49 protein-coding genes and 1 other RNA gene (2 of these 50 cut by a window edge) are annotated in these 57,671 nt (G+C 64.1%); 34 read left to right on the forward strand and 16 right to left on the reverse strand.

The window, feature by feature from the left end:
* Positions 1–1,262, forward strand: the 3' portion of a protein-coding gene (locus JNC62_RS12460; RefSeq protein WP_374839189.1) for a serine hydrolase domain-containing protein. The gene continues 130 nt to the left of window position 1, outside the view; the window shows 1,262 of its 1,392 coding nt (coding positions 131–1,392); its start codon lies off the left edge, out of view; the stop codon is at positions 1,260–1,262.
* Between the two features lie 5 nt (positions 1,263–1,267).
* Here JNC62_RS12460 and JNC62_RS12465 read toward each other — a convergent pair whose 3' ends face one another.
* From JNC62_RS12465 to JNC62_RS12480, 4 genes are all read right to left on the reverse strand, one after another.
* Entirely contained in the window at positions 1,268–2,188 is a 921-nt protein-coding gene (locus JNC62_RS12465; protein WP_445482865.1) for a lytic transglycosylase domain-containing protein, read from the reverse strand.
* Between the two features lie 131 nt (positions 2,189–2,319).
* On the reverse strand, positions 2,320–2,955 hold the full coding sequence (locus tag JNC62_RS12470) for a LysE family translocator (RefSeq protein WP_374839193.1): 636 nt from the start codon (positions 2,953–2,955) through the stop codon (positions 2,320–2,322).
* A gap of 97 nt (positions 2,956–3,052) precedes the next feature.
* Positions 3,053–4,267, reverse strand: a complete 1,215-nt coding sequence (locus JNC62_RS12475) for a pyrophosphate--fructose-6-phosphate 1-phosphotransferase (RefSeq protein WP_374839194.1) — start codon at positions 4,265–4,267, stop codon at positions 3,053–3,055.
* Positions 4,268–4,381: 114 nt separating this feature from the next.
* Positions 4,382–5,293 (reverse strand): DMT family transporter, encoded by a 912-nt coding sequence (locus JNC62_RS12480; RefSeq protein ID WP_374839196.1) that lies wholly within the window; start codon positions 5,291–5,293, stop codon positions 4,382–4,384.
* A gap of 227 nt (positions 5,294–5,520) precedes the next feature.
* On the opposite strand from JNC62_RS12480, the gene JNC62_RS12485 reads away from it, so the two are divergent.
* The 16 genes from JNC62_RS12485 to murB all read left to right on the forward strand — a co-directional run bounded on the left by JNC62_RS12485 (position 5,521) and on the right by murB (position 22,777).
* A complete protein-coding gene (locus JNC62_RS12485) occupies positions 5,521–6,234 on the forward strand; it encodes a TerB family tellurite resistance protein (protein ID WP_374839198.1) in 714 nt (237 codons plus the stop codon).
* Positions 6,231–7,004 carry an N-acetylmuramoyl-L-alanine amidase gene (locus JNC62_RS12490; RefSeq protein ID WP_374839200.1) on the forward strand — a complete coding sequence of 258 codons (774 nt, stop codon included), beginning with the start codon at positions 6,231–6,233 and terminating at the stop codon, positions 7,002–7,004. Before JNC62_RS12485 ends, JNC62_RS12490 begins: the two co-directional genes overlap by 4 nt.
* A gap of 314 nt (positions 7,005–7,318) precedes the next feature.
* Entirely contained in the window at positions 7,319–7,840 is a 522-nt protein-coding gene (locus JNC62_RS12495) for a lytic transglycosylase domain-containing protein (RefSeq protein WP_374839202.1), read from the forward strand.
* Between the two features lie 111 nt (positions 7,841–7,951).
* Positions 7,952–8,347, forward strand: an RNA gene (gene rnpB / locus JNC62_RS12500) — RNase P RNA component class A.
* A gap of 452 nt (positions 8,348–8,799) precedes the next feature.
* Positions 8,800–9,240: a division/cell wall cluster transcriptional repressor MraZ gene (gene mraZ, locus JNC62_RS12505; RefSeq protein WP_374839204.1), complete on the forward strand. Its 441-nt coding sequence runs from the start codon at positions 8,800–8,802 to the stop codon at positions 9,238–9,240.
* Positions 9,241–9,254: 14 nt separating this feature from the next.
* Complete coding sequence (gene rsmH / locus JNC62_RS12510; protein WP_374839206.1) at positions 9,255–10,280, forward strand: 16S rRNA (cytosine(1402)-N(4))-methyltransferase RsmH; 1,026 nt, start codon at positions 9,255–9,257, stop codon at positions 10,278–10,280.
* Between the two features lie 3 nt (positions 10,281–10,283).
* Positions 10,284–10,679: a cell division protein FtsL gene (gene ftsL, locus JNC62_RS12515; RefSeq protein WP_374839208.1), complete on the forward strand. Its 396-nt coding sequence runs from the start codon at positions 10,284–10,286 to the stop codon at positions 10,677–10,679.
* Positions 10,679–12,430: a peptidoglycan D,D-transpeptidase FtsI family protein gene (locus tag JNC62_RS12520; protein ID WP_374839210.1), complete on the forward strand. Its 1,752-nt coding sequence runs from the start codon at positions 10,679–10,681 to the stop codon at positions 12,428–12,430. The genes ftsL and JNC62_RS12520 overlap by 1 nt, the downstream gene beginning before the upstream one ends.
* A gap of 68 nt (positions 12,431–12,498) precedes the next feature.
* On the forward strand, positions 12,499–13,950 hold the full coding sequence (locus tag JNC62_RS12525; RefSeq protein ID WP_374839212.1) for a UDP-N-acetylmuramoyl-L-alanyl-D-glutamate--2,6-diaminopimelate ligase: 1,452 nt from the start codon (positions 12,499–12,501) through the stop codon (positions 13,948–13,950).
* Complete coding sequence (locus JNC62_RS12530; protein WP_374839213.1) at positions 13,947–15,380, forward strand: UDP-N-acetylmuramoylalanyl-D-glutamyl-2,6-diaminopimelate--D-alanyl-D-alanine ligase; 1,434 nt, start codon at positions 13,947–13,949, stop codon at positions 15,378–15,380. Before JNC62_RS12525 ends, JNC62_RS12530 begins: the two co-directional genes overlap by 4 nt.
* A 209-nt stretch (positions 15,381–15,589) precedes the next feature.
* Entirely contained in the window at positions 15,590–16,690 is a 1,101-nt protein-coding gene (gene mraY / locus JNC62_RS12535) for a phospho-N-acetylmuramoyl-pentapeptide-transferase (protein ID WP_374839215.1), read from the forward strand.
* Between the two features lie 4 nt (positions 16,691–16,694).
* Positions 16,695–18,098, forward strand: coding sequence for a UDP-N-acetylmuramoyl-L-alanine--D-glutamate ligase (murD, locus tag JNC62_RS12540; RefSeq protein WP_374839217.1), 1,404 nt, complete (start codon positions 16,695–16,697; stop codon positions 18,096–18,098).
* Positions 18,099–18,108: 10 nt separating this feature from the next.
* Positions 18,109–19,263, forward strand: coding sequence for a putative lipid II flippase FtsW (ftsW, locus tag JNC62_RS12545; protein WP_374839218.1), 1,155 nt, complete (start codon positions 18,109–18,111; stop codon positions 19,261–19,263).
* 6 nt (positions 19,264–19,269) lie between these two features.
* A complete protein-coding gene (gene murG / locus JNC62_RS12550; protein ID WP_374839220.1) occupies positions 19,270–20,394 on the forward strand; it encodes an undecaprenyldiphospho-muramoylpentapeptide beta-N-acetylglucosaminyltransferase in 1,125 nt (374 codons plus the stop codon).
* Entirely contained in the window at positions 20,391–21,806 is a 1,416-nt protein-coding gene (murC, locus tag JNC62_RS12555; RefSeq protein WP_374839222.1) for a UDP-N-acetylmuramate--L-alanine ligase, read from the forward strand. The genes murG and murC overlap by 4 nt, the downstream gene beginning before the upstream one ends.
* On the forward strand, positions 21,803–22,777 hold the full coding sequence (gene murB / locus JNC62_RS12560; RefSeq protein WP_374839224.1) for a UDP-N-acetylmuramate dehydrogenase: 975 nt from the start codon (positions 21,803–21,805) through the stop codon (positions 22,775–22,777). Before murC ends, murB begins: the two co-directional genes overlap by 4 nt.
* A 70-nt stretch (positions 22,778–22,847) precedes the next feature.
* Here the strand turns inward: murB and JNC62_RS12565 are convergent, their stop codons facing one another.
* Positions 22,848–24,158: an MFS transporter gene (locus JNC62_RS12565; protein WP_374839226.1), complete on the reverse strand. Its 1,311-nt coding sequence runs from the start codon at positions 24,156–24,158 to the stop codon at positions 22,848–22,850.
* Between the two features lie 717 nt (positions 24,159–24,875).
* Between JNC62_RS12565 and JNC62_RS12570 the strand changes: the two genes are divergently transcribed.
* The 8 genes from JNC62_RS12570 to ligA all read left to right on the forward strand — a co-directional run bounded on the left by JNC62_RS12570 (position 24,876) and on the right by ligA (position 36,390).
* Complete coding sequence (locus JNC62_RS12570) at positions 24,876–25,799, forward strand: D-alanine--D-alanine ligase (RefSeq protein ID WP_374839228.1); 924 nt, start codon at positions 24,876–24,878, stop codon at positions 25,797–25,799.
* Positions 25,787–26,719 carry a cell division protein FtsQ/DivIB gene (locus tag JNC62_RS12575; protein WP_374839229.1) on the forward strand — a complete coding sequence of 311 codons (933 nt, stop codon included), beginning with the start codon at positions 25,787–25,789 and terminating at the stop codon, positions 26,717–26,719. Before JNC62_RS12570 ends, JNC62_RS12575 begins: the two co-directional genes overlap by 13 nt.
* The gene (gene ftsA / locus JNC62_RS12580; RefSeq protein WP_374839231.1) at positions 26,716–28,047 is read left to right on the forward strand and encodes a cell division protein FtsA; all 1,332 of its coding nucleotides are present in this window, start codon (positions 26,716–26,718) and stop codon (positions 28,045–28,047) included. The genes JNC62_RS12575 and ftsA overlap by 4 nt, the downstream gene beginning before the upstream one ends.
* A gap of 104 nt (positions 28,048–28,151) precedes the next feature.
* Positions 28,152–29,891: a cell division protein FtsZ gene (gene ftsZ / locus JNC62_RS12585; protein ID WP_374839233.1), complete on the forward strand. Its 1,740-nt coding sequence runs from the start codon at positions 28,152–28,154 to the stop codon at positions 29,889–29,891.
* A gap of 307 nt (positions 29,892–30,198) precedes the next feature.
* Complete coding sequence (gene lpxC, locus JNC62_RS12590) at positions 30,199–31,149, forward strand: UDP-3-O-acyl-N-acetylglucosamine deacetylase (protein WP_374839234.1); 951 nt, start codon at positions 30,199–30,201, stop codon at positions 31,147–31,149.
* 172 nt (positions 31,150–31,321) lie between these two features.
* Positions 31,322–32,185 (forward strand): outer membrane protein assembly factor BamD, encoded by an 864-nt coding sequence (locus JNC62_RS12595; RefSeq protein WP_374839235.1) that lies wholly within the window; start codon positions 31,322–31,324, stop codon positions 32,183–32,185.
* A gap of 20 nt (positions 32,186–32,205) precedes the next feature.
* Positions 32,206–33,876 carry a DNA repair protein RecN gene (gene recN / locus JNC62_RS12600; protein WP_374839237.1) on the forward strand — a complete coding sequence of 557 codons (1,671 nt, stop codon included), beginning with the start codon at positions 32,206–32,208 and terminating at the stop codon, positions 33,874–33,876.
* Positions 33,877–34,236: 360 nt separating this feature from the next.
* Entirely contained in the window at positions 34,237–36,390 is a 2,154-nt protein-coding gene (gene ligA, locus JNC62_RS12605) for an NAD-dependent DNA ligase LigA (protein WP_374839239.1), read from the forward strand.
* A 127-nt stretch (positions 36,391–36,517) separates the two neighbouring features.
* Here the strand turns inward: ligA and JNC62_RS12610 are convergent, their stop codons facing one another.
* Complete coding sequence (locus JNC62_RS12610) at positions 36,518–38,566, reverse strand: DEAD/DEAH box helicase (RefSeq protein ID WP_374839240.1); 2,049 nt, start codon at positions 38,564–38,566, stop codon at positions 36,518–36,520.
* A 290-nt stretch (positions 38,567–38,856) separates the two neighbouring features.
* Here JNC62_RS12610 and panC point away from each other — a divergent pair, with 290 nt between their 5' ends.
* The 4 genes from panC to JNC62_RS12630 all read left to right on the forward strand — a co-directional run bounded on the left by panC (position 38,857) and on the right by JNC62_RS12630 (position 41,766).
* The gene (gene panC / locus JNC62_RS12615; protein ID WP_374839241.1) at positions 38,857–39,720 is read left to right on the forward strand and encodes a pantoate--beta-alanine ligase; all 864 of its coding nucleotides are present in this window, start codon (positions 38,857–38,859) and stop codon (positions 39,718–39,720) included.
* A gap of 13 nt (positions 39,721–39,733) precedes the next feature.
* A complete protein-coding gene (panB, locus tag JNC62_RS12620) occupies positions 39,734–40,564 on the forward strand; it encodes a 3-methyl-2-oxobutanoate hydroxymethyltransferase (protein WP_374839243.1) in 831 nt (276 codons plus the stop codon).
* A 175-nt stretch (positions 40,565–40,739) separates the two neighbouring features.
* Positions 40,740–41,450, forward strand: a complete 711-nt coding sequence (locus JNC62_RS12625; RefSeq protein WP_374839245.1) for an AzlC family ABC transporter permease — start codon at positions 40,740–40,742, stop codon at positions 41,448–41,450.
* 1 nt (position 41,451) lies between these two features.
* Positions 41,452–41,766 carry a branched-chain amino acid transport AzlD family protein gene (locus tag JNC62_RS12630; protein ID WP_374839247.1) on the forward strand — a complete coding sequence of 105 codons (315 nt, stop codon included), beginning with the start codon at positions 41,452–41,454 and terminating at the stop codon, positions 41,764–41,766.
* Positions 41,767–41,819: 53 nt separating this feature from the next.
* Here JNC62_RS12630 and JNC62_RS12635 read toward each other — a convergent pair whose 3' ends face one another.
* The 5 genes from JNC62_RS12635 to JNC62_RS12655 all read right to left on the reverse strand — a co-directional run bounded on the left by JNC62_RS12635 (position 41,820) and on the right by JNC62_RS12655 (position 47,151).
* Complete coding sequence (locus JNC62_RS12635) at positions 41,820–43,661, reverse strand: aminopeptidase P family protein (RefSeq protein ID WP_374839249.1); 1,842 nt, start codon at positions 43,659–43,661, stop codon at positions 41,820–41,822.
* 487 nt (positions 43,662–44,148) lie between these two features.
* Positions 44,149–45,027 carry a 50S ribosomal protein L11 methyltransferase gene (locus tag JNC62_RS12640; RefSeq protein ID WP_374839251.1) on the reverse strand — a complete coding sequence of 293 codons (879 nt, stop codon included), beginning with the start codon at positions 45,025–45,027 and terminating at the stop codon, positions 44,149–44,151.
* Between the two features lie 94 nt (positions 45,028–45,121).
* Positions 45,122–46,252 (reverse strand): FAD-dependent oxidoreductase, encoded by a 1,131-nt coding sequence (locus tag JNC62_RS12645; RefSeq protein WP_374839253.1) that lies wholly within the window; start codon positions 46,250–46,252, stop codon positions 45,122–45,124.
* Positions 46,253–46,264: 12 nt separating this feature from the next.
* Positions 46,265–46,864: an SCO family protein gene (locus JNC62_RS12650; RefSeq protein WP_374839255.1), complete on the reverse strand. Its 600-nt coding sequence runs from the start codon at positions 46,862–46,864 to the stop codon at positions 46,265–46,267.
* 128 nt (positions 46,865–46,992) lie between these two features.
* Complete coding sequence (locus tag JNC62_RS12655; RefSeq protein WP_374839257.1) at positions 46,993–47,151, reverse strand: hypothetical protein; 159 nt, start codon at positions 47,149–47,151, stop codon at positions 46,993–46,995.
* Between the two features lie 277 nt (positions 47,152–47,428).
* Here JNC62_RS12655 and JNC62_RS12660 point away from each other — a divergent pair, with 277 nt between their 5' ends.
* Both JNC62_RS12660 and pncA read left to right on the forward strand, forming a co-directional pair.
* Complete coding sequence (locus JNC62_RS12660; protein ID WP_018326507.1) at positions 47,429–47,893, forward strand: chemotaxis protein CheW; 465 nt, start codon at positions 47,429–47,431, stop codon at positions 47,891–47,893.
* A 123-nt stretch (positions 47,894–48,016) separates the two neighbouring features.
* Positions 48,017–48,649, forward strand: coding sequence for a bifunctional nicotinamidase/pyrazinamidase (gene pncA, locus JNC62_RS12665; RefSeq protein WP_374839260.1), 633 nt, complete (start codon positions 48,017–48,019; stop codon positions 48,647–48,649).
* 106 nt (positions 48,650–48,755) lie between these two features.
* Here the strand turns inward: pncA and JNC62_RS12670 are convergent, their stop codons facing one another.
* Together JNC62_RS12670 and JNC62_RS12675 are read right to left on the reverse strand one after the other, a co-directional pair.
* A complete protein-coding gene (locus JNC62_RS12670) occupies positions 48,756–49,247 on the reverse strand; it encodes a CreA family protein (RefSeq protein ID WP_374839262.1) in 492 nt (163 codons plus the stop codon).
* A 64-nt stretch (positions 49,248–49,311) separates the two neighbouring features.
* On the reverse strand, positions 49,312–50,061 hold the full coding sequence (locus JNC62_RS12675) for a copper homeostasis protein CutC (protein WP_374839264.1): 750 nt from the start codon (positions 50,059–50,061) through the stop codon (positions 49,312–49,314).
* 170 nt (positions 50,062–50,231) lie between these two features.
* Between JNC62_RS12675 and JNC62_RS12680 the strand changes: the two genes are divergently transcribed.
* From JNC62_RS12680 to JNC62_RS12690, 3 genes are all read left to right on the forward strand, one after another.
* The gene (locus tag JNC62_RS12680; RefSeq protein WP_374839265.1) at positions 50,232–51,653 is read left to right on the forward strand and encodes an amidase; all 1,422 of its coding nucleotides are present in this window, start codon (positions 50,232–50,234) and stop codon (positions 51,651–51,653) included.
* Between the two features lie 140 nt (positions 51,654–51,793).
* Positions 51,794–51,997, forward strand: a complete 204-nt coding sequence (locus JNC62_RS12685; protein WP_374839267.1) for a DUF1059 domain-containing protein — start codon at positions 51,794–51,796, stop codon at positions 51,995–51,997.
* A 691-nt stretch (positions 51,998–52,688) separates the two neighbouring features.
* Entirely contained in the window at positions 52,689–53,603 is a 915-nt protein-coding gene (locus JNC62_RS12690; protein ID WP_374839268.1) for a DUF2778 domain-containing protein, read from the forward strand.
* A 234-nt stretch (positions 53,604–53,837) separates the two neighbouring features.
* On the opposite strand, the gene JNC62_RS12695 is transcribed toward JNC62_RS12690, so the two are convergent.
* The 3 genes from JNC62_RS12695 to JNC62_RS12705 form a co-directional block, all read right to left on the reverse strand.
* Positions 53,838–54,272, reverse strand: coding sequence for a hypothetical protein (locus tag JNC62_RS12695; RefSeq protein ID WP_374839270.1), 435 nt, complete (start codon positions 54,270–54,272; stop codon positions 53,838–53,840).
* Between the two features lie 146 nt (positions 54,273–54,418).
* Positions 54,419–57,028: an ATP-dependent helicase gene (locus JNC62_RS12700; protein ID WP_374839272.1), complete on the reverse strand. Its 2,610-nt coding sequence runs from the start codon at positions 57,026–57,028 to the stop codon at positions 54,419–54,421.
* Positions 57,029–57,184: 156 nt separating this feature from the next.
* Positions 57,185–57,671: the 3' portion of a L,D-transpeptidase gene (locus JNC62_RS12705; protein WP_374839274.1), read on the reverse strand. 230 nt of this gene lie beyond the right edge of the window; 487 of the gene's 717 nt are visible here — the last part of the coding sequence; its start codon lies beyond the right edge, outside the window — the gene reads right to left on this strand; its stop codon occupies positions 57,185–57,187.

A 57,671-nucleotide genomic window follows, 5' to 3' on the forward strand; every position in this document is an offset into this window, starting at 1 on the left:
TCGTTTGCTCCAACGTCTTTCTCGCCCGGCGGGATCCCGCCGTCGTGCTCGAAGACGTGCAGGCGCCGGGCCATCCGCTGCTGCGGCTGATGCGCCAGTCCGTCGATTACTCGGAAATGACCGTCACCGCGTCGCTGCTCGGATTGTTTGCGCCGGGATATGCGGCCTACCGCGAAGGCTTCGGCTGCACATCGGTGCCGGACGGCGATGTCCTGGCCGCCCGAGAGGGGGTGGCCGAGGTCTCCCTTCCGAAGGTCGCGCCGGAGCCCGCCGATCTCGCGTGGCCGGAGGGCGGGGGTGGCAACGCCGATCCTCGCATCGCAAGCATTCTGGACGATCCGGCATTGCTCGGCCCCGGCGTGCGCGGCGTCGTGGTGATCCATGACGGCCAGCTCGTCGGCGAACGCTATGGCGACGGATTCTCAGCCGATACGCCGCTGCTCGGCTGGTCGCTGACCAAGACCGTCAATGCGGCACTTGTCGGCCGACTGATGCAGCAAGGGCGACTGTCGCCGGCGCAGGCGGGTCTCTTTCCTGAATGGCAGGCCGACGCGCGCGCAAAGATCACCGTTGCCGACCTGCTGGCAATGCAGAGCGGCCTGGCCTTCGACGAGGACTACGGCGATGTCACCGATGTGACGAGGATGCTGTTTCTGGAGCCGAACATGGCCCGGTTTGCCGCCTCGTTTCCGCTTGCGGCCAATCCGGGCGAAAAGTTCAACTATTCCAGCGGGACCGCTATCCTGCTTTCGCACGTCTTCATGAATGCGCTCGGGGATCGATGGCAGGCGCTGTCCTATCCGGCGACGGCTCTGTTCGCACCGCTCGGCATGCGCAGCGCGGTGATGGAGACGGACGAGACGGGCATCTTTGCCGGTTCGTCCTACATGTATGCGACGGCACGCGACTGGGCGCGCTTTGCCCAGCTGTTGCTCAATGACGGCCAGTGGAAGGGAGTGCGGTTGCTGCCGGAGGGTTTTGTAAAGGCGATGGGAACGCCGACGTCCGTCTCTGACGGTGCCTACAGCCACGCGCAAAGCTGGATTCACGGGCCCGGCGATGTGCCGAACGCGCAATACGGATTGCCGCAGGATACGTTCTGGATGCTCGGCCATGACGGTCAGGCGATCGCGCTGATTCCGTCCAGAAACCTTGCCGTCGTCCGCCTCGGACTGACGCCCGCCGCTCTCCGCTATCGGCCGCAGGAACTTTTGAAACGGATCGTCGACACGCTCGACCGTGGGGCCGACCGCGGGGCGTGAGCCGCCTATTTCAGGCCGGTTTCCTCGAGAAGACCCTTGCGCTTGGCGGTGTAGTAGTAGCCGCTGGCATAAAGGCGGACGGCGCCGTCGTGCTGGTTGTCGGCCACCATCCAGGCGCCGCGCAGATATTTGGCGCCGTACTTGATGTTTGTCTCGGCGTCGAACAGGCCGTCCGGGGTGCCGGTGTACCCCATGCCCTTGGCCGTGTTGTAGCGGATCTGCATCAGGCCGTAATTGCCCCGACTATAGGCCTTGGGATTGTAGCGGCTTTCGCGCTTGATCACGCGATGCAACAGCGCTTCAGGGATCTCATAGAGTGCTGCGTATTTGGTGACGAGGGCGTCTATCGGCGTTCCGGATTTCTCGAAGGCTTGGGAAGCCTGGGGAGCACCCGGTTGGGCCTGGGGCGCTGCAAACGCAACCGGCTGGAAGGTCGGCTTGGCCATCGGGATGATCTGGTGCGAAGCGACCAACTGTTCGAGCCCCTCCGGTTCGCCGGTGTCGAAACCGGGCTCCATCACCGCAGCTTCAAACGAGGCCGGCATGAATTTCTGGGAGGAGGGGGTGGCACTGGTCGGAACGGGAATTGCCGATGCGATCTGAGCGACGTCGCCTTCGGCGGGCGAGGGCGAGGGCGCGGCCGAGGCAAGCGTCAGTTCGGCGTTGCTTGCGCGCGTCGCCTCGATGGCTGCCGTCAGGGCCTGAGCGCCATCATTTTCCGTTGCCGGATCGGCAAGCGGGGCCGGCAGCGCGTAGGCGGTCATTTCCGTGCCGGGCTTGGCGATCGGCATCACCGTCTGCGCCGAAGCCATCTCCTCGACCGGGGTCTCGATCACGCTGGCGCAGCCGCCCAACACCAGCAGGGCGGTGCCGCACCCGGCCGACAGGAAACGCTTTGCAGAGATTGGGAATCTGTCCGTCATCAGTCGCTCTCGTTCTGCCTTGAGGCTCGGAAACGGAGCGTTTCCGGCGTGGATGCAAATCAACGGCGCTTCGACCGTGCCCCGTCAAATAGCCGATCGCGCGGCCTCGGGCAACCCGAGACGCCGCGCAAGTGTCACGCCGCCGCCCGTCGAAGCCCGGCAGTCAGCAGCCCGGCGCCGATCAGAAGCGATCCGCCGACGCGGTTCACCACCTTCTGGACACTGGGTTTGCGGATGGTGCCGCGTGCCGCCGAAGCCATGAGCGCATAGACCGTGGCGTTCGCCGTGGCGAGCACGAGGAAGGTGATCTCGAAGATCACCATTTGCGGCAGGACCGGCCGCGAAAGGTCGAGAAACTGCGGCAGGAAGGCGACGAAGAAGACGATGCTCTTGGGGTTCAGCGCCGTCACGACATAGGCATGCGCAAAGATTCGGTACGGTCGTTCTTCCGTCGCCCTTCCGTTGTCCATGCCATCCGTTCCGGCGATCGGCGCTCGCCAGAGCTTGATGCCGAGCCAGACGAGATAGGCTGCCCCGATCCACTTCAGGCCGGTGAAGATTGCAGCCGAGGTCGCCAGCAGCGCGCCGAGGCCGAGCATCGAGGCGGTCATGGCGGTGAAGTCGCCGAGGGCGACGCCGGCGACGGTCGCGCCGGTGGTTCTGCGACCGTGTCCCAGTGCGTAGGAGATGACGAGCAGGATGGTCGGTCCGGGGATCGCCAACATGATGGAGGAGGCTGCGGCAAAGGCGAGCCAGTGCTCGAAGGACATGAAATGAAAGCTCCCCTGAACGTTGGTTCAGGGGAGCAAGCCATCTGCGCGAGACGGCGTCAAGATGCAATCTCAGGTCCGGGGCCCCTTATGGTCCTCAGCCGGCCGGCGTCCATTTCTGGCCGATGGCGTCCATCATGTCGCCGAACCATTGCACGCTGGTATCGAAGTGCTTGCCGCCCTTGATGCGCGGGAACTCGATCGTACGCAGCTTGCCGTTCTGGCCCTCGTCGTGACCGGTCACGCCCGAGACCTTGTTGAGGGCGCTCTCGACGGCGAGGTCGACCATGCTCTGGATCAGCCGCAGGTCGTCGCGGTTGGCGGGGGCGGAACGGGCATAGTAACCCGACTTCTGCACCATCGCGCGCTCGGCGCCGAGGAGGGCGGCAAACTGCTTGGAGAACCAGTTTCCGACATTGATCGTGTCGATCTTCACGTGGCCGAACGCATCGCGCTTGACGGTCTCGCCGGCCGCTTCCCGCTCCGCGACAATCGCGTCGAGGCAGGCGCCTTCGGACACGAACAGGGTGACGAACCCGTTCCTCTCCATCTCCTTTCTCAGGCGTTCGGCTTCGGCCTGAAGGTCGAAGGTCATTTCAGGCAGGTACAGGCCGTCGATGTTCTTCATCTGCGCATTCATCAGGAAGCCCTCGACATAGTCGTTGCCGGCGGTCTTCTGCATGTAGGCGCGCGCGGTCGCGGCGGTGAGCCAGCCGCAATGCCGTCCCATCACCTCGTGCACGACCAGCGTCTTCGGGGCAGCACTCTGTTCGTTGGAGACGTTGTCGAAGAAGCCGGCGCCGACTTCGGCTGCCGTCCAGGCGCCGAGCGACTGCCGGATCGGCACGACGTCGTTGTCGACCGTTTTCGGCAGTCCGACCACGGTGAGGTTGTAGCCGTTGGCGCCCAGATAGGCCGCAAGATCGGCCGCCGTCGTGTTGGTGTCGTCGCCGCCGATCGTGTGCAGGATCGTCACGCCGTCACGGGCGAGCCGCTCGGCTGCGACGCGCAAGGGGTTTTCGCCTTCCTTGACCAGGCCGCGCTTGACGCAGTCGGCAGTGTTCGTCAGCTTGACGCGGCTGTTGCCGATCGGCGAGCCGCCATAGCGATGAAGCAGGTAGGCCTTTTCGCGCATCTGCGGCGTGATCTCGATGCTGTCGCCCAACAGCACGCCCTGGTATCCCGACCGATACGCGATCAGCTCGATTTCCGGTGCGATGTCGGTGTAACGCTCGATGAGCCCGCCCACTGCGGATGAGAGACAGGGCGCCAGGCCCCCTGCGGTGAGCATTGCAACTTTTTGATTGGCCATGATACCTCCTCGCCGAACGATCAGGTCGGTCGGCGGATGTCTACTCCAGATTCCGCAACAGGGGAATCACCGATCAGTACATAACCGCTTTCAATGACGGATTGTACGGCCCGATCAGGCTCGGCCAGTCTCGGGAACCGCTGTCGCTGCGGTGCGCGAGATCTTTGCCTTGCGTCCGAGCCAGACAACGAAGGCGACGGCGAGTGCAAAGCCGACGGTCGACGGTCCGACCGCCTCGCCGAGCAGGAGCGAAGAAATCGCGAGCGTGACGAATGTCTGGAACAACTGCACCTGCGCCACCCGCGCTATCCCGCCGAGGGCGAGACCGGCATTCCAGAAGATGAAACCGCCGAACATCGACAGCAGACCGAGATAGAGGATCGCGCCGTATTGCGCGGAGCCCGGCGCGAAGATGCCGGTATCGGCAACGAGCAGCGTGCCGGCGAGCGTGAAGGGCGAGCAGAGCACGAGCGCCCAGCCGATGACCTCCCAGCCCGGCAATTCACGTGCCAGCTTGCCGGAGAGCACGTAGGAGACCGAGGCCGCGATGGCGGCGAGGAAAAGCCAGAGGTCTCCGGGGCCAAGATGGAAACGGCTCTCACCCAGCGAAAAGGCGGCGACGAGGACCGAGCCGGCGATGCCGCACAGCCAGAACAGCGGCCCCGGGCGCTCTCCGTCGATAATCGCGGCAAAGATCGAGGTCAGCAGTGGAAGAATGCCGAGCACGACACCACCATGGCTCGCCGGGATCGTCTGCAATGCGATCGAGGAGAAGATCGGAAAGCCGAAGACGGCGCAGATGCCAACGCCGGCAAGGGTCGGCAGGTGTTTCCACGGAAGCGGTCGTCTCAGGACGAGGAGGGCGGCGCCGGCCGCCACAGCCGCCAGCAAGGCGCGGCTGAAGGTGACGAACAGGGGGCTGAAGCCTTCGAGCGCCACGCGGGTCATCGGCAGCGTGGCGCCGAAAATCGTCACGCCGACGAGGCCCAGCAACATGCCCGCGGCTTGATTGGACAGGAAGCGCACGTCGCGGTTACCTCGCAAAATTCGTTCGATCGAATGCCTGCTCCCACTCCAGGGCGCGATCGTCCAATTCATTCTGCTGATCGTGCGATCACACATTGGAATGGAACCACTTTATGAGGGCCATCAAAATAGCGTGAATCAGGTTGTAGCCGCAAGGCAACGGCTTGCTTTCGCCATCAATGTCTGATCAAGATCACTATATGTTCTCATACGTGGGCAGTTGCTTGATGTCTTCCATCTGGGACCGGCTGGTTGGTATGGTCGCGGAGGCGGCCAGCAATGCGCTTTCGGGCGTCATCGAGGCGGTGCGGACCCTGTTCGAGGGCGACCCGGAGACGCGCAGGGAAGTTGCGTTTTCCGTCGCCATGATCGCGCTGTCGGCCAAGATGGCCAAGGCCGACGGGGTCGTCACGACCGCTGAGGTCGATGCCTTCAAGGACATCTTCAAGTTTCCCTCCGACCAGGCGGCAAACGTCGCACGCCTCTACAATCTCGCCCGCCAGGACGTGGCCGGGTTCGAGGCCTATGCCGAAAAGATGGCGGCGCTTTGTGTTTCCTGCGAGCGCAATTGCCCGATCCTGGAGGATATCGTCGACGGCCTGTTCCACATTGCCAAGGCGGACGGGCTGATCCACGAGCAGGAAATGGCGTTTCTGTCGCGGGTCGCCGAAATCTTCGGCATGGCGGCCGAGCGATTCGAGCAGATCACCGAGCGGCATGTGCATATCGGTGGGCGTGATCCCTACAAGGTCCTCGGCGTCTCCCCGCAGGATGACTTCCCGACCATTCGCAAGCGCTATCGCGTCCTGGCCTCGGAACATCATCCCGACAGTTTGATGGCGCGGGGCGTTCCCACCGAGTTCCAGCGGATCGCGAACGACCGGATGGCCGCTCTCAATGCCGCCTATGCGGCGATCGAAAAAGACCGTCAGGCGGCATGACGGCGTTCGCTCCCGACTTTTCCGGCGCCACGGTGGTGCCGTCTCCAAATCACGGCGAACGCGCCGGCGGACGGCGCCCGGATATGATCGTCCTCCACTATACCGGCATGGACAGCGCCGACGGCGCTCTCGCCTGGCTCTGCTCGGCAGAGAGTCAGGTCTCCAGCCATTACTTCGTGCACGAGGACGGGCGCGTCCTGCAACTTGTGCCCGAGCAGCGCCGTGCCTGGCATGCGGGCAAGAGCCAATGGAAGGGCGAGTCGGACATCAATTCGGCCTCGATCGGTATCGAAATCGTCAATCCGGGCCATCCGGGCGGTCTGCCTGATTACCCTGAAGCTCAGATCGCGGCCGTTGCCGAACTGTGTCGAGACTGTGTCGAAAGGTGGGGGGTGGCACCCGAGAGGGTACTGGCACACAGCGATGTTGCCCCCATTCGCAAGGTCGATCCGGGTGAAAATTTCCCCTGGGCGAAGCTGCATGCGGCAGGAGTCGGTCACTGGGTCGAACCCGCGCCGATCTCTGGGGGCCGCTTCTTCCAGCGCGGCGACCAGGGCCCTCCCGTCGAAGCGCTCCAGGCGATGCTTGCGCTTTACGGTTATGCTACTGGAATCACCGGTGTTTTCGACGCCCGAACCGAAGGCGACGTCAGCGCCTTTCAGCGCCATTTTCGGCCCGAACGGGTTGATGGCATCGCTGATTTTTCGACGATCGACACGCTGCATCGGCTGTTGACGGCGTTGCCGAGACGGCGCGAATTCTCGATCTGATTATCACGAAATATTTCATTCTGTAACGCAAGTTTAACATTTCGCCACATCCTGACCGGATTGGGAATGTCTTTTCCCGCTGCCTTCGATCCGGTCGCTAACAGGTTGCTCCCAACGGCCTTCCGACACGACGGATCGAGGTTCAGGCGTTCGCCGGCGGGAGGTAGGGCCTCTTCCGCGACTGTCCTGGGTCCGCTGTTCTGACGAACCTTGGACCGCTTCACGACGTTTCGATCCCAGCGCGGGGTTTCGGTCGATGGGCCGGAACCTCAAGGCCTAGCCGTGCGCCCATATGAATGGAGACACTGGAAGACATGACGAATTCGATTACGGCCGCGGGGGCGGCTTGCCTTATTGCCCTTCTGACGCAGGCGGTGTCGGCCAAGGCTGAACCGCTCCCTGGTGTCCCTGAAAGCAGGCCCCTGAAGACCGTGACCCGGACCACCGGCTATGCGTCGATGGGGGCGCCGGCCAGCTATTCCACGCTGATCAAGACCTATGCGCGGCAGTATGGGGTTCCGGTTGATCTCGCCCATGCCGTCGTTCGCGTCGAAAGCAATTTCAATGCGAAAGCGCGCGGTAGCGCAGGTGAAATCGGCCTGATGCAGATCAAGCCGGCGACGGCCCGGATGATGGGCTACCAGGGCCATGCCAAGGGCCTCTACGACCCGGAAACGAACATCAAGTTCGGGATGAAGTACCTCGCCGTGGCGCACGACCTGAGCGGCGGTACGACCTGCGGCACAATCCTGAAGTACAATGCCGGCCATGGCGCCAAGCGCATGAACCCGGTGTCCAAGCGCTATTGTGGCAAGGTCCAGAGCCTGCTCGACTAATAGACTGCTGGCAGCCGTCGTCAGAGGAGTGGCCCGCACGATGGTGCCCCGCCTTGTCCGTGCCGGCGATTTTTCTGGTCATCGCCGGTCCATTCCGATAAGGAGCGCGAGCCAGTTGGCCGGGCAGCCGCGCCCCGCTACGGCCGAAAGGCTGCGGGGTGAGGAAAGTCCGGGCTCCACGGAAACACGGTGCCGGATAACGTCCGGCGGGGGCGACCCCAGGGAAAGTGCCACAGAAAGCAAACCGCCTTCTTCGGAAGGTAAGGGTGAAAGGGTGGGGTAAGAGCCCACCGCGGCCATGGCAACATGGGCGGCACGGCAAACCCCACCGGGAGCAAGACCGAATAGGGATGACGAGGACGGCGCGAGCCGTCCAGCCCGTTTCCGGGCCGGTCATCCGGGTGGGTTGCACGAGGCCGGGCGCAAGTCCGGTCCCAGATGAATGGCTGCCACGTTCCGGCGTCAGCCGGAGCCATACAGAACCCGGCTTACAGGCCAACTGGCGATTTCTTTTCGCGCGGCGTGGATGTGCCATCATGATCTGCGCGCCCCGGCGCCGCCGGCATCATTCATAAATCCCATCCCTTGATGTCGAGGCACGATTTGCTGCCGCAGCTGTTGCCGGATCGGTGTCTCGATCCCGAATTTCCATTGAATCCAACGCCTTGATCCGGGCAGCCGTAACCATTCGTTAAACTTAACGGCTCATAAACATTTGATGGTCTCACTGCGGGAACCGGCCTGTTCCCATTGACGCCCAAATGGTCCCATGGTATCCCATCAACATACCGCACAGGGGCGAATGATCGCCCGTTCATCGCAAAGTAAAGAAGTGCTCCGGCAGGGGCTGGCGCGGCGTGATGTCGTCGTGCCAGGCGCGATTCGTGCGGTTGGGTTCTGTGTGGATTTTCCGGTGCCTGCTGTTTTGGTGCCGGTCAGGGAAGCGGCTGTATGGCGTCATGAACCGGTTCCTGTCGAATGCGACAAACAGGATCGATGCGAAGGGGAGGGTCTCTGTGCCTTCAGCCTTCCGGGCGGTCCTTGCGCAGCGCGACGTCCGGGAGCTCTATTGCTTCCAGGATTTTGTTTTTCCGGCGATCAGCGTCGGTGGTCCGGATCTGCTCGACCGCTTCGAGCGACAGATCGCCAGCGAGGATCCATTTTCGCCGGAGGCGAACGAGATGTCGCTCCTGATTCATGGGGGCGGGGTCTTCATGCGGCTCGATTCCGAAGGGCGGTTGACGGTTACGGATTTCATTCGCGACTTCACCGGCATCACAACGGATGTGACCTTCGTCGGTCGGGCCGATCATTTTCAGCTTTGGGCGCCGCAGACGTTCGAGGCGATGCAGGCGGCGGCCAGGACGGAGCGCAGATCGCGAGGTCTGGGCTCAAAATAAAGTGGAGAAGCGGGATGTCGGCGGAAATTGGCGGAGGCAATCCTGATGCCGATGGCGGACCGGTCCGTCACATCCCGGTTCTTCTGAGCGAGGTGATCGAAGCGCTCCAGCCGCGTCCGGGGCAAGTTATCCTCGATGGTACGTTCGGTGCCGGTGGCTACACCTCCGCCATTCTCGATAGGGGCGCCTCGGTGATCGCGCTGGACCGCGATCCGAGCGCGATCGAGGCCGGGCAGGCGCTGGTCGCCGCATCCGGTGGCCGTCTGTCACTGATCCATGCGCAGTTCTCCGACCTTGCTCGCCATGCGCCTCCCGGTGGGCTGGACGGTGTCGTGCTCGACATCGGCGTATCCTCCATGCAGCTCGACGAGGCCGAGCGGGGCTTTTCGTTCCAGAAAAACGGCCCGCTCGACATGCGCATGTCGAGCGCCGGTGTGTCCGCCGCCGACGTCGTCAATCGGGCGAAGGTCACCGATCTGATCCGCATCTTCGGCTTCCTCGGCGAGGAGAAGCAGGCGGGCCGGATTGCGCGAGCGATCGAGAAGCGCCGGGCGGAACAGCCTTTCGCAACCACCCGTGACCTTGCCGGGCTGATCGAGATTGTCACGCCGCGCAAGGCAAAGGACAAGATCCATCCCGCGACGCGCGTTTTCCAGGCGCTGCGCATCTTCGTCAACGACGAACTGGGTGAACTGGCGCGGGCACTGTTTGCCGCCGAACGCGTGCTCAAGCCGGGCGGGCGCCTCGTCGTCGTCAGCTTTCACTCGCTCGAGGATCGGATCGTCAAGAAATTCTTCCAGGATCGTTCCGGCCGCACGACCGGCTCGCGTCATTTGCCGGAACTAATTAAGCGAGACGTAATCTTCGCGCCAGTTGGCAAGTCCATGATCGCTGCCAGTGAAGAGGAAGCGGCGGCCAATCCGCGCGCCCGCTCGGCGAAGTTGCGGGCCGGCAAGCGCACGACGGCGCCGTCAGGAGCGGATGACTTGTCCATATTCGACCTGCCCGAGCTTGCAACTCTTGAGAAGATTGGAGGCTGACGGATGTTCCGTACCTTTGATGTCATCCTCGTTGTCGTCATGACCGCCGCCGCGACCGTCACCTACACGATCAAGCACAAGGCCGAGAACAAGCTCGAGGAAGTCCGCAAGCTCGACGCCGAGATCCGGCTCGAGGAGCATACGATCGATCTCCTGCGTGCCGATTGGGCGCTGCTGACCCAGCCGGCGCGCCTCAACCGGCTGGTAAAGGTCTATGATCAGGACCTTCAACTGGTTCCGACGGAATCGACCCAGTTGGCGCAACCGGTGGAACTGCCGATGCGCACGGCCGATCTTCCCGCCATCGAGGACGAGGGCGGGGCAGGCGAGAACATCGCCAAGACAAAGGACGCCCCCAAGGGGACGGACAAGATCGCAACGGGTTCGGTGGCGCGCTGATGTCGTTTCTCTCCCGCATTATGGATGTGAAGAGCAAGGCTCACTTTTCGCATGGCGGCGCCGGGCGGCCGGCAAACCGGGCCGATACCACCGCCTTCCAGGGCCATCGCAAACGCAGTGGCAAGCAGGCACGCAGCCGGGTCGCCGTTATCATGGCGTGTTTCGGGCTGGCCTATTGCGTGGTTGGCGGACGCCTCGTCCAATATGGCATGACCATGTCGGAATCGGTCTCCAGCATTGGTCCCGCCGACAATCTGCTCGCGTCACGCCCCGACATCATCGACCGCAATGGCGAGATTCTGGCGACCGACATCCGCACCGTTTCGCTCTATGCCGAGCCGCACAAGATAGTGGATGCGGACGAGGCGCTCGAAATGCTCCAGACGGTGCTGCCGGACCTGGATCCGAAGGGAACCTACAAGAAGCTCACCGCCAACTCGCGCTTCCAGTGGCTGCAGCGACAGCTGACGCCGAAGCAGCAAAGCCGCATCCTGGCGCTCGGTATACCGGGTGTCGGCTTCCGCCCGGAAAAGCGCCGCTTCTATCCCAACGGCTCGGCCGCCGCCCATATCGTCGGCTACGTCAACATCGACAACCGCGGCATTGCCGGCATGGAGCGCTATATCGATAACCAGGGGCTTGCCGATCTTGCGGCGATCGGCATGACCAGCGACGCGAAGATGGAGCCGGTCCGGCTCTCGATCGATCTGCGCGTGCAGTCGATGTTGCACGACGTCCTGGTCAACTCCGTGCAGAAATACGAGGCGGAAGCCGCCGGCGGCGTGGTCCTCGATGTCCACACCGGCGAGGTGCTGGCCATGGCGTCCGTACCGGACTACGACCCGAACAATCCGGCCGAGAGCGCCAAGGACGGTTGGCTCAACCGCATGTCGGATGGCACCTTCGAGATGGGCTCGACGTTCAAGATCTTCACGACGGCGATGGCGCTCGACTCGGGCAAGGTCAAGCTGTCGGACAGCTTCGATGCGACCAATCCGATTCGCATCGGCGGCTTCACGATCAAGGATTTTCACGGCAAGCGTCGCGTGCTGACGGTGCCCGAGATCTTCCGCTACTCTTCCAACATCGGCACCGCCAAGATGGCCGATGTCGTCGGTATCCCGGCGCAGCAGGAATTCCTCACCCGCCTCGGACTGTTGACCAAGATGCAGACCGAACTTCCGGAGGTGAAGGCGCCCACCCAGCCGCGCGAATGGAAGAAGATCAATTCGATCACGATTTCCTTCGGGCACGGCGTGTCGACGACGCCGCTCCAGACAGCGGTCGCAGGCGCGGCGCTGATGAACGGCGGAAAGTACCTGCCCCCGACCTTCCTGCCCCGCAGCCGCGACGAGGCCGATGCGATCGCCCAGGTTGTCGTCAAGGAAAAGACCAGCGACGAGATGCGCTACCTGATGCGCGTCAACGCGATAGAAGGTTCCGGCAAGCGCGCGCTCGTCCCCGGCTTTAACGTCGGCGGCAAGACGGGCACGGCGGACAAGGTCGTCAACGGCCGCTATGTAAAGAATGGCCTCAATTTCAATGCCTTCGTATCGGCCTTCCCGATCGACGACCCGCAATACGTGGTGCTGACCTTCATCGACGCACCGAAGACGGGCGAGGGCGGCGGGCGCACCGCCGGCCTGAATGCTGCGCCGATGGTCGGCGAGATCATCCGCCGAAGCGCCCCACTTCTCGGTGTAAAGCCGAAATTCGGGGAGGACGGGTCTGCCTTGCTCGTGTCTTATTGAGCGCAGAATGAACGGGAAGAGCCGATTCGCGGACGAACCGGCGTAACTCGACAGAAACAGAGCTGCACATGAAGATCACAGACCTTGCCGGCCCCGAAATTTCAGACCTGGGTAACGCCTCCGCAATCGAGGTGGGTGGCATTTCGGCAGACAGCCGCACGGTCAACAAAGGTGATCTTTTTGTAGCCGTGCACGGCTCGAGGAATGATGGCACGGCCTATGTCGCCGATGCGATTGCCCGCGGGGCTGCCGCTGTCGTCGTCGGGCGTGAGGCGCATGTCGAGGCGAGCGTGCCTGTGATCGCTGTGGACGAACCGCGCCGCTTCCTGGCACTCGCCGCCGCGCGTTTCTTTGCCCGCCAGCCGCAAACCATGGTCGCCGTCACCGGTACGGCCGGCAAGACCTCGGTCGCCTCCTTCACACGTCAGATCTGGGCACATGCGGGCCACGCGGCAGCCATGATCGGCACGACCGGCGTCACGGCCCCGGGCCGCGAGGACTACGGCTCGCTGACCACGCCCGATCCGGTTTCGCTGCACAAGCTGCTCGCCGAACTGGCCGACGCCGGCGTTACCCATGCGGCGATGGAGGCCTCCAGCCACGGCCTCGACCAGGCGCGCCTCGACGGGGTCCGGCTGTCTGCGGCGGCTTTCACCAATCTCGGCCGTGACCACATGGACTACCACCCGACCGTCGAGCACTACATGGCCGCGAAGATGCGCCTGTTCGATACGCTGCTGCCGAGGGGCGCGCCTGCCGTCATCTTTGCCGACGACGAGTGGTCGAATGCCGCGATCAAGGCGGCAGGGGACGCAGGCCTGGACGTTCGCACGGTCGGGCGCAAGGGAGCCTACCTGACGCTGAAGCGCGTCGAGCATTTCCGTCACAAGCAGATGGCGGAGGTTCACATCGGCGACGACATCTATGAAGTGCACATTCCGCTTGCGGGCGATTTCCAGATCGCCAACGCGCTGGTTGCTGCGGGCCTTGCGATGTCCACCGGGGTCTCGGCAAAGACGGCGATGGCAGCGCTGGGGCATCTGATCGGCGCCTCCGGTCGGCTCGAACTCGTCGGCCACGCAAAGAACGGTGCGCTTGCTTATGTGGACTACGCCCACAAGCCGGACGCCCTGGAGAACGTCCTGTCCTCGGTCCGCCCGTTCACGTCCGGCCGTGTCATCGTGGTGTTCGGCTGCGGCGGCGATCGCGACAAGGGCAAGCGGCCGATCATGGGCGAGATCGCCACGCGGCTTGCCGACGTGGTCATCGTCACTGACGACAATCCACGCTCGGAAGTTCCCGAGGTGATCCGGTCCGAGATCATGGCGGCCGCTAAGGGGGCGATGGAGATCGGCGACCGTGCGGCGGCGATCAGGGCCGGCGTCGCGATGCTGTCGGCGGGGGATACATTGATCGTTGCCGGCAAGGGGCACGAAGAGGGGCAAACGATCGGCAGCGAAACGCTGCCGTTCTCCGATCACGCGGAAGTCCGCAAAGCCCTGGAGGAACTCGACCTTTGACGACGCTCTGGACAATCGGGGACCTGATCGCGGCAACCCACGGCCGCCCCATCGGGAGCATGCCGGCAGGGATCACCGGCATATCGATCGACAGTCGCTCGATCAGTCCCGGCGAAGTCTTCTTTGCCATCAAGGGCGATCGGGTGGACGGCCATGATTTCGCGAGCCTCGCTTTTGCCAATGGTGCAGCACTTCTCGTCGTGAGCGAAGGCAAGCTGCCGGCGCTTGGACGCCTGACCGCGCCGATGCTGGTCGTCCATGACGTGCTGCAGGCCCTTGTCGATCTGGGGTGCGCGGCCCGCGACCGAAGTGCCGCGAAAGTCATTGCGGTAACCGGCTCCGTCGGCAAGACGACGACCAAGGAAATGCTGCGCCACGCGCTTTCGGCCTGTGGCAGCGTGCATGCCTCGGCGGCGTCGTTCAACAACCACTGGGGCGTGCCGCTGACGCTGGCGCGCATGCCGGAGACCACGGCATACGGCGTGTTCGAGATCGGCATGAACCATCCGGACGAAATCCGCCCGCTGGTGAAGATGGTCCGCCCGCATGTGGCGCTCGTCACCACGATCGCCGCCGCACACCTCGGCAATTTTGCCAGCCTCGACGAGATTGCCATGGCAAAGGCGGAGATCTTCGAGGGGCTGGTTCCGGGCGGGCACGCGCTGCTCAACCGGGACAACGAGCAGTTCGGCGTTCTCGAGCAGGCCGCGCGAGCCGCCGGCGTCGAGCATATCCATTCCTTCGGCACCGATCCGCGGGCGGAGTTCCGCCTGCTCGATTTCGTGGCGGATCAGGGAAGCAACGTGCTGTGGGCCTCGGTCGGTGGCCAGACGCTCGAGATTCCGATGGGGGCGCCCGGCCGCCACATCGCCGAGAACGCGCTCGCCGTCCTTGGCGCCGCCCATCTCGTTGGCGCCGACATCGAAAAGGTGATGAACGCGCTCGCCACGATGCAGCCCGAGAAGGGGCGGGGACGTCGCTATCGGCTTGCGATCGATGGCGGATATTTCACGCTGATCGACGAGAGCTACAACGCCAATCCCGCCTCGATGCGGGCGGCGATCGCGCTTTTGCGCGATACGGTGCCGGGCGAGGGCGGCCGCCGCATTGCAGTGCTCGGCGACATGCTCGAAATGGGCGAATTCTCCGCCAAGGTGCACGCAGAACTCGCCACGCCGCTCGCCGAGGCGGAAATCGAGGACGTGTGGATCGGCGGCGCGGAGATGGTGGCGCTGCGCGAGGCACTGTCCGATGCGGCGGGCGTCGAATACCGACCTGACGCGGATGGCGTGCAGGAACTCGTGCTCCAGGCGCTGCGCCCGGGCGACGTGGTCGTGGTGAAATCCTCGAAATCCACGGGTTTCAGTCGAATCGTCGCCGCATTGCTTGACAAGTACGAGCCATTCTCCGACACGGAGCGCGCCGAATGAGGTGCCGGCTGCCCATCGGGCACCCGGCACCATGACGTTTGCATTTGTGCACGATCCCGGATGCGAACTGCATCGGGACGCGTGTGCGAGGGGCACGCCGGGCACATATGCCCGTGCACTCCATTCTTCGAATCTGGTGCGGTCACGCTCCGATAGGGACCATTTCCGTCGGCCACGACCCCCGCAAAGCCCTTGGGGAAAGGTCTAGAATGCTGCTTTGGCTTGTCGAACTGGCGGAAGAGATCCAGGTCTTCAACCTGTTCCGCTACATCACGTTCCGCACCGGTGCAGCGCTGTTCACCTCCGCCGCCATCGTCTTTCTGTTCGGTCCGGCGATCATCGCGTCGTTGCGCGTACGCCAGGGCAAGGGCCAGCCGATCCGCGCCGACGGGCCGCAGACCCACTTCAAGAAGGCCGGCACGCCGACCATGGGCGGCATCATGATTCTTGCCGGCATCGTCGGTAGTTCGCTGCTCTGGGCCGACCTCTCCAACATCTACGTCGTCGCGACGCTGCTGGTGACCCTTGGCTTCGGGGCGATCGGCTTCTATGACGACTATCTGAAGGTGACGAAGCAGACGGACAAGGGCTTTTCCGGCAAGGCGCGTCTCGGCCTCGAATTCATCATTGCCGGCATCGCAACCTTCTTCATGATGCGGGCCGCCCTTTCCGTGGGTGCCCCGGGCTCGACGCTCGGGTCCTCGGTCGCCTTCCCCTTTGCCAAGGATTTGTTGCTCAACCTTGGCATCTTCTTCGTCCTGTTCGGTGGCTTCGTCATCGTCGCGGCCGGGAATGCCGTCAACCTCACCGACGGACTGGACGGCCTTGCCACGGTCCCCGTGATGATTTCCGCTGCGTCCTTCGGCATCATCGCCTATCTCGCGGGCAATGCGGTCTTTGCGAACTACCTGCAGATCCACTTCGTGCCGGGGACCGGCGAACTGGCCGTCATCCTTGGCGCTGTCATCGGCGCCGGCCTCGGCTTTCTCTGGTTCAATGCGCCGCCGGCGGCCATCTTCATGGGCGACACCGGCTCGCTGGCGCTCGGCGGTCTGATCGGCACGGTCGCCGTCGCGACCAAGCACGAGATCGTCATGGCGATCGTCGGCGGACTGTTCGTGATGGAAACCCTGTCGGTCATCATCCAGGTCGCCTCGTTCAAGCTCACCGGCAAGCGCGTATTCCTGATGGCGCCGATCCACCATCACTTCGAGAAGAAGGGGTGGACGGAGAGCCAGGTCGTCATCCGCTTCTGGATCATCGCCGTCATCCTTGCGCTCGTCGGCCTGTCGACGCTGAAGCTGCGGTGATCCTATGATCCCAGTCACGACCCTCAAGGACAGGAACGTCGCGCTCTTCGGGCTCGGGGGCTCGGGGCTTGCCACGGCGCAGGCGCTCGTTGCCGGCGGCGCGAAAGTGGTCGCCTGGGACGACAATCCCGACAGCGTCGCCAGGGCCGAGACCGCGGGTATCGCCACGCGCGACCTGCGCCGGATCGACTGGACCGCGATCTCAGCCTTTGTCCTGTCGCCCGGCGTGCCGCTGACCCATCCGAGGCCGCATTGGAGCGTGGATCTCGCGCGCGCGGCGGGCGTCGAGATCATCGGCGACGTCGAACTGTTCGTGCGCGAGCGCCGCGCCCACGCGCCCGATTGCCCGTTCATCGCCATCACCGGCACCAACGGCAAGTCGACGACGACCGCGCTGATCGCTCACATCCTGAGGTCGAGCGGGCGCGACACCCAACTGGGCGGCAATATCGGAACGGCGGTCCTGACGCTCGATCCGCCGAAGAACGGCCGGTTCTTCGTTGTCGAATGCTCGTCCTACCAGATCGATCTCGCCCCGACGATCAATCCGACCGCAGGCCTTCTGCTGAACCTGACGCCGGACCATCTCGACCGGCACGGCACCATGCAACATTACGCCGACGTCAAGGAGCGACTGGTCGCCGGCAGCGAGACGGCCGTGATCGCCGTCGACGACACCTACACCACGCTGATCGCCGATCGGGTGGAGCGCTCCGGCACGAAGGTGATCCGCGTCTCGCGCCGCCAACCGCTGGCGGACGGCCTCTACGCGGAGGGCGCGCACATCCGGATCGCTCATGGCGGGACTTCCCGCGCGATCGCCGACCTTTCCGAGATCCAGACACTGCGCGGCAGTCACAACGCACAGAATGCGGCGGCAGCAATCGCCGCCTGCCTGACCGTTGGCGTCAGCGAGGACGAAATTCGCGCCGGGCTCGCCTCCTTCCCCGGGCTCAAACACCGCATGCAACCGGTCGGCCGAAAGGGAGACGTCGTCTTCGTCAACGACTCCAAGGCGACGAATGCGGAGGCCGCAGCCCCGGCCTTGTCGAGCTACGACCGGATATACTGGATCGCGGGCGGCCTGCCGAAGGAGGGAGGCATCAGCAGCCTTTCCGGCTTTTTCCCGAAGATCGCAAAGGCCTACCTGATCGGCGAGGCTGCCGCCGCCTTTGCCGCGACGCTGGGCGAGCAGGTCGCCTACGAGATTTCCGGAACGCTGGAGCGCGCCGTGCTGCATGCGGCAGCGGATGCGGAGAGGGATGGCGCAGGACCGGTGGCGGTCCTGCTATCCCCGGCTTGCGCAAGCTTCGACCAGTACAAGAATTTTGAAGTCAGGGGCGATGCCTTTGTCGGCCATGTCGCGGCGCTTCCCGGCGTGACCATGCTGATCGAGGCAAACGGTTAGGGGGATTGCCATGGTTAGTCGTGCCGAGCGTGGTCCGGTGGCCGATTGGTTCTGGACGATAGACAGGTTGTTTCTCGCCGCTTTCATCCTCTTGATGGGGATCGGCTTTATGCTGTCCTTTGCCGCGAGCCCCGCGGTCGCGGAGCGCCTCAACCTCGACAGCTTCCATTTCGTCAAGCGGCACGCACTGTTTCTGGCGCCTGCAATCGCGACGATGGTGGCGATCTCGTTCCTCTCGCCCCGGCAGGTGCGGCGAACCGCGGCGATCCTGCTTGTGGTGTCGCTGGCGATGATGGTGCTGGCCTTGTTCTTCGGCGTCGAAGTGAAGGGCGCGCGGCGCTGGATCTCGATCGGCAGCCTGTCGATCCAGCCGTCGGAGTTCATGAAGCCGGCCTTCGTCGTGATCTGTGCCTGGCTTTTTTCGGAACACGCGCGCCAGCCGGATATCCCCGGCAACCTCTTCGCCATTCTGTTGTTCGGGATCGTTGCCGCCCTCCTCGTGGCGCAGCCGGACCTTGGCCAGACGGTCCTGATCACGGCGGTCTGGGGCGGCATGTTCTTCATGGCCGGGATGCCCTGGATCTGGATCATCCTGCTCGGCGGCCTTGCGCTCGGGGGCTTCGCCTTCGCCTATTTTCTCTTCGATCACGTCTCCGGCCGTATCGATCGCTTTCTCACCGGCGAAGGCGATACGTTCCAGGTCGATACCGCCCGCGAGGCGATCATCCGCGGTGACTGGTTCGGAAAGGGGCCGGGCGAGGGTCTCGTCAAGCGCATCATTCCGGACAGCCATACCGACTTCATCTTCTCGGTCGCCGCGGAAGAGTTCGGCATCGTCTTCTGCATGGTCATCGTCGCGGTCTTCGCCTTTGTGGTCATGCGCGGATTGAACCATGCGTTCAAGGAGCGGAACGATTTCACCCGTTTTGCCGTCGCCGGGCTGGTGCTCCTGATCGGCACCCAGTCTATGATCAACGTCGGCGTGAACCTTGAACTGCTGCCGGCCAAGGGCATGACGCTGCCGCTGATCTCCTATGGCGGCTCGTCGATGGTCGCAATCTGCGTCACGGCGGGGTTCATCCTTGCCCTGACGCGCCACCGGCCGGAAAAGCGCGCCAGCGAGCGGAGCCTCTTCCGCTCCGGCATGCTTTCTCCCGCGGAGTAGTATCGAATGAGCAAAGGCATCATCCTGCTCGCCGCTGGCGGCACCGGCGGCCATCTTTTTCCCGCCGAGGCGCTGGCGCATGAACTGAAGGCGGGTGGCTGGTCGGTGCATCTCGTCACCGACAGCCGCGCCGAGCGCTTTGCCGGCAAGTTTCCGGCCGACGAGATCCACGTCGTGCCGTCGGCAACGATCGGTTCGAAGAATCCGGTGAAGATCGTTTCGTCGTTGTGGACGCTTTGGACCGGCCTGCGGGCTGCGCGGCGGCTGCTGGCGCGTTTGCGGCCGAAGGCCGTTGTCGGGTTCGGCGGCTATCCTACCGTGCCGCCGCTGCTGGCCGCGACCGGCATGCGCATACCGTCGATGATCCACGAGCAGAACGCCGTGATGGGCCGCGCCAACAAGGCGCTTGCCGCCCGCGTGCAGGCGATTGCCGGCGGTTTCCTGCCGGAAGGTGAGGGCGCGTATGCGGCAAAGACGGTCACGACCGGCAATCCGGTCCGCCCGGCCGTGCTCGCCGCGGCCGAAGTGCCCTATCGGCCGGCGACACCGGACGGCGAATTCCGCCTCGTTGTCTTCGGCGGCAGCCAGGGAGCCCAGTTCTTCTCCAAGGCCGTTCCCCAGGCCGTCTGCCGGCTCAGCGAAACCAAGCGCGCACGCCTCCGCATCACCCAGCAGGCCCGTCCCGAGGATCGCGAAGGGGTGGAGGCGATCTACGGCAAGCTCGCGATCCCCGCCGACGTTTCGCCCTTCTTCGCCGACATGGCGGAGCGCCTCGCCAACGCGCATCTTGTCATCTGCCGTTCCGGCGCCTCCACCGTTTCGGAGCTCTCCGTCATCGGCCGGCCGGCCGTGCTGGTGCCCTATCCCTATGCGCTCGATCACGATCAGGCGGCGAATGCCGCAGCACTCGCCGCCAATGGCGGGGCGCAGGTGATTCCCCAGTCCGAGCTCTCCCCGGAGAGGCTTTCGCTGATCATCGCCGACGCGATGAAGCATCCGGATCGGATGGCGGAGATGGCGGAGAACGCCCGAAAGACGGGCAAGCCGGACGCCGCACGCTTGCTCGCCGCCATGGTGGAAGCTATTGCGGGCGGCAAGACGATAGCGGAATTCAAAGGAGAACGCGCATGAAGATGCCGAAGAGCATAGGGCTCGTTCATTTCATCGGAATCGGCGGCATCGGCATGAGCGGCATTGCCGAGGTCCTGCACAATCTCGGCCACCGCGTGCAGGGATCCGATCAGTCCGAAAGCGCCAACGTGCAGCGGCTGCGCGAGAAGGGCATCAAGGTCTCCGTCGGCCACACGGCCGAGAACCTGGGCGACGCCGAGGTGGTCGTCGTTTCGACGGCGATCAAGAAGGACAATCCGGAACTCGTGGCCGCCCGCGAGAAGTTCCTGCCGGTCGTGCGCCGGGCCGAGATGCTGGCCGAGTTGATGCGCTTCCGCAATGCGATCGCGATCGGCGGCACACATGGCAAGACGACCACCACATCGATGGTCGCCGCACTGCTCGATGCCGGCGGGCTGGACCCGACCGTCATCAACGGCGGTATCATCAACGCCTACGGCACCAATGCGCGCATGGGCGAGGGCGAGTGGATGGTGGTGGAGGCCGACGAATCCGACGGCACCTTCCTCAAGCTGCCCGCCGACGTCGCCGTGGTGACGAACATCGACCCGGAGCATCTGGATCATTACGGCAGTTTCGATGCGGTGCGCGCGGCGTTTCGCCAGTTCGTCGAGAACGTGCCGTTCTACGGCTTCGGCGTCCTGTGCCTGGACCATCCGGAAGTGCAGGCGATGGTCAGCCGCATCGAGGACCGCAAGGTCGTCACCTATGGCGAAAACCCGCAGGCCGACGTGCGTTTCGGCAATGTGCGGATGGACGGGGCGACATCGGTCTTCGATATCGAGATCCGCCGGCGCCGGACCGGCCAGGTGATCGAACTGAAGGATCTTCGCTTGCCCATGCCGGGGCGTCACAATGTTTCCAATGCGACCGCCGCGGTTGCGGTGGCACAACGGCTCGGAATCGCGCCGGACGACATCGCGCGCGGGATTGCCTCGTTCGGTGGCGTCAAGCGGCGCTTTACGCTGACGGGGAGCTGGAACGGTGTCAGCGTCTATGACGACTATGGCCACCATCCGGTGGAGATCAAGGCGGTCTTGAAGGCCGCGCGCGAGGCTTGCCCGAACCGAATCATCGCGATTCACCAGCCGCATCGTTACTCTCGCGTCCACAGTCTGTTCGAGGAATTCGCCGGTTGCTTCAACGATGCGGACACGATCATGATCGCACCGATCTATGCAGCGGGTGAGGAACCGATCGAGGGCGTCGACGCAGAAGCACTGGTTTCCCGGATCAAGGCGAGCGGACACCGCGACGCCCGCTATCTCGAGGGGCCGGAGAACCTGGCCTCCACCATTGGCGCCATTGCTAAGCCCGGCGACTTTGTGGTTCTCTTGGGAGCAGGTAGCATCACCCATTGGGCTGCGGCGCTGCCAAAGGAACTCGCAGGCATTTCGGGAATGACGGCATGAAACAGGTGAATGGCGAAAAGTTGCTGGCGTCTCTGGGCGACGGCATCAGGGATGTGCGCGGCCGGCTGACGCCGGACGCGCCGATGGATCGCGTCACCTGGTTTCGCGCCGGCGGACTGGCCGAGCTGATGTTTCAGCCGCACGACACCGACGACCTCGTCACGTTTCTGCAGCTGTTGCCGGACGAGGTGCCGCTGACGGTCGTCGGGGTCGGCTCGAACCTTCTCGTGCGCGACGGAGGGATCCCTGGCGTCGTGATCCGCCTTTCGGCCAAGGGATTCGGCGATCTCGAACTGGTCGGGGAGAACCGCATCAAGGCCGGTGCGATCTGCCCGGACAAGAACATTGCCGCGATGGCGCTCGACAACGGCATTGCCGGATTCGAGTTCTTCTACGGCATTCCCGGCTCGATCGGCGGGGCGCTGCGCATGAACGCCGGCGCCAACGGCGGCGAGACCAAGGACCTGCTCGTCGAGGTTCATGCCGTCGACCGCAAGGGCAAGGCGCATGTGCTGTCGAACGCCGACATGGGTTACACCTATCGCCACTCTGAAGCGCCTGAGGGCCTGATCTTTACCCACGCGGTCTTCGAGGGGCAGGCGGGGGACAAGGCAGAGATCCGCCAAAAGATGGATGCGGTTCGCCAGCACCGCGAAACGGTACAGCCGATCCGCGAGAAGACCGGCGGCTCGACCTTCAAGAACCCGGAAGGCCACTCGGCCTGGAAGCTGATCGACGAGGCGGGTTGCCGCGGGCTGATGATCGGCGGCGCGCAGATGTCGCCGATGCACTGCAACTTCATGATCAACACCGGACAGGCGACCGGATACGAGCTGGAGTATCTGGGCGAGACGGTCCGCAGCCGCGTGCTCGAGCATTCCGGCATCATGCTGAAATGGGAGATCCGGCGCGTCGGCAATTTCATGCCGGGCTACGAGATCAAGGAATTCCTCGGCAAGGCGACCGCCTGAACCGAGCACCGCCAATGAAAAAGGCCACGCCGGATGTCCGGCGCGGCCTTTTTCGTTCCATCGCCATCCGTCAGCCGGAGACTTCCTCTTCCGTCGACAGCAGCAGGCAGGCCAGCGTGATCACCGCAGCCGCCGCCAGATAGTAGCCGACGAAGTTCAGGCTGTAGGTCGTGGCAAGCCAGGTCGCGATATAGGGCGCGAGCGAAGCGCCGAAAATGCTCGCGAGGTTGAACGTCATCGATGCGCCCGTGTAACGCACCGACGTCGGGAACGGTGCGGCGAGCGCCGCGCCGATCGGGCCGTAGGTCATGCCCATCAGTCCGAGGCCGATGATCGAGCAGGCGAAGGCGCCGCCGAGACCGCCGGCGAGCATCGGTCCCATGAAGATCCCGAAGATGCCGATGCCGATCGTGGTCAGCACCAGCATCAGGCGCCGGCCGTAGCGGTCGGAGAGGATGCCGGAAACCGGAATCATCAAGCCGAAGAAGACGACGCCGGTCATCTGGATGACCAGGAACTGCTCGCGCGAATAGCCGAGCTTCGCCGTGCCCCAGGAGAGGGCGAAGACGGTCATCAGGTAGAACAGCACGAAGGTCGCCAGCGCCACGAAGGTGCCGAGCACGAGGCTGCGCTTGTGCGACTTCAGGATCTGGGTGATCGGCACCTGCACGCGCTCATGCTTGTCGATCGCCTTCTGGAATTCCGGCGTCTCGGTGATCTTCAGCCGGACATAGAGGCCGATGATGACGAGCAGAATGCTGAGGACGAACGGCAGGCGCCAACCCCAGGCGAGGAAATCCTCGTTGCTGAGCGTCTCTCCGAGGATCAGAAAGGTTCCAGCTGAAAGGATGAAGCCGATCGGGGCGCCGAGCTGCGGAAACATCGCATACCAGGTGCGTTTTCCGGGCGGGGCGTTTTCGGTGGCGAGCAGCACGGCTCCGCCCCACTCGCCGCCGAGGCCGAGGCCCTGGCCGAAGCGGCAAAGGGCCAGAAGCAGCGGCGCCCAGACGCCGATTGTCGCATAGGTCGGCAAAAGGCCGATCGCTACGGTGGAAATGCCCATCGTCATCAACGCGGCCACGAGCGTCGCCTTGCGGCCGATCTTGTCGCCGAAATGCCCGAACACCACGGCGCCGAACGGGCGCGCAAAGAAGGCGATCGAAAAGGTGGCGAAGGACTGCAGCATCGCCGATGTCGGATCGGCCGACGGGAAGAAGAGTTGCGGGAAGACGATCACCGCGGCGGTTGCGTAGACGTAGAAATCGAAGAATTCGATGGTCGTCCCGACCAGACTTGCAAAGAGGACACGCGCCGGAGAGTTCACGGCGGAGGCAGTCGAATGCGTTGCGGTCGGTGACACCGTCATGGAAGTGTCACTCATTCTTTCTCATACCTGTTGTTGGGATGTTCTTGCCGTCTTGGGAGGCAGCGACACTGCTCTTAGGCTATCGGACCCGGCGTTGAAACAAAAAAAAATGCTAAATTAGCCGGGTTTTTGTAATTCTTGCGACATTTTCAATCTGGCCGCGACATTTTCTTGAACGGCTCGCCAGCAAGGCAATGGCGGTCCCACGATTTGTTAACGCCCCGCCTTTAGGATCCGCGCGCCGTCGGAGCCGTGGCGGACGCGCTCCGAAACGCGATCGGCATCCGCACGTGACGCAGTCAAGCCCTCGCGCGAGGTGGGGCAGGGATCGGTCTTAACCGATAGCCCCGCGCGCATTCTTTCCCGGAATTGCCATTCTCGCTGGGCGCCTTAGCCTGGAAGGTGGTCGATGATGGCGAGTGAAGAGCCAAGCACGACAGGACGAATGTGGCCCGCTCCGGTTTCCGGGGGCGGGCCTTTCGTTTCTCTCCTCCCGTCCACACCACTTGCAACATGGCCAACTGTCTGATTCTAGTGCGCGAATTGATTCGGTGTTCTGAATCGGTGCGCTGAAATTAACGTCTTCGATCGCCGCTGGTTAACGAAAGTAAACGCTTCATTAACCATAATGCCGCTTTAGTAAGATCGTCTCGAGTGCCGAGTCGGTTCCATCAGGGGATCAGGTCCGCGCAAGCGAGTTCGTTCAGTGTGCGAGAGAGTCCGGGGGTGGAGATGAGCAAGCATGTAGCCGTGCTGATGGGCGGCGTTTCCTCCGAAAGGCCCGTGAGTCTTTCGTCCGGCAACGCCTGCGCAGATGCGCTTGAGGCTGCCGGCTATCGCGTTTCCCGGGTGGATGTCGGCTACGATGTCGCTACAGTGCTGTCGCACCTGAAGCCAGATGTTGCCTTCAATGCCCTGCATGGCCCGTTCGGTGAGGATGGCACGATCCAGGGCGTCCTCGAGTATCTCCGGATTCCATACACCCATTCTGGCGTGCTGGCGTCGGCGCTGGCTATGGACAAGGCGCAGGCGAAGATCGTTGCCAAGGCGGCTGGCATCCCCGTCGCGGAGGCGAAGGTGATGGGTCGCTTTGAATTCACCTCCAGGCATCCGATGAAGCCGCCCTACGTGGTCAAGCCGGTGCGCGAGGGCTCCAGCTTCGGCGTCGTCATCGTCAAGGAGGATCAGCCGCATCCGCCGCAGGTCATTACCTCCGACGACTGGCGTTATGGCGACCGGGTCATGGTCGAGCGCTATGTCTACGGCCGGGAATTGACGTGCGGGGTCATGGGCGATGTCGCCCTTGGTGTGACCGAGGTGGTGCCGCAGGGACACGGCTTTTACGATTATGACGCAAAATACGCGCAAGGCGGCTCGAGGCACGTCCTTCCTGCGCAAATTTCACCAAATATTTACCAAAAAATACAAACATTGGCCCTCAAGGCGCATCAGGCGATCGGCTGTCGCGGCGTCAGCAGATCGGACTTCCGATATGACGACCGCTTCTCCGAGAATGGCGAGATTGTGTGGCTGGAGATCAATACCCAGCCCGGCATGACCCCGACGTCCCTGGTGCCCGAGATGGCCGTTCACGCCGGCCATTCCTTTGGTGAGTTCTTGAGTTGGATGGTGGAGGACGCGTCGTGCTTGCGTTGATCGGCAGAAAGAGGAGCAAGGCGGCTCGGCAGGGCGCTGCGGGTCTCGTTGATGCTGATTCCGGCCGCGTGTTGCCGCGTCCGCTGCGCAGGGTCGTGCGTTTCACCGTCAGCCTCGCCGTCGGCCGCGTGCCGATTGCGCGCCACACGGGCACGGTTGCCGCCGTCGCCTTCCTGGCCGCGACCGGCTTCTACGGGATGTCGCTCGGCGGTCACACGCAGGATTTCACCCAGGTGACGACGGCGGCGGCGGGGTTTGCCATCGACGACGTGAAGGTTTCCGGTGCGCGCGAAACCTCGGAAATCGAGATCCTCGCGCATCTCGGTCTCGATGGCACCACCTCGCTTGTGGCGCTCGATGTCGAGGACGTGCGCGGCAAGCTCGCGGAGCTTCCGTGGGTGGAGGAGGTCTCCGTCCGGAAGGTGTATCCAGGCACGATCGAGGTCGTGCTCAAGGAGCGCGAGGCTTTCGCCATCTGGCAGCACGGCAACGATCTTTCGCTGATCGAGAGGAACGGCAGCGTCATCGCGCCGCTGCGTGACAACAAGTTCTCGAACCTGCCGCTGTTCGTCGGACGCGATGCGGAGACGGCCGCGGCGAGCTTCGACAAGCAGTTCGACAACTGGCCGGAAATCAAGGCGCGCGTGAAGGCGTACGTTCGAGTGGCCGGCCGGCGTTGGGACCTCCGTCTCGACAACGGCGTTGTCGTGAAGTTGCCGGAAACCAACATTGCCCGTGCCATGGACGTGCTGTCCAGGTTCGAGGCCGAGCACGGATTGCTGGAGCGCGACATCGCCGCCGTCGACCTGCGGCTGGAGGATCGCACTACGATACAGTTGACTGAAGGGGCCGCCGCCCGCCGCAAGGTGGTGCTGGAGCAACGCACCAAGGAACTCAAGAAGGTGACCGATCGCTCATGAGTATCTTTGGCTCCTCCCATTTCGGTCTGCCGCGTTTGAAGCCGCTCAATTCCAAGCGGTCGCACGTCGTTTCGGTGCTCGACATCGGCTCGACCAAGGTCGTCTGCATGATCGGGAAGCTGACGCCGCGACCGGAAAGCGAAATCCTTCCCGGCCGGACGCACGCGATCGAGATCATCGGTATCGGCCATCATCGCTCGCGCGGCGTGAAAAATGGGGTCATCGCGGACCTGGACGCGGCTGAAAGCGTTGTTCGCCTTGCCGTCGATGCCGCCGAGCGCATGGCGGGCCTGACGATCGACAGCCTGATCGTCAACGTCTCCGCCGGTCGGCTGCAGAGCGACATCTACACCGGCACGATCGATCTCGGTGGCCAGGAAGTGGAAGCGGCCGACCTGCGCAAGGTTCTGGCGGCGGCCGGCCAGCGCTCCCTGCGCCAGGACCGCGCCATCCTGCATTCCCTGCCGACCGGTTTCTCGCTGGACGGCGAGCGCGGCATCCGCGATCCGCTCTCCATGTACGGCGATGTGCTCGGCGTCGACATGCATGTGCTGACGGCTGAGCGGACCGCGCTGAAGAACCTCGAACTCTGCGTCAACCGTGCCCACCTCTCGGTCGAGGGCATGGTGGCGACACCTTATGCCAGCGGTCTTTCGGCGCTCGTGGACGACGAGGTCGAACTCGGTTGCGCCTGCATCGACATGGGCGGCGGAACGACGACGATTTCGGTCTTTGCCGAAGGCAAGCTCGTCCATGCGGACGCCGTCGCGCTCGGTGGCCATCACGTGACGACCGACATTGCCCGCGGTCTGTCGACCCGCATCGAGGATGCCGAGCGGCTGAAGGTCGTGCATGGCTCTGCGCTGCCGAATGCTTCGGATGAGCGCGACATCGTGGCCGTTCCTGCGCTCGGCGAGGACGACCGCGACCAGCCGACCCATGTGCCGCGCGCGCTGCTTTCGCGCATCGTGTGTGCCCGCATCGAGGAGACGCTGGAACTGATTCGCGACCGCATCCAGCGCTCCGGCTTCTCGCCGATCGTGGGCAAGCGGATCGTGCTGACGGGTGGCGCAAGCCAGCTGACGGGGCTGCCGGAAGCCGCGCGCCGGGTGCTTGCCCGCAACGTTCGCGTCGGGCGTCCGCTCGGAGTGTCCGGTCTGCCGGCCGCAGCCAAGGGGGCGGCATTCTCCACCGCGGTGGGACTGATGATCTATCCGCAGGTTGCGGAGCTGGAAACACACGCGACGCAAGGCGGCATGCTTGCGTCGCTTGCAGGCGGTAACAGCCGCATCGCCCGGATGGGGCAGTGGCTGAAGGAAAGTTTCTGACGGGTTTGCCGCAGGTGTGCGCGTAGCGGGAAAAACGGAATCGAGTTTTTGAGACATTGGCCGGTGTGGCGATGCGGGCCAGAACAGACAAAAGGAACAGTACAATGACCATCAAGCTGCAGAAGCCCGACATCACTGAGCTGAAGCCCCGTATCACCGTCTTCGGTGTTGGTGGCGGCGGCGGCAATGCGGTCAACAACATGATCACCGCAGGGCTGCAGGGCGTCGATTTCGTCGTCGCCAACACGGACGCCCAGGCACTGACCATGACGAAGGCCGAGCGGATCATCCAGATGGGTGCCCAGGTCACCGAGGGTCTCGGCGCCGGTTCGCAGCCCGAAGTCGGCCGCGCGGCCGCCGAGGAATGCATCGACGAGATCATCGACCATCTGAACGGCACCCACATGTGCTTCGTCACCGCCGGCATGGGCGGCGGCACGGGCACCGGCGCCGCCCCGATCGTCGCGCAGGCCGCCCGCAACAAGGGCATCCTGACCGTCGGCGTCGTTACCAAGCCGTTCCACTTCGAAGGTGGCCGCCGCATGCGGCTGGCCGAGCAGGGCATCCAGGAACTGCAGAAGTCGGTCGACACGCTGATCGTCATCCCGAACCAGAATCTGTTCCGCATCGCCAACGACAAGACGACGTTTGCGGATGCCTTCGCCATGGCCGACCAGGTTCTCTATTCGGGTGTCGCCTGCATCACCGACCTGATGGTCAAGGAAGGCCTGATCAACCTCGACTTCGCTGACGTCCGCTCGGTCATGCGCGAGATGGGTCGTGCGATGATGGGCACCGGCGAAGCTTCCGGCGAAGGCCGCGCGATGGCAGCAGCCGAAGCCGCAATCGCCAACCCGCTGCTCGACGAAACCTCGATGAAGGGCGCCCAGGGGCTGCTGATCTCCATCACCGGCGGCCGCGACCTGACCCTGTTCGAAGTCGACGAGGCTGCGACCCGCATCCGCGAGGAGGTCGATCCGGACGCCAACATCATTCTGGGCGCGACCTTCGACGAGGAACTGGAGGGGCTGATCCGCGTCTCCGTCGTTGCCACCGGCATCGATCGCGCCGCCGCGGAGGTGGCCGGCAAGAACGCCGACTTTCGTGGCGCAAGCAAGCCGCTGATTCGTCCGTCCGCTGCCGTTCCGGTTCAGCCTCAGGTGTCGCAGCCGGTTGCTCCGGCTCCGGTGATGAGCCAGCCGGCGGCACCGCAGCCAGTCGCCGCCCAGCCGCTTCGGGCCGCCGATCCGATCTCCGAAACGATCCTGGCGGCAGAGCTCGGCCTCGAGCGCGAACTGGCCCTGCCGGAGGCAAGGTCCGCGGCAGCCCCGCAGGAGGAGTTCCGGCCGCAAAGCCGTCTCTTTGCTACGGCTCCGGCGGCGGAAGCCCCGGTCGCCGCTCGCCCGGCGCCGACCCAGCAGCCGCAGTTCCAGCAGCCGGTCGCCGCAGCGCCGGTCGCCCATCGCGCAGAGCCGGCCGCACCGGTCATTCGCCAGGAGCCGGTCGCGACCCGCATGCCGCGGATCGAGGACTTCCCGCCCGTGGTCAAGGCCGAGATGGAGCACCGCAGCCAGCCGGCGCAGGTCCAGGCCGAAGAGCGCGGTCCGATGGGACTGCTGCGCCGCCTCACGTCGTCGCTTTCGCGCCGCGAGGAGGAGGAACCCCAGGCCGCAGCGGAGGCCGCTCCCGCGCCGCAGCGCCGGACACTGTCGCCTGAGGCCAGCCTCTATGCGCCGCGTCGCGGCCAGCTCGACGACCACGGCCGCGCCAATCCGCAGCCGCGCGCACTCAGCGAGGACGACCAGCTGGAGATCCCGGCGTTCCTGCGCCGGCAGTCCAACTGATTGTAACGGAAGATGTCAAAAGACCCGGATCCGTGATCCGGGTCTTTTCATTTTATTGTTGTTTATCAGGTAGATAGCTTAGGTCGGCAAGGCGTAACATATCGAAAGAAACAGTGATTTGTAAGGAAAGAGGCGCACAACTACATTCCGGCCGAAAACGAGGACATGGCCTTGATTCAAGGGTGAATTTTACCGCTCGGCGGTGGCCTCGGTAGCGCAGCTGCAAAACCGGACCTCAGTGGTTGCAGAGCGCGCTCGACAGACAAGACAACTGGCACGGTGCCAGTGCAGAACAAGGCAATAGGAAATGTCCATCAGCTTGCTGGGTTTTCAGACAACGATCTCGAGCCCGGTCACGATTTCGGGAACCGGCGTCCATTCCGGCGCCGTCGTTTCGATCACCTTCCACCCGGCCGAAGCCGATAGTGGCATTGTATTTCAACGCGTGCATGACAACGGCAGTGTGAGCGAGTACCGCGCGGTCTCCGCGCAGGTCGGCAACACGGACCTTTGCACCGTTCTCGGCTTTTCGCCGGAAAAATCGATCGCAACCGTCGAGCACGTCATGGCAGCGCTCTATGCGCTTTCGTTGGACAACGTCCTGATCGAGGTCCACGGGGCTGAAATGCCGATCATGGACGGCAGTTCCGCGCCGTTCATCGACGCGATCGACCAGGTGGGCCTGCTCCCGCTCGCCGTCAAGCGCCGCTATATTCGCGTCGTCAAGCCGGTTCGTGTCGAAGCGGGTGCATCCTGGGCGGAGTTCCTGCCGCACGACGGCACGCGCTTCGAGGTCGAGATCGATTTCGATTGTCCGCTGATCGGCCGCCAGGCCTGGAAGGGGGAGCTGACGCCCGCAACCTTCCGCAGCGAACTCGCGCGTGCCCGCACGTTCGGATTCATGCGCGACGTGGAACGTCTTTGGGCCGCCGGCTACGCGCTCGGGTCGTCGCTGGAGAATTCGGTGGTCATTTCCGACGACAACGCGGTGATCAACGTCGAGGGTCTTCGCTACAGCGACGAGTTTGCCCGGCACAAGACGCTGGACGCCGTCGGCGATCTGGCGCTGGCCGGGGCGCAGTTCATCGGCTGCTACCGCTCCTATCGCGGTGGTCACAAGATGAATGCACATGCGCTGAAGGCGTTGCTGAACGATCGTAACGCCTATGAGGTGGTCGAGGCATCGGCACCGCGCCGCGCCGGCAAGCGGGAACTCACAGCCGTCAATGCGCCGGGTTTTGCTCCCTGGTCTGCCTAGAAGGGCTCCAGGGCAAGGGTGACTCCCGCATCGCGGTGTTTTCACACACAGTTTGCCATAAAATTGCGTCAATGCGTCTGCATGGCGTTGCGGTCCGCGCGAGTTTGAGGATAGAACGCAAGGCTATTGACGGCGCTCGGCAAGGGCGCCGCGCTGATTTTGGGATTGTCAGATGAATATTGCAGGGACTGTTGGTGCGAAGCAATGGACGCGAATTGCCTGCGTCGTCTTCCTGTGCACAGCGCCGGTTGCGCTGACGGCTTGCCAGAGCGATCCCGACATCGATATCACCAAGCTGGCCGGTGAGACCGACCCGCCGGAAGTTCTCTACAACCAGGGCCTGGCCAACCTGAACGCAGGCAAGGTCACGGAAGCCTCGCGCAAGTTCGAGGCCATCGACCGTCAGCATCCCTTTTCCGAATATGCCCGCAAGGCACTGGTGATGAATGCTTTCGTCAACTACCGCCAGGGACGGACCGAGGAAGCGATTGCCGCCGGCAACCGCTATCTGAACCTCTATCCGGAATCGGAAGACGCGGCCTACGCGCAGTACATCGTCGGTCTCGCCTATGCGAAGCAGATCCCCAGCGTCACCCAGGATCAGCGGGCGGCGACCAAGACGATCGAGGCGATGCAGAACGTCGTCACCAAGTATCCGAAATCCGAATACGTCGAAGACGCCCAGGCCAAGATCCGCTTCGCGCGCGATCAGCTGGCCGGCAAGGAGATGCAGGTCGGCCGCTACTATCTGGAGCGGAAGGAATACCTTGCCGCCATCACGCGCTTCCGCACGGTTGTGGAACAGTATGGCAACACCAACCAGATCGAGGAAGCCCTCGCACGTCTGGTCGAATCCTATTATGCAATGGGTCTTGCCAGCGAGGCGCAGACCGCTGCGGCCGTCCTCGGTCACAATTATCCGGACAGCCAGTGGTATGCGGATTCCTACAAGCTGCTTCAGTCCAAGGGGCTTGAGCCGCGCGAGAACGCTGGTTCCTGGATTTCGCGTGCCGGCAAGAAGCTCATCGGCGCCTGAGAAAAGAGATATGGTCCCGGATGCTGGCACAGCTTTCGATCCGCGATATCGTCCTGATCGAACGGCTTGACCTTGTGTTCGAGGCTGGACTGTCGGTGCTCACCGGTGAAACCGGCGCCGGCAAATCCATCCTGCTCGACAGCCTGTCGCTTGCCCTCGGCGGGCGAGGAGACGGTGGATTGGTGCGCCACGGTCTCGACAAGGGCCAGGTGACGGCCGTGTTCGATGTGCCGCCCAGCCATGCAGCCCGGGTGTTGCTGCGCAGCAACGGCATCGACGACGACGGTGACCTCATCTTTCGCCGCGTGCAATCGGCGGATGGACGCACCAAGGCCTATGTCAACGACCAGCCGGTCTCCGTGCAATTGATGCGCCAGGCCGGCCAGCGGCTCGTCGAGATCCACGGCCAGCACGACGACCGGGCGCTGATCGACACCGATGCCCACCGGATCCTGCTCGACGCCTTCGGGGGCTTAGGCGAGCCGGCGGGGGAGGTGGCGACGCTCTACCAGCGCTGGCGGGAGGCCGAACGCGCGCTTCGGCGACATCGCGAAAGGGTGGAGGCGGCAGCGCGTGAAGCGGACTACCTTCGCTCTTCCGTCGAGGAACTGGAGAAGCTTTCCCCACAGGATGGCGAGGAGGAAGTCCTCGCCGAGGATCGCGCCCGCATGATGAAGGCGGAGCGTATCGCCGGCGACATCAACGAGGCGAGCGATTTCCTCAACGGCAATGCTTCGCCGGTGCCGGTCATCGCCTCGATGGTGCGCCGGCTGGAGCGCAAGAGCCAGGAGGCGCCGGGCCTGCTGGAAGAAACGGTCGAACTGCTCGGCCGCGCCGTCGACCAGCTTTCCGATGCGCAGATGGCGGTGGAGGCAGCGCTGCGCAAGACCGAATTCGACCCGAAGCTCTTGGAGCGGACGGAAGAGCGCTTGTTCGCGCTACGCGCCGCCTCGCGCAAGTACTCCGTCCCCGTTTCCGGGCTCCCGGCACTCGCCGCAAGGATGGTCGCCGATCTCGCCGATCTCGACGCCGGCGAGGAAAAGCTGGTCCAGCTCGAGAAGCACGTGACGGAAATGCGGGCGGCCTATGACGTTGCGGCGCGCGCGCTGTCGGATCGCCGGCACCATACGGCCGAGGCGCTTTCGACGGCCGTGATGGCGGAGCTTCCGGCGCTGAAGCTGGAGCGCGCCCGCTTCATGGTCAACATCACAACCGATCCGGATGGCGGCGGGGAGGACGGCATCGACACCGTCGAGTTTCATGTCCAGACCAATCCCGGCACCCGCCCCGGACCGATCATGAAGGTCGCGTCAGGCGGCGAACTGTCGCGTTTCCTGCTGGCGCTCAAGGTGGCACTTGCCGATCGCGGCTCCGCCCCGACCCTGGTCTTCGATGAAATCGACACCGGCGTCGGCGGCGCAGTCGCGGATGCGATCGGACAGCGGCTGAAGCGTCTGTCTTCGACGGTGCAGGTCCTTTCCGTCACGCATGCGCCGCAGGTCGCCGCGCGTGCAGCGACCCATCTTCTGATCTCCAAGGGACCGGTGGAAGGCAGCGAAGCGGTCGCGACCCGCGTCGCGCGGATGGACGAGGACGCGCGCACCGAGGAGATCGCCCGCATGCTGGCCGGCGCCTCGGTGACGGAAGAGGCGAGGGCGGCGGCGGCACGGTTGCTGTCCGGCGGCGGCTGAGGTCCCGGGCCGGCCTGTCCTTTCTCGTCTTCGTTTCTGCCGCGCTCTGAAAGCTGCGATCGCATATTGCCCCTCATCCGCCTGGCGGCACCTTCTCCCCGCAAGCGGGGAGAAGGGCACATGCCGCCTCGCCGCAACTAACCTCGCCGGTGAGTTCGGCGACTACCCTCGTTCCCTCCCGGTGAGGCCTGCAGAAATCTCGTTCCCTCTCCCCGCTTGCGGGGAGAGAGCTAGGGTGAGGGGCAATGAAGGGCGCTGAGGTGTCTTCTGCCTGATGCATGCAGAAATGTGCGCTCCACAATCATCTTCCCTTTCATTGCAGTTGCTCTAAAACCATCTCTCGGAATCGCGGAGTGGGCCATGGCAATCGGAAAGATCCCTGTCGAAAACCTGACCGAGGAGGCGGCAGCGGCCGAACTCGCCTATCTGGCGGCGGAGATCGCCCGGCACGACGAGCTCTACCACGGCAAGGACCAGCCGGAGATTTCGGATGCGGACTATGACGCGCTGAAGGCTCGCAACGAGGCGGTCGAGGCCCGCTTCCCGCAGCTGGTGCGCGCCGACAGCCCGTCGCGCCGCGTCGGCGCTGCGCCATTGCCGACTTTCGCCCCGATCGTCCACGCCCGGCCGATGCTGTCGTTGGACAACACCTTCTCCGACGACGACGTCCGCGATTTCATCGCCTCCGTCTATCGCTTCCTCGGCCGCTTGCCGGATGATTCGATCGCGTTTACCGCAGAGCCAAAGATCGACGGCCTCTCCATGTCGATCCGCTATGAGAACGGCCGTCTCGTCAACGCCGCCACCCGCGGCGACGGCACCACCGGCGAGAACGTGACCGCCAACATCCTCACCATCAACGAAATACCGAAACGCCTGCCTGCGGGTGCGCCGGCCATCGCCGAGGTGCGCGGCGAGGTCTACATGGCCAAGAGCGACTTCCAGGCGCTGAACGCGCAGATGGCCGCGGAAGGCAAACAGACCTATGTCAACCCGCGCAACACGGCCGCCGGATCGCTGCGCCAGCTCGATGCATCCGTGACGGCGAGCCGCAAGCTTCGCTTCTTCGCCTATGCCTGGGGCGAGATGTCGGAGATGCCGGCCGACACACAGCTTGGCATGGTGGAAGCGTTCAAGACCTGGGGCTTCCCGGTCAACCCGCTGATGAAGCGGATTTTCAAGGTCGAGGACATCATCGCCCACTATCGCGAGATCGGCCTTGCCCGTCCCGACCTCGACTACGACATCGACGGCGTCGTCTACAAGGTCGACCGGCTCGACCTGCAGGCGCGGCTCGGCTTCCGCTCGCGATCGCCGCGCTGGGCGACGGCACACAAATTCCCGGCCGAACAGGCGCTGACGACTTTGACGGCGATCGACATCCAGGTCGGCCGAACCGGGGCGTTGACCCCGGTCGCGCGCTTGGAGCCGGTGACCGTCGGTGGCGTCGTCGTGACCAATGCGACGCTTCACAACGAGGACTACATCCGCGGGGTGGGCAACAGCGGCGAGCCGATCCGCGAGGGGCGTGATATCCGCGTCGGCGACGTGGTGATCGTCCAGCGCGCCGGCGACGTCATCCCGCAGATCGTCGACGTGGTGATGGAAAAGCGGCCGCCGGACGCGGTGCCGTACGAGTTTCCGAGGACCTGCCCGGTCTGCGGCAGCCACGCGGTGCGCGATATCAACGAGAAATCGGGCAAGATCGACGCGGTCCGGCGCTGCACCGGTGGCTTTGTCTGCCGGGCGCAGGCGGTGGAGCACCTGAAGCACTTCGTCTCCCGCAACGCCTACGACATCGAGGGGCTCGGCTCCAAACAGATCGACTTCTTCTTCGAGGCCGAAGACCCGGCACTGACGATCCGGACGGCGCCCGACATCTTCACCCTGGAGGAGCGCCAGCAAGGTTCTCTCACCAAACTGGAGAACATCGAGGGCTTCGGACGCGTCAGCGTGCGCAAGCTTTACGACGCGATCAACGCACGCCGCACCATCGCGCTCAACCGCTTCATCTATGCGCTCGGCATCCGCCACGTCGGCGAGACGACGGCGAAGCTGCTTGCGCGCGCCTACGGCAGCTACGGCGCCTTCGAGGCCGGAATGAAGGCTGCCGTGCCGTTGAGCGGTGAAGCCTGGAACGAACTCAACGACATCGATGGGATCGGCGAGGTTGTCGCGCGCTCCATCGTGGAGTTCTTCAAGGAGCCACGCAATCTCGACGTGATCGAGCGCCTGCTCCGGGAGGTGACGCCCGAGGCGGCGGACGTGCCGGCCGCAAGCGATAGTCCGGTTGCCGGAAAAACCGTCGTCTTCACCGGCTCGCTGGAGAAGATGACGCGCGACGAGGCCAAGGCCATGGCCGAGCGGCTGGGCGCCAAGGTATCCGGTTCGGTCTCGAAGAAGACCGATCTCGTGGTCGCGGGACCGGGCGCGGGTTCGAAGCTCGACAAGGCCCGCGAATTCGGCGTCGAGGTGATCGACGAGGACCAATGGTTCGAGCGGATCAATTCCTGAGGGTGGCACGTCAAATGCGGCCGGCCAAAGCATATCGCGCAAAAGTGTGCCGCGGCTCTTGGACGAACGACATGCGATAGAACAAGGGCTTGAAGGGCAGGATGCGACTCCGGAGACGCGCCGCGCTTTAGCCGTTGTATTTCTTGGCCTTCTTCTTCTTGGCCAACGGAGCGTCGCCTTGCGCCCCCTTTGCACGCGGCCCCTTGCCCTTGAAGCCGGCGTCCTTGAAGCCCTTGCCCTGGAAATCATTGCCCTTGGAGGCCTTCTTGCCGAAGCCTGGCTTGTTCCAGGCGGGTGCCTCGTCGGAATTGCCTGCGGTGTGCGGGGTCTTGGCCGTATCCTTACGGAACGGTCTGTCGCCGGTTTCTGCGGCGGCGGGGCGCTTTTCGAACTTGTCGAACTTGCGCTTCGGCTTGGCCCCGTCGCGCTCCTCGCCGTGATCGCGCTCTCTGCGGAAGCGTTCCGGCTTGTCGAGCGCAGGCTTGTCGTACGTGGGTTTGCCGAATGCAGGCTTGGCGCGCGGCTTGGCCGTCAGGTCGGGTGCGCCGTCCAGTTCCGTGATGCGAATGCCCTTTTCCAGCAGACGCTTCGGTCCCACCTTGGCGAGGAAAGCGTCGGCGACGTCTGCGGAAAGCTCCACATAAGTCTCCTCCTGCTGCATCTTGATCGCGCCGATCTCGTTCTTGGTGAGGTCACCGTTGCGGCAGAGCATCGGAATCAGCCAGCGCGGCTCGGCGTTCTGTTTGCGTCCGACCGAAATGGAGAACCACCGAGCCGGGCCGAACTCTTCGCGCGAGCGTCGCGGCGTTGGCTCAGCACGATCGGCATGTGCCCGGTCCCGCGGTGCGCGCCGCTGGTCGAGGTTGACCTCCCTCAGGTCTTCCGGTGCCGAACGGCCGGCTCGATAGAGCCTGGCGAAGGCGGCGGCGATCTTCCGGGGTTCGACTGCGGAAAGCAGCGTGTCGACGAACGCGTTTTCATCCTCGGCGATAGGTTCGCTGAGAACCGGATCGGCAAGCAGCCGCTCGTCATCGCGACGCAGAATTGCGTCGGCCGATGGTGGTGTCGCCCATTCCGCCTTGATCCTGGCGCCGGCAAGCAGGCGTTCGGCCTTGCGCATCGCGGGGAGGGGAACGATCAGCGCGCTGACGCCCTTGCGGCCGGCGCGGCCGGTGCGGCCGCTGCGGTGCAGCAGCGTTTCCGGATTGGTCGGCAGGTCGGCGTGCACGACGAGTTCCAGATTGGGCAGGTCGATGCCACGCGCGGCAACGTCGGTTGCGATGCAGACGCGGGCGCGTCCGTCGCGCATGGCCTGCAGCGCATGGGTGCGCTCGTTCTGCGACAGCTCGCCCGACAGGGCGACGACGGAGAAGCCGCGATTGTTGAAGCGGGCGGTCAGGTGGTTGACGGCCGCGCGCGTCGAGCAGAACACGATCGCCGTCTGCGCCTCGTAGTAGCGCAGGACGTTGATGATGGCGTTCTCGCGGTCGGATGGGGTCACCGCCAGGGCACGGTACTCGATGTCGACATGCTGGCCGCGTTCGGCCGCCGTCGATACGCGGATGGCGTCGCGCTGGTAGCTGCGCGCCAGGTCCTCGATCGCGCGCGGCACGGTGGCCGAGAACATCAGCGTGCGCCGATCCTCGGGCGCCGCCTCGAGAATGAATTCGAGATCCTCGCGGAAGCCGAGGTCGAGCATCTCGTCGGCCTCGTCGAGGACGACGGCGCGCAGGTCGGAGAGGTCGAGAGAGCCACGGTCGATGTGGTCGCGCAGGCGCCCCGGCGTGCCGACGACGATCTGTGCGCCGCGATCGAGCGCCCGGCGTTCGGTGCGGATGTCCATGCCGCCGACGCAGGAGGCGATCACCGCGCCGGTCTCACCGTAGAGCCATTCGAGTTCGCGCTGGACCTGCAGCGCCAGTTCGCGCGTTGGGGCGATCGCCAATGCCAGCGGGATTGCGGCCGGGCCGAAGCGATCTTCGCCTTCCAACAGCGTCGGCGCCAGCGCCAGGCCGAAGGCCACGGTCTTGCCGGAGCCGGTCTGGGCGGAGACCAGTATGTCCGCCTCGTTCAGCGTCGGGTCGGAAACGGCCTTCTGCACGGGTGTCAGGGTGGTGTAGCCGCGTTTTGCCAACGCGCTTGCCATCGCCGGAGCGAGGCCTTCGTATTCGGTCATCTCAGGTCTTTCGGATAATGTCGTTTCGCAGCACCTTGTTGGATCACGATGGTGCCGGACCGCGCATCGGCCCACATATGGCCGACCATTTGGCGGCGTTCCTACTGCGAAGCGGTGGAAAAGTACAGCGACAATATTGCAAATGCGAACACCGGCCCAGGTTCGCTATCGCGTTAATGATTGTCTTTTTGCGTTGCACAAGTTAGAAAGCGGCGCTGCCGCAAAAAAGCCCAGATGCGTTGGCGACGGGCGCCCGGGGAGTGGCGCTGATGGATTAGAGGGTCCGCCGGATGCAAACCATCACCACGATCGCGGGATTGCGCGCCGCACTTGCACCCCATCGTGCCGCCGGCAAGTCGATCGGGCTGGTGCCCACAATGGGCTATCTTCATATCGGCCACATGGAACTGGTGCGGCGTGCCCGCGCCGAAAACGACCTTGTCGTCGCCTCGATCTTCGTCAATCCGCTGCAATTCGGCGCAAGCGAGGATCTTGGGCGCTATCCCCGCGACCTGCCGCGCGATCAGGCGATGCTCGAACAGGGCGGCGTCGATTTTCTGTTCGCACCCGGCGTGGGCGACATGTATCCCCGTCCGATGGAGACGGTGGTGGATGTGCCGACGCTTGGTTCCAAGCTTGAGGGCGAGGTACGGCCGGGACATTTTGCCGGCGTCTGCACCGTCGTCACCAAGCTGTTCAATATCGTCGGGCCCAACCGTGGGTACTTCGGTGAAAAGGATTACCAGCAACTCGCCATCATCCGCCGCATGGCCGAAGACCTGGCGCAGCCGGTCGAGGTGATCGGTGTGCCCACCGTGCGTGAGCCGGACGGGCTCGCCTGTTCCTCGCGCAACGTCTACCTCTCGCCGGAGCAGCGCGCCGCCGCCGTCATCGTGCCGCGCGCGCTCGACGAGGCTGCGCGGCTGATTGCAGGCGGCGAGAAGGACGCGGGCAGGATCGAGGCGGCCGTCAGAGCCTTTGTCTCCGCCGAGCCGCTGGCGGTGCCGGAGGTGGTCGCGCTGCGCGATCCGGAAACGCTGGCAGAGATCGCCGAAGTCGGCGACGAACCCGTTCTCTTGTTGCTTTTCATCCGGTTTGGGAGCACGAAGCTGCTCGACAACCGGGTCATCGGCACGAACACGGTCAAGCAGTAAAGGTAGCCTGGCGATGAGCGTACATGTAACGAAACGGCGTCTTGCCCCTGCCGATATCACCGCCCTGAAGGGGCAGCGGCCCATCGTCAGCCTTACGGCCTATACGACACCGATCGCCAAACTGATGGACCCGCATGTGGATTTCATGCTGGTTGGCGATTCGCTTGGCATGGTGCTCTATGGTCTCGACTCGACCGTCGGCGTGACGCTGGAAATGATGATCGCGCACGGCCAGGCCGTCATGCGCGGTTCCAGCAACGCCTGCGTCGTCGTCGATCTGCCATTCGGCTCCTATCAGGAATCGAAGGAACTGGCCTTCCGCAGTGCCGCCCGGGTGCTGAAAGAAACCGGCTGCAGCGCGATCAAGCTCGAAGGCGGCGCAGAAATGGCCGAAACGGTGGCGTTCCTGACGCAACGCGGCATTCCCGTGCTCGGCCATGTCGGCCTGATGCCGCAACTGATCAACACCACCGGCGGCTATCGTTCGCTCGGCCGCAGCGACAAGGAAGCGGAGAAAATCCGCCGCGACGCCAAGGCCATCGACGATGCCGGCGCGTTTGCCATTGTCATCGAGGGAACGGTGGAGCCGGTTGCCCGCGAAATCAGCGCCCTGATAAAGGTTCCGACGATCGGCATCGGCGCGTCGCCGGCCTGTGACGGCCAGGTGCTTGTCGTGGACGACGCGCTTGGAGTCTTCACGGATTTCAAGCCACGTTTCGTCAAGCACTTCGCCAATCTGGCGCCGCTGATGAGCGAGGCGTTTGCAGCCTATGCGGAAGAGGTCAAGGCACGGACTTTCCCGGGGCAGGAGCACACGTTCCAGGTGAAAAGCAAGACCGCCTGAGCCATGTGAGGCTGAGCGAGCGGCGTTCCGGGTCCCGTTGTACGGGGATGCCCGTATTGCGGTCACGGCTGCCGGGGCGCGATGGTTCAGCAGAATCAATGGATCCATCAGTCTAATTCAATTGCTCTGAATGCTTGGTGAGAATAGAGGTGCCATTCAACGAAAGGCACCTCCCTTGAGCAGAGCTGATTTCAACGAAGGCATGCGCGCCGCAGCGCCGGTGTGCATTTCCGCAGCACCCTTCGGTGCGCTGTTCGGGGCCGTCGCGGTCGCCAACGGCCAGACGATCGCCGAGGCGGCGCTGATGAGCCTCACCCTGTTTGCTGGTGCGAGCCAGCTCGTTGGCATCGAACTGTTCGGCCAGAAAATCGCGCCGTGGATTATCGTGCTGTCGATTTTTGCGGTGAACTTCCGACACATTCTCTATTCGGCGGCGATGGCGCCCTATGTGCGGCATTTCACGCCGGTGCAGAAGTTCTTCGGGTTCTTCCTGCTCACCGATCCGCAGTTCGCCGAGACGGTCAATCGGGGCGAGTCGGGGCGAGGGGTAAGCTTTTCCTGGTACATCGGCTACGGGGCCATGATCTACGTCCCCTGGCAGGTGATGACGGTGCTGGGCGGCGTGTTCGGCCAGTGGATCGGTGACCCGAAGATGATCGGCATCGACGTGCTGCTGCCGATCTACTTCATGGCGCTGGTCCTCGGTTTCCGCAAACGGCCGAATTTCCTGCCGGTCGTCGCCATGAGCGGTGCCGCCTCGGTGATCGCCTACCACACCGTCGGGTCGCCCTGGCATGTCAGCATCGGCGCCGTTGCCGGCATGCTGCTTGCGGCAGCGCTGCCGGTGAAGCGCGAGGAGCGCCGCGTGGCGACGCAGGAGGACTGACATGGCGGCGTATTTCCACACCGACATGGTGCTCATCATCCTCGCCGGGGCCGTCGCCACCTTCCTGACGCGCATCGGCGGTTACGTGCTGATCACACGGATGAAGTCGATTCCGCCCCGCCTCGAAGCGGCACTGAACGCGGTGCCGGCGGCCGTGCTCACGACGCTCGTTGCACCCGCCTTCTTTACCGGCGGGCCGGACGTGCAGGTCGCCATGGCCGCCGCCCTCATTGCCAGCCTCCGCCTGTCGATCCTGCCCATGCTGTTCGTCGGCTGGTGCGCGGTGATGCTGATGCGCTACGCGCTTGGCGGGTAAGGGCAGGCGCCAAGCAAAAATGGGAGGCGCACGCCTCCCTTCTTGTGCCTCCGTCAAGCACCGTGGCTGAACGGTGCGGTCGCCGCGGTCAGCCAGTCGCGCACGTTTGCATCCTCGAGCAGCGGCATCAGCGCCGCGCGCGTCTGGGCGTGGTACGCGTCGATCCAGTGCAGTTCCTCGCGGGTCAACAATTCCGTCAGGATCAGCCGCTTGTCGATCGGGCAGAAGGTCAGCGTCTCGAAACCGAGCATGTCGATGTCGCCACCGTCGACCGGCGCGGCCGGCAGGACATGGACCAGGTTTTCGATGCGGATGCCGAAGCTTCCCGGGCGGTAATAGCCGGGTTCGTTGGAGAGGATCATGCCCGGCAGCAGTTCCTGGGTCGACAGCCGCGCGATGCGCTGCGGCCCTTCGTGGACCGACAGGTAGGAGCCGACGCCATGACCGGTGCCGTGAGCGAAATCCGCCCCGGCCTTCCACAACGCGATGCGGGCGAGCGGGTCGAGGTCGCAGCCGCGCGTCCCTTTGGGGAAGCGAGCGGTGCTGATGGCGATCATGCCCTTCAGGACGAGCGTGAAGAAACGCTTCTGTTCCTCCGGTACGTCGCCGATCGCAACCGTGCGGGTAATGTCGGTCGTGCCGTTGATGTACTGCGCGCCGGAATCGATCAGGAACAGCGTTCCGTCTTCGAGTTTCGCATCGGTGTCGGTCGTCACGCGATAGTGCATGATCGCGGCATGGGCGCCGGCGCCGGCAATCGTGTCAAAGGAGATGTCCCGCAGCGGATTCTGCATGCGCTCGCCGACGGCGGCGCGGCAGGCCTCCAGCTTCTTCGTCACCTCGATCTCGGTCAGCGTACCGGGGCGGCTTGCGTCGAGCCAGGCGAGAAACTCCACGATCGCCGCGCCATCCTGCAGGTGCGCCTTGGCCGAGCCGGCCAGTTCGATCTCGTTCTTGCAGGCGCGCGGCAGCCGGGCGGGATCGGCCGCTTCGATGACCGTGCCGCCGGCGATGCGGATCGCTTCCGCGAGCGCAAACGGTGCCTGGTCCGGGTCGATCTGGATCTTCTTGCCCGCGCTGGAAAGGGCGGCGATGCGGCCGCCGAACTCCGACGGCGGCAGGAAGTCGGCAAGCTGGGTGAGGTAGGCTTCTTCCTCGATCCCCGTCTTGCGCTTGTCGATGAAAAGTTCGGCCCTGCCATCCGCATGCAGAATGGCGCGGGCGAGGGGGTGAGGGGTGTGCGGGACGTCGCTGCCCCGGATGTTGAACAGCCAGGCGATCGTCGACGGATCGGTCACGGCCAGCGCGTCGGCCCCTGCCTCGCCAACCTTCGCCGCCATCTCCGCGATCTTGTCCCTGGCCAGCTTGCCGGCAAACTCCTGCGGCTGGATGCGCACACGGCCGAGCGGCTCGGTGGGGCGGGCTGTCCAGAGACGGTCGAGCGGATTGCGATCAAGCTGAACCAGCACGCCGTCGATTTCCTTCAGCGCCTTCTCCAGCTTGCGCACCTCGGCCCCGGTATGCAGCCAGGGATCGATGCCGAGGCGGAAGCCCTTCGCCATGTGCTTCGGGATCCAGGTGTGCGGCGGCTCGTTGACCAGGTCGCCGCCCTTGAACACGCTGCCGTCCACCTGCTCGGCGAGTTGCGTCACGTAGCGGCCATCGACGAAGACGATGGCTTCGCCGCGCGTGACGAGCGCAACGCCGGCCGAGCCGGTGAAGCCGGTCAGCCAGGCGAGTCGCTCGGCGCATTTTGGCACGTACTCCCCCTGAAACTCGTCGGCGCGGGGCACGAGGAAGCCGTCGATGCCAAGGGTGTCGAAGGTGGCGCGCAGCGCGTCGCTTCGTTCGCGGCCAAACTGCGGGGTGGAGGTGACATCGAAACTCTGAAACATGATTTGGCTTCCGGCTGAACTGGACTCGCGCGACTCTAGAACAACTGCCTGCGAAGTGAAATCGTGGTCATGGACAATCGTTCGTCGGCCGGCCGGCGCGCGCCGCAGTTCTGCCGGAAGGCGGAGAGCAATGCTTGCATCCATGCGCTCTACGCATGGCTCCCATGCCCAATTAATCCTGTCCTTATTTTTTGCTTGGGCTATAAAGCGGCCAACGAAGCGAACGCGAGTTGCGCTTGAAACGAAAATAAACGAAAGTTTCGCCGGAAGGCGATGCTGCTAGGTGTTCCGATCAGACGCTTGTCCGGTCACTCCTCCTCCCTCCTCCGGGTAGGCGTTCGGAGCACATAGGGTCCGCTTGAGCTCTCCTCCTCCTTAAGGCTCGCGGACAGACCGGCTTGCCGGTCATGGGCGGTGCCTCTGGCACCGCCTTTTCTCTTTTCAGACCTCCCGGCCGTATCCCTGCGCGGCCGGGAGGTTTTTCGTTTCACGCTCTGTCGAGGTGGATCGTCACCCAGCCGTTGCGCCAGATCGTGCGCACGTGCCGCAGGCCCGCGCCGTTGTAGGCCGACAAGACCTTCCAGCGCTGGTTGGCAAGGATGCCGGACAGGATGACGTGTCCTCCCGGCGCCAGATGCGCCACAAGCTGCGGCGCCATCCGCATCAGGGGACGGGCCAGAATGTTGGCGATGATCAGGTCGAACGGGCCATGGCGGCGGAAGGCCGTGTGGTGGAATCCGGGCGCAGTCTCAAGCGTGATGCCGCTGGCGATCTTGTTGTTGCGCACGTTTTCGCGCGCCACCTTCGTCGCGATCGGGTCGATGTCGGTCGCAAGCACCGGAATGGGCGCGAGCTTGCGGGCGGCGATCGCCAGCACGCCGCTGCCGGTGCCGAGATCGAGAGCGGAGCGGATCGTTTTCGCCCGCATGACGCTCTCGATCATTTCGAGGCAACCCGCCGTCGTGCCGTGATGCCCAGTGCCGAAAGCCTGGCCGGCATCGATCTCTATGGCAATCTCGCCCGCTCGCACCGTGTCGCGGTCATGCGAGCCGTGGACGACGAAGCGGCCCGCCCGCACAGGCTGCAGCCCTTCCAGCGACTTGGCGATCCAGTCGACGTCGGGGATCTCCTCGCGCTCGATCACCGCATCGGGAAAATCATCCTTCAGCAGCGCGGCGAAGCGTTCCCGGACCTCTTCTTCCTCGTCCGCCATCAGATAGACGGACGCTTCCCATCGGTCCGCCTTCTCGTCGATCTCCATCGTGGCGATGGCGTAGCCTTCTTCCTCGAAGACATCGGTCATCAGGTTGAGGATCGCTTCGGCGTTCCGTTCGGTCGTGGTGATGAATAGACGGATCTCGCTCACGTGGGGCTGTTCCTGCATGGCTGGGCGGGCCGGTGTCGCCGACCGTTTCGGTTCGCGGATGCGCTAGCATGTCCGGGCCACCGAGCAAAGCCGTTCAGTGCGTTCGGGCGATCCAGGGCGGGTGAGGCGTGTCCATCCCGGCAATTCCCGACACGAGCCGGTGCTCGGCAAAGGGGAGGTAAGCCATCAGCGGAAGCAGCCGTTCGCGCAGCGTGAGCGCCAGGGGACGCTCCAGTGTGGCAAGCGCCGTCAGCATCCGCGTCTGACGCAGAACACTCCGTACGGCCGGCAGGCGCAGCGCCGAATATTCCGATTCGCGCCCTTCGGAGATGAGCCAGGCGAGCCAGCAGGCGTCCTCGATGCCGAGATTCATGCCGCGCGCCCCGATCGGCGAATGTATGTGGGCCGCGTCGCCGGCAAGATAGACGCGACCGATCGACATCGCATCGACATGCCTGAAGCTCACGTTGAACTCCGACCGCCAGGTCTGTTCGACCGGATCATGCGGGTGCACGATTCGGTCCTCGAAATCCGGCAGCGTCGAGATGTAGCGCAATAAATTGGCACGGACCGGAATGCAGCCGAGGACGCCGGGATTGGTGAAATCCACCCGCGCATAGCTGACGTCGACCGGGGCGCCATAGGCATAGTCGGCCAGGAAGAAGTCGTTCTCCAGCGCCTCGCCCGGAAAGGTGAAGCCGCAGGACTTGCGCACGACCGAGTGGGCGCCGTCGGCACCCACCAGAATCGTCGGCTTGACCGTTTCGCCGCTGTCGTCCTTGCGAATGAGGGTGACCTCGGGGTCCTCCGCGCCGCCTTGCACGGTGTTCACCGTCGTGTGCCACTCGGGTTCGACCTCGAAGGTGCGGAGTTGCGCCAGCAGGAGGCGTTCGGTGGCACCCTGCGGCAGGATGCTCAAGGCGGGGGCCTGCCCGCGGAACTTGTTCGTGTGAATGGTCAGCAGCGGCGTACCTTGCGAAGTGAGCTGAAGCCCTTCGATCGGTAAGGCTTGGGCACGTATCTGTCCGGCTATTCCGGACGGTTCGAGCAGTTCCAGCGTCCGCGCATTGACACCGAGCGCCCGGCTCTCGATTTCCGACACGGGCCCATCGGTCTGGGTCACGATCCGCGGCTTGATTCCCCGCCTGGCCAATTCAAGCGCAAGTGTAAGACCAACTGGTCCCGCGCCGGCGATGAGGATCGAAATGTCGGCGCGTGAGACCATGACCGAAGATCCCTATCCCTTGATGAGGTTCTCCAACTTTTGTACGGCAACATCGGGATTCTCGCCATAGGAGATGGTGCCTCGGAAGCGTCCATCGCGATCGAGCAGGAAGACGGAGGCGGTGTGATCCATCGTGTATTCGCCCGTCGGGTTCTTCTCGTCCACCGGGACTTTGCGCGCATAGACGCGATAGCCCTTCACCATCTCCATGACCTTGTCGGTCGGTCCGGAGATCCCGGTGATCCGCTTGGAAACGTTGGAAACATAGGCTCCAAGAATTTCCGGGGTGTCCCGTTCGGGGTCGACGGTGACGATATAGGCCTGCATCTTTGTCCCGTCGGGATCGACCTTGGCGAGCCATCCGTCAAGCTCGAACAGGGTTGTCGGGCAAACTTCGGGGCAGTGGGTAAAGCCGAAGAAAAGCGCCGTCGGCTTGCCGGTGAAGGCCTGTTCCGTGATCGGCTGGCCATCCTGGGCGACGAGCGCAAAGGGGACGCCGAACGGGCCTTCAGCGAGCTTTTCGCCGGTCTTGGACATTTCCAGGGTCAGCCAGCCGAGCAGGCCGGCCAGAAGGGCTATGGCAATCCAGAGCGCGATGCGTACGGTTTTCATCGAGTTATCCGCGATAATGTGCTGTCGCCACGGTTGTCGGCGAGCCTGCTGGAGTCATAGTTCCTCAAGCGCTGGTCGGCAAATGCGCGTATCGCCGCAACCGCGTGCTCGCGGCAATGTGATCAGTTTCAAAAGCACCAGGAGAGACCTGTCTCCGCCATGGTCAGCAGGATCGACGATCCGTGATCGACCCATCCGGCGAAAGCCAGCGAAAAAAGCACGGCAAGCAAGACGAGCGCCAGAGTGAGCGCAATTCCGGAGCGGGCGGTGAGACGGTTTGTAGTCATGCACGTAACCTAGCCTAGATTGCCCCAAACGGGAATGAGGTGGCGCGAACCTTTCGCCCATGTCGTAACAATGATCTGTTCCGCCGCCGGGCAATGCTCTGCAAAGACCTTGAAAACCGCCGATCCGGGTGTGCGGTTAGGGTTTGCTTAATCTCTCTCTGCAACGCTTCGCATGCGTATGGGCCGGAAACGGCCTTTCGGGCATGAGGTCCGCAGGCCATCAGGGCCTCTCGCGCATTTGCGATCCTGCCGCCGAAATCTGGGAAGAGTCCGAGCCATGTCCAACGCCATCAAGCAGTCCGGCGCCTATCTCGAAATTGTTTCGTTCCACCTGGGCGACCAGGAGTTCTGCATCGACATCATGGCCATTCGGGAAATCCGCGGCTGGGCGCCGGTGACGCCGATGCCGCATACGCCGCCTTACGTGCTCGGCCTGATCAACCTGCGCGGCGCGGTGATTCCGGTCATCGACATGGCTTGCCGCCTGGGCATGAAGATGACGGAGCCGTCCGAGCGCTCCGCCATCATCGTCACCGACATCGCCGGCAAGCTGGTCGGCCTGCTCGTCGAGCAGGTCTCCGATATGATGACCATCAAGAGCGAAGACCTTCAGCCGGCGCCGGAGATCATTCCCGAAGCCCAGCGCGCCTTCTGCCGCGGTATCGTCGCGCTGGAAAAGACGATGGTCTGCTTCCTCAACCTCGATACGGTCATTGCCGACGAACTGGCGCAGGCTGCCTGATCCGACCGATCGCCAATGCACGAACCAGCACCCCGGCAGGGATACCGCCGGGGTCTTTGCCATTGAGACTGTTGATTTCCTTGCGCCGGGATCCCACATCCTCCGCCAATCGGAGTCCTGACCATGAAATGCCTGTTGCTTGTTGACCTCCAGAACGGTTTCTGCCCCGGTGGCAATCTCGCCGTCGCGGGCGGTCACGAAGTGATCCCCGTTGCCAACCGGCTGATGGCGGAGGGCGGCTATGATCTGATCGTGGCCTCGCAGGACTGGCATCCCGCCGATCACGGCAGCTTTGCGTCGAACCACCCGGGCAGGCAACCCTTCGAGATGGGGGAACTTGCGGGCAAGCCGCAAATGCTGTGGCCGGACCATTGCGTCCAGCACACGGACGACGCCGCGCTGCACCCCGACCTCGACCGGTCGAAGATCGCGTATATCCAGCGCAAGGGCATGAACCGGCATGTCGACAGCTATTCGGCGTTTCGCGACAACGATCGCACGGCGCACACAGGCCTGGCGGAGTTCTTGAAAGGGCGCGGCGTCACCGATCTCGACATCGGCGGGCTTGCCACCGACTACTGCGTCCAGGCGTCGGCCATCGATGCCGTGGAGATGCTGCCCGGCGTGCGTGTCCGCTTCGTAAAGGATCTGAGCCGTGGCATCGATCCGGCCACGATCAAGGCAGCCGAGCAGGCGATGGCGGCGGCCGGCGTACAGACGGTGACGTCTGCGGAGATCCTGCACGAGGCTGGCTGAGGCCGCTGGGAACACAATCGCGGCAAGCGGACATTGCGCGATATCGGAGGGTCGCCAGAGCGGCCGACCCGGGCGCAGCGTCAGGACGCTCTTGCAAACGCAAATGTCATTGCGGCTTTCCGTGCGACCAGGTGACCTGCTCGCCAAACAGCGGCACCGTGGAGATCGACATCTTTGCCGATCCATCCGTCAGTTCCCGCGAGTGGGCCAGATAGATCAGCGTGTCGTTCTGGCGATCGTAGATCCGTGTCACGACCAGCTTTTTCCAGATCAGCGACAGGCCCGACTTGAAGACCTCCTCGCCACCCTTTGAAAGGCTGATCTTGCCGATGGTGATCGGTCCGGTCTGCTGGCAGGAGATCGCATTGTTGGACGGATCCTCGAACCAGTTGCCCTTCTGCAGGCGGTCGAGAACGCCCCTATCGAAATAGGTGACGTGGCAGGTGACGCCGGAAACCTCCGGATCGCTCACCGCGTCAATCATGATGTCATTGCCCATCCAGTCAACGCCGACCTCGCCGACGGTGTCGGCGGAGGCGGCTGTGGTGAAAAGGCAGAGGCTGGCAGCAAGGGCGAGGGGCAGGCGCAGGGCGGTCATCGATCGGTCTCCATCGTGGCTGTCCCTTTCAGGTAGGTGGACGGCAAGACTTTGCAACGCCGCGTCAGGCGTTCTTTGCCGCGGCGATCGTCGCACGCACGGCGTCGCGATCCGTCACCGTCAGCTCGTACTCGCGGTCCTTCTCCGTGCCGCCCATGCCGACATGCGGATTGCGGAAGCGCATGCCGCTTGCAACCGTCTTCAGCGCCGCGAAATGCAGTTCCTTCAATCCCGCGCCGTCGCGCACGGCCTTGATGTTGTCGGCATCGAGCGCGCCGCAACCCATGATGACGATGCGATCGCCCGCCTGTTCGGTCGCTTTCTTCAGGATCTCCAGCCCCTCAAGCGCCGTATCGCGCTGGCCGGAGGTCAGGACGCGGTCGACGCCGCAGCGGATCAAGGCCTCCAGCGCCTCTCCCGCGTCGGCGGTCATGTCGAAGGCACGGTGGCAAGTGACCGACATCGGCCGCGCTGCCTCGACCAGCGCCTTCATGCGTTCCTCGTCGATGCGGCCGTCCGGCGTCAGGCAGCCGATGACGACGCCGGTGACGCCTTCGGAGCGAAGGGCCAGGATATCGTCGCGCATCGTCTCGAACTCGGTCTGCGAATAGAGGAAATCGCCGCCGCGCGGCCGGATGATTACGTGGACCGGGATGCGAGCTGCCTTGACCGCCGCACGGATGGTCGCAAGGCTCGGCGTCAGCCCGCCTTCCACCAGGCTTGCGCACAGTTCGATGCGATCGGCGCCGGCCCCCTGGGCGGCGAGAAATCCATCGATGCCTTCGACGCAGAGTTCGATGAGCGGCACGGTCATGACAATACCCCTGAACTGATTCCGGGCACGTTAGGGCGGCCCGGTCGGATGGGCAATGGGGCTTTGATCGCGCCTTGCAAGGCAAACCGTGTATGAGAGCGGGGCCGCCATTTCCTCCGGGCGCGCGCTGCGCTATCCATCTGGCCAAGACGTGTCAGGGGGAGCGCATCGTGGACAGCATCACAGACCTTGGCGCCGTGCAACTGTCGGCGGCCATTCACGCCCGTGACGTATCGTGCCGATCCGTCATGGCGGCTTATCTGACGCGGATCCAGGCGCTCAATCCGAAAATCAACGCGATCGTCAGCCTGCGCGAGGAAGCCGAGTTGATGGCCGAGGCCGAAGCCGCAGACCGCGCGCTTGCGCAGGGCCGCTCGCGGGGATGGCTTCACGGCATTCCCTTCGCCGTCAAGGACCTGTCCGAGGCGAAGGGGCTGCGCTGCACCTACGGGTCGCAGAATTATCGGGATTTTGTGCCGGACTTCGACGACATCCACGTCGAGCGCATCCGCGCCGCCGGCGCCATCATCATCGGCAAGACGAACGCGCCGGAAATGGGGCTCGGTTCGCACACCTACAACGACGTCTTCGGCGCCACGCACAATCCCTATGACCGCAGCAAAAGCGCCGGCGGCTCATCCGGCGGGGCGGCGGCGGCGCTTGCGGCGCGGCTTGTCCCGGTGGCGGACGGCAGCGACATGATGGGGTCGCTGCGAAACCCGGCCGCGTTCAACAACGTCATCGGCTTTCGGCCGAGCTTCGGCCGCGTGCCATCGCTCGGCAATGAACTCTACCTCGGCCAGCACGCGGTGAACGGGCCGATGGGGCGCTGTGTCGCCGACGTGGCGGCGCTGCTGGCGACCCAGGCCGGTTACGATCCACGCGACCCGCAATCCCTGCCGACGGAGGATATCCTGCCGGCCGAGCGCGCCGATTTTTCCGGAGCGAGGATCGGTTGGCTCTGCGACTATGGCGGCCATCTGGCCTTCGAGCCGGGCGTGCTGGAGCTCTGTCGGGAAGCGCTTGGCGTGTTTCCCGCGCTCGGGGCTTCCGTTTCCGACGTGCAGGCAGGCTTCGATATGGACCGCCTCTGGTGGGGCTGGCGGACCTACCGACATTTTCTTGTCGCCGGCGGGCAGGGGGCGGACTACGCGGACGCCGCCCGGCGGGCGAAAATGAAGCCGGAAATGATCTGGGAGATCGAGAACGGGCTTGCCCTCTCCGCCGCTGACGTTCTCGCCGCTTCCGCTATCCGCAGCGACTGGTATCGCTATCTGCTGGGTCTGTTCGAACTCTACGATTTCCTCGTCCTGCCCTCGGCGCAAGTCTTTCCCTTCGACGTGGCGCTCCAATGGCCCAGGGAGATCGCGGGACGCGCCATGGACACCTACCACCGCTGGATGGAGGTGGTGATCGGGCCGACCATGGCGGGCTTGCCGGTCGCGGCCATGCCGGCAGGGTTCGGCGACAACGGCCTGCCGGCCGGCATCCAGATCATCGGGCGGCCGCGGGCAGACAAGCAGGTGTTGCAGATCGCCGCAGCCTACGAGACGCAGGTGGACTGGTTGCGGAGACTGCCGTTAATCACGTGAGCGGAAGGCAAGCGGAAGATGCGCGGAAGGCGACGGTTTGTGATTTGTCGATTTCTTCGGTGCGACGTATCCTTTCGGGCCGGCGCGCGGACCATGATTGTGAGGCGTGGCCGGCGAGCACACATTGTCGGGAGGTTTCGATGGGCCGGAAGTACATCGACTGCCGCGAATTTCCGAGTGACATGAAATGCACGATCGCGATATCGGCCGACAGCGAAGACGAGCTGATCGATGCGGCCGTGTTGCATGCGGTCTCCGTTCATGGCGAGCATGACACGCCCGCATTCCGCGCGGAAATCCGCAAGGCCGTCCACGACGGCATGCCACCGCTGAAAGTGGCCTGACATCTGCTGCCGGACGCGGCGTTCAATGCGTCCATCCAGCTTCAGCGCCGCCGTGTCGGCATTGGCCGCCTGACGCGGGGTTCTGCGTTGGCCGCTTTAGATGGTTAACGCGCTAAAAAATCTAGACATCGATCAGCAACGGAAGCGGCAATCTACAAATTGCGGCCGTATCTGAAGTTGGCCGAATAACCATCGGAAAAGAAATATTTTTTTTGCGGATCGCGTCGTTCCCGCAACCATCCCCCATGCTTTTTGTCAACCCCCGTAAAGGAATTGCTTACCATAGTTTGACACTATTTTCGTCATTGTTTCGACCGGTGCGCATGGCACGGGGCGCTCTGGTCCGGGCGCGTCGACGCCGAATACCGGTCCCGACGACAATCCGTTTGATTGGCGCCGGATCGAGTCACCAGTAGTTTGGGTAACGAGTATCATGGCGTCTGTCATCGTTGCGTGCAGTGAGTTCCAACCCCGTCGCGGGGCTTTCCAAATCCTCAAAGGATCACGTGGCCTGCTCTTCGGAGCCGTTGCTGTTTGCCTTGGCATCGCAGCGTCGTCCTGGATCATCGCCGCAGTGGCCACCGCGCAGGCGATGGCGCCGGCAGCTTCGGCCGAGAAGGCGAGCCGTCTGCAGGTTTCCCTTATTCGTCCAGCCGCGGACCATGCGGTGCCGGTCCAACGGAACATCCGGGTGCGGAAGTTCGAACGGCTTTCGAAAACGCCGGCCGATCAACTCTGGCCGGCCGGTCTCACCGCTGAAGCGATCCAATCGCATCAACGCAAGAAGAACGCGATCGCGACGATGAGGTTGGCGATGGAGGCGGTGCAGAGCCAGAACCCGCCGACCGTCGTTGCCGCTTCGCAGGTCAGCAACGGCGTTGTCGCCGAAGCGCGGAAGGATACGCTCGTGACGGCACTTGTCGACCCCGGTTCGACGAGCGACGCGGCGCTGGGCAAGCCCTTCAGCCTCGTGATGAGCGAAGAGACGCATCCGCTTCCCGATACGATCCCGCTGCCCGAAGGACGTCCGAAGATGCTTGCGAAGGCGACGGAAGACAAACCGGACCGGCGCGAGGGCAAGCCATCCGTGAAAGAGCTCGCCTATGCCAGCCCGGCGGTCGACAGCGACGATGAGGTGCGCGAAAAAGTCCGGCCGAGCTGGTTCGGTTCGCGAAACCGCGCCCGAGGACGCACCGCATACTATGACATTGCGGCCGGTGTCGTGCACCTTCCAAACGGGGAGCGGCTCGAGGCACATTCCGGCATCGGCCAGATGCGCGACAATCCGAAATACGTGCACATGAAGATGCGGGGATCGACACCGCCGGGCGTCTTCAAGCTGTCGATGCGCGAGAAGCTCTTTCATGGCGTGCAGGCGTTGCGCATGACGCCGGTCGACGGCGTTCATCCGCACGGGCGCACGGGTCTGCTGACCCATTCCTATCTGCTGGGCCGCAATGGCAATTCGCACGGTTGCGTCGCGTTCAAGAACTATCCCCGGTTCCTTGCGGCCTATAAGCGCGGCGAGATCGATACGCTCGTCGTCGTGCCGAGCATGAATGCCGGCAAGAGCCAGTTCGCCTCACTGTTCGGCAGGCAGGGATAGTCAGGGAATCGAAGCCGCAGACGCAGGAACCCTTCCGCCGGCCTGGCAAATGTGACCGGCGGCCTCGAGTCATCGGCAACGCGCACACGGTATCTCGCCGTGTCTAAATACCCGGCGACGCTGTCAATCTTTTGCGCCCGAAACAGCAGCGTCGCGCACCAAAGCGCTGTCGCGCTTCCTGCCCGCATGCAATTCTGTTTTTCGAAGACCGCTTCTGATCCTCGATGCCGGGCGCTAGGCCATGAACAACCGACGCAGGGTGGCGAAGAAGCCGGGCGACTTGGGTGCAAGGATTGCCCGGATCTGTGCCGCTGCCGTTGCCGCGCTTACAGCCGATCCATAGTGGCAGTAGCAGATGACCTCGTGCAACTCGTCGTCCGAGAGGTCGAAGAACCGCCGTGCTTCGCCATAGGTGTCGTCTGCCAGCCCTGCTGCACGCAGAACGGGATCGGCGTAGGCGACGGAGATCGGCGAACCATCGCCGCGCATGTTCGCGCGGACGCTCGGTGACTGATGCTCGGTCTGGCGCAGGGTCGACAGGTGCCAGTGCGGATTCTTCTCGAGGAGTTCCGCCCAGCGCTCGAGCCGCTCCTTGCGGGTCATGGTCTGAGCCGGATAGGTCTCGACTTCTGCAACAAGCCGTAGTTGTTCCACTGTTTGATGCTTCATCTTGGACTCCCATTCAGAGGATGGATGCTCCGCCCCCCCCAATGCTATGCAGCCCCTAGGCGAAGGGTGACTCCACTGCGAGCAGATGTCCAATCACGATCGAAGGCGGGCCAAAAAGAATGGTCCCCTGACGGCGGGCGGGCCGTCTACGCCCGCTCCACGAAGCCGTCCAGCACCCGCTTCTGCCCGGCGCGGTCGAAATCGATCGTCAGCTTGTTGCCCTCGATCGCGGCGATGTTGCCGTTGCCGAATTTCAGATGGAACACGCGGTCGCCGACCGAAAAGCGCGACGGTTCGGTCGTCGTCGACTTGGCGACGAGTTCACCTTCGATCGTGCGGGCCCGCGGCCCGCTCTCGCCGTAACCGATGCGCTCGACCGCGTGGCCGGAGCGGTTGCCCCAGTTGTCGCGCGTGGCGTCGGTCTTGTTCTGCTGCGCGCGGCGCCAGCCGGGGGTGGAGTAGCTGTTCTGGAACGGCTCCTGCTTGTCGAAGCGCGATTGACCGTAACCGCCACCGCGTCCGTAGCCGCCGTAAGACTGGTCGGATTCGGCCACCTCGACATGGGCCTCGGGGAGTTCGTCAAGGAAGCGCGAAGGAATGGTCGACTGCCACAGGCCGTGGATGCGGCGGTTGGAGACGAACCAGATGTGGCAGTTGCGCTTGGCCCGGGTGATGCCGACATAGGCGAGGCGCCGCTCTTCCTCCAGGCCGGCGCGTCCGCCTTCGTCGAGCGCACGCTGGTGCGGGAACAGCCCTTCTTCCCAGCCGGGCAGGAAGACGGTCTCGAATTCGAGGCCCTTGGCGGAATGCAGCGTCATGATCGAGACGGCGTCGAGATCCTCGTTCTGCTCGGCATCCATGACAAGCGCGACATGCTCGAGAAAACCGCGCAGGCTCTCGAACTGCTCCATCGAGCGGATGAGTTCCTTCAGGTTCTCCAGCCGCCCCGGCGCCTCGGCCGACTTGTCGTTCTGCCACATCGCGGTATAGCCGCTCTCGTCGAGGATCTGCTCGGCAAGCTCGGTGTGCGGCATGGTTTCCAGCAACCCCTGCCAGCGCTTGAAGTCGGCGACGACGTCGAACAGCGCCTTGCGCGCCTTCGGCTTCAGCTCGTCGGTCTCGATGATGTCGCTGGCGGCGGCCAGCATCGGAATGTCACGGGCGCGGGCGTAGTCGTGCAGGTTGCGAATCGTGGTGTCGCCCAGGCCGCGCTTCGGCGTGTTGACGATGCGCTCGAAGGCGAGGTCGTCGGCCGGTTGGCAGACGAGGCGGAAATAGGCCATGGCGTCGCGGATTTCCAGCCGCTCATAGAAGCGCGGGCCGCCGATGACGCGGTAGTTCAGGCCGAGGGTGACGAAGCGGTCTTCGAACTCGCGCATCTGGAACGAGGCGCGCACCAGGATCGCCATGTCGTTGAGGTTGTGGCGCTTGCCGTTGCGATCCGGGCGCTGCAGCGTCTCGATCGTCTCGCCGACGGCGCGCGCTTCCTCCTCCGAATCCCAAGCGGCGTGGACGACGACCTTGCCGTCCTCCGGATCGACGCGATCGGTGAACAGCGTCTTGCCGAGCCGGCCCTCGTTGTGGGCGATCAGGTGGCCGGCGGCGCCGAGGATATGGGCGGTCGAGCGGTAGTTGCGCTCCAGCTTGATCACCCTGGCACCGGGAAAATCCTTCTCGAAGCGCAGGATGTTGTCGACCTCGGCGCCGCGCCAGCCGTAGATCGACTGGTCGTCGTCGCCGACGCAGCAAATATTTATTTGCTGCTTTTCATTTGCGCTCACGGCCGCATCGCGCCTACCGGCGCTGGCCTGCGCGGGCGCGGGCGAAGCGTCGCCCGGCCAGCTATCGCTGGCTCGGCCTTCGGCCGGGACCGACGCCCGACCCGAGGATTGCGATCGCTGCGCCAAAAGCCGCAACCACATGTACTGGGCGGTGTTCGTGTCCTGATACTCGTCGACGAGAATATAGCGGAACTTCTGATGGTACTCCCGCAGGATGTCCGGATGGGCGCGGAAGATGCGGATCGGATGCAGCAAGAGGTCGCCGAAGTCGCAGGCGTTGAGCGTCCTCAGCCGGTTCTGGTAGGCGGCGTAGAGCTCGCGGCCCTTGCCGTTGGCAAAGGCGCGGGCGTCGCCCTCGGGGATCTGCGCCGGATCGAGGCCCTTGTTCTTCCAGGTGTCGATCATGCCGGCGAACTGCTTGGCCGGCCAGCGCTTGTCATCCAGCCCCTCGGCCTGGATGATCTGCTTGATCAGCCGCACCACGTCGTCGGTGTCGAGGATGGTGAAATCGGATCGCAGCCCGGCCAGTTCGGCGTGGCGGCGCAATAGCTTGACGCCGATCGAGTGGAAGGTGCCGAGCCAGGGCATGCCCTCGACGGCGCCGCCGACCAAGAGGCCGATGCGCTCCTTCATCTCGCGGGCGGCCTTGTTGGTGAAGGTCACGGCGAGGATCTGCGAGGGAAAGGCGCGGCCGGTGGCGAGGATATGGGCGATGCGGGTCGTCAGCACGCGCGTCTTGCCGGTGCCGGCGCCGGCGAGCACCAGCACCGGGCCGTCCAGCGTCTCGACCGCCTCGCGCTGCTCCGGATTGAGGCCGGCGAGGTAGTCGGGGGCACGGTGCGCATCGCGGGCGGCCATGGCGCGCGCGGCAATGCCGCCGGAGGCCTGGCCGGGCTTTTGGCTCGGGGCGTGGGCCTTCTTCAGCGCCGGATCCTCGTCGTCGAAGAAGGGAATGTCGTCGTAACCGCTCATCATGCGGCCCAATGTAGTGATTCGGGGGCGAAAGGCCAGTTTCGCGTTCTTCTTTTATTCCGTGATTTCGATCGCAGGCACGACGGTGTGGACGGCCATGCACCCGTCGGCCGCTCCGCTGCCGGTGCAGGACGCAAGGCCTGCACCGGGGAAGGCGCATCAGGACTGATAGAGGGTTTCCTGGTGGACGACGATCCGGGCGTGATAGGGTACGCGCTTGTATAGGTCGATCACGTCCTGGTTCATCAACCGGACGCAGCCAGCCGAGACGGCCTTGCCGATTGATTTCCACTCCCGGGTTCCGTGCAGTCGGTACAGCGTGTCCTTGCCGTCCTTGAAGATATAGAGAGCACGTGCGCCGAGCGGGTTGCTCACTCCGGGCGCCATGCCGCCGTTGGCGATGGAGTATTTCTCGAGTTCGGGCTGGCGCTTGATCATTTCATTCGGCGGCTTCCAGCGCGGCCAGGGCTGGCGCCAGTGGATGACGCCTTCGCCCTGCCAGGAAAAGCCGTCGCGGCCGATGCCGACGCCGTAGCGCATTGCCGTGCCGCCCGGCTCGACGAGATAGAGGAAGCGCGACGGCGTGTCGACGACCACGGTTCCGGCCGGCTCCCCGGTGGGGTTCGCAACGCGTTGCCGGTAGAAC

The sequence above is a fragment of the Mycoplana ramosa genome, from assembly GCF_041930185.1.
In the GTDB taxonomy this organism is placed as follows: domain Bacteria; phylum Pseudomonadota; class Alphaproteobacteria; order Rhizobiales; family Rhizobiaceae; genus Mycoplana; species Mycoplana ramosa.

Bases quoted from the DNA above. Each gene is read 5' to 3' on its own strand.
- JNC62_RS12470 (WP_374839193.1), bottom strand. From the start codon at position 2,955: ATGTCCTTCGAGCACTGGCTCGCCTTTGCCGCAGCCTCCTCCATCATG.
- JNC62_RS12475 (WP_374839194.1), bottom strand. From the start codon at position 4,267: ATGGCCAATCAAAAAGTTGCAATGCTCACCGCAGGGGGCCTGGCGCCC.
- JNC62_RS12485 (WP_374839198.1), top strand. From the start codon at position 5,521: ATGTCTTCCATCTGGGACCGGCTGGTTGGTATGGTCGCGGAGGCGGCC.
- JNC62_RS12490 (WP_374839200.1), top strand. From the start codon at position 6,231: ATGACGGCGTTCGCTCCCGACTTTTCCGGCGCCACGGTGGTGCCGTCT.
- JNC62_RS12495 (WP_374839202.1), top strand. From the start codon at position 7,319: ATGACGAATTCGATTACGGCCGCGGGGGCGGCTTGCCTTATTGCCCTT.
- mraZ (WP_374839204.1), top strand. From the start codon at position 8,800: ATGAACCGGTTCCTGTCGAATGCGACAAACAGGATCGATGCGAAGGGG.
- rsmH (WP_374839206.1), top strand. From the start codon at position 9,255: ATGTCGGCGGAAATTGGCGGAGGCAATCCTGATGCCGATGGCGGACCG.
- ftsL (WP_374839208.1), top strand. From the start codon at position 10,284: ATGTTCCGTACCTTTGATGTCATCCTCGTTGTCGTCATGACCGCCGCC.
- JNC62_RS12520 (WP_374839210.1), top strand. From the start codon at position 10,679: ATGTCGTTTCTCTCCCGCATTATGGATGTGAAGAGCAAGGCTCACTTT.
- JNC62_RS12525 (WP_374839212.1), top strand. From the start codon at position 12,499: ATGAAGATCACAGACCTTGCCGGCCCCGAAATTTCAGACCTGGGTAAC.
- mraY (WP_374839215.1), top strand. From the start codon at position 15,590: ATGCTGCTTTGGCTTGTCGAACTGGCGGAAGAGATCCAGGTCTTCAAC.
- murD (WP_374839217.1), top strand. From the start codon at position 16,695: ATGATCCCAGTCACGACCCTCAAGGACAGGAACGTCGCGCTCTTCGGG.
- ftsW (WP_374839218.1), top strand. From the start codon at position 18,109: ATGGTTAGTCGTGCCGAGCGTGGTCCGGTGGCCGATTGGTTCTGGACG.
- murG (WP_374839220.1), top strand. From the start codon at position 19,270: ATGAGCAAAGGCATCATCCTGCTCGCCGCTGGCGGCACCGGCGGCCAT.
- murC (WP_374839222.1), top strand. From the start codon at position 20,391: ATGAAGATGCCGAAGAGCATAGGGCTCGTTCATTTCATCGGAATCGGC.
- murB (WP_374839224.1), top strand. From the start codon at position 21,803: ATGAAACAGGTGAATGGCGAAAAGTTGCTGGCGTCTCTGGGCGACGGC.
- JNC62_RS12565 (WP_374839226.1), bottom strand. From the start codon at position 24,158: ATGAGTGACACTTCCATGACGGTGTCACCGACCGCAACGCATTCGACT.
- JNC62_RS12570 (WP_374839228.1), top strand. From the start codon at position 24,876: ATGAGCAAGCATGTAGCCGTGCTGATGGGCGGCGTTTCCTCCGAAAGG.
- ftsA (WP_374839231.1), top strand. From the start codon at position 26,716: ATGAGTATCTTTGGCTCCTCCCATTTCGGTCTGCCGCGTTTGAAGCCG.
- ftsZ (WP_374839233.1), top strand. From the start codon at position 28,152: ATGACCATCAAGCTGCAGAAGCCCGACATCACTGAGCTGAAGCCCCGT.
- lpxC (WP_374839234.1), top strand. From the start codon at position 30,199: ATGTCCATCAGCTTGCTGGGTTTTCAGACAACGATCTCGAGCCCGGTC.
- JNC62_RS12595 (WP_374839235.1), top strand. From the start codon at position 31,322: ATGAATATTGCAGGGACTGTTGGTGCGAAGCAATGGACGCGAATTGCC.
- recN (WP_374839237.1), top strand. From the start codon at position 32,206: ATGCTGGCACAGCTTTCGATCCGCGATATCGTCCTGATCGAACGGCTT.
- ligA (WP_374839239.1), top strand. From the start codon at position 34,237: ATGGCAATCGGAAAGATCCCTGTCGAAAACCTGACCGAGGAGGCGGCA.
- JNC62_RS12610 (WP_374839240.1), bottom strand. From the start codon at position 38,566: ATGACCGAATACGAAGGCCTCGCTCCGGCGATGGCAAGCGCGTTGGCA.
- panC (WP_374839241.1), top strand. From the start codon at position 38,857: ATGCAAACCATCACCACGATCGCGGGATTGCGCGCCGCACTTGCACCC.
- panB (WP_374839243.1), top strand. From the start codon at position 39,734: ATGAGCGTACATGTAACGAAACGGCGTCTTGCCCCTGCCGATATCACC.
- JNC62_RS12630 (WP_374839247.1), top strand. From the start codon at position 41,452: ATGGCGGCGTATTTCCACACCGACATGGTGCTCATCATCCTCGCCGGG.
- JNC62_RS12635 (WP_374839249.1), bottom strand. From the start codon at position 43,661: ATGTTTCAGAGTTTCGATGTCACCTCCACCCCGCAGTTTGGCCGCGAA.
- JNC62_RS12645 (WP_374839253.1), bottom strand. From the start codon at position 46,252: ATGGTCTCACGCGCCGACATTTCGATCCTCATCGCCGGCGCGGGACCA.
- JNC62_RS12650 (WP_374839255.1), bottom strand. From the start codon at position 46,864: ATGAAAACCGTACGCATCGCGCTCTGGATTGCCATAGCCCTTCTGGCC.
- JNC62_RS12655 (WP_374839257.1), bottom strand. From the start codon at position 47,151: ATGACTACAAACCGTCTCACCGCCCGCTCCGGAATTGCGCTCACTCTG.
- JNC62_RS12660 (WP_018326507.1), top strand. From the start codon at position 47,429: ATGTCCAACGCCATCAAGCAGTCCGGCGCCTATCTCGAAATTGTTTCG.
- pncA (WP_374839260.1), top strand. From the start codon at position 48,017: ATGAAATGCCTGTTGCTTGTTGACCTCCAGAACGGTTTCTGCCCCGGT.
- JNC62_RS12670 (WP_374839262.1), bottom strand. From the start codon at position 49,247: ATGACCGCCCTGCGCCTGCCCCTCGCCCTTGCTGCCAGCCTCTGCCTT.
- JNC62_RS12675 (WP_374839264.1), bottom strand. From the start codon at position 50,061: ATGACCGTGCCGCTCATCGAACTCTGCGTCGAAGGCATCGATGGATTT.
- JNC62_RS12685 (WP_374839267.1), top strand. From the start codon at position 51,794: ATGGGCCGGAAGTACATCGACTGCCGCGAATTTCCGAGTGACATGAAA.
- JNC62_RS12695 (WP_374839270.1), bottom strand. From the start codon at position 54,272: ATGAAGCATCAAACAGTGGAACAACTACGGCTTGTTGCAGAAGTCGAG.
- JNC62_RS12700 (WP_374839272.1), bottom strand. From the start codon at position 57,028: ATGATGAGCGGTTACGACGACATTCCCTTCTTCGACGACGAGGATCCG.